The sequence below is a fragment of the Vibrio sp. 5S239 genome, assembly GCF_041439575.1.
GTDB lineage: Bacteria > Pseudomonadota > Gammaproteobacteria > Enterobacterales > Vibrionaceae > Vibrio > Vibrio kanaloae.
Genome location: NZ_JBGOOM010000006.1, coordinates 1 through 57,671 on the forward strand (window position 1 = coordinate 1; position 57,671 = coordinate 57,671).

Genomic DNA, 57,671 nt, shown 5'->3' on the forward strand with positions numbered 1-57,671 from the left:
GGGTTTTGTGGACTCAAAGAGACAGACCTTGAATGCGTTTGAAGAGACTTTTATTGCTCTATTGAATAGAGAAACAGCTTTCCGAATTATTAATTGTCGCAGAGGCGTCAATTAAACAGAATTTGCTTGGCGACCATAGCATTGTGGACCCACCTGACTCCATGCCGAACTCAGTAGTGAAACACAATAGCGCCGATGGTAGTGTGGGGCTTCCCCATGTGAGAGTAGGACATCGCCAGGCTCTTATTTATTTTCACTTTTTTGAAAGTGAAGACAAAAAGGTATCGTTACCTGTGTATACATGTAACAACATCTACAGTGTACTAATCTGTTGATGACAATTTGTTGGAGGGATGGCTGAGTGGTCGAAAGCACCGGTCTTGAAAACCGGCAACCGTTAATAGCGGTTCTAGGGTTCAAATCCCTATCCCTCCACCACCATTAAAAAGCCCGCTGAGAAATCAGCGGGCTTTTTTCATATCTGTCGTTTAGCAAAACAAAAAGAGCACTAACGTGCTCTTTACCTGTGACTCCACACCTGCTTGTTATCACTTATCGATAACTAGTCTTGCAGGTATTTTCCTTCGGCGACCTGCCAAAATGCTCTAATTAATGGGTTTTCTAATTGCGCGCGCTTACAGCACACCCCTAGTTCAAATGGTTTGATTGGCTCTATCTTTAAGCGGTCTACTTTGTCACGTACTGGGCTGTTGTTGATGACGACATCAGGAGCAATACCAACTCCACAACCTAGTGCAACCATACTTACAATCGCCTCATGGCCTGACACCTGAGCGTAAATATTGGGCTTTATCTTCATTTTTTTGAACCATGTATTGGCTCGGTCACGCGCTGTACCAGCTTCAGGGATTATAAAAGGTATTGCATTCCAGTTGGGTTTGTCAGATTGCAGTTGTTGGCTAAAGCTACTGACACCGGATGGAATAATAACTGACAGTGGAATATCGCTGATGGTCTCGAATTCTAACCTTGAAGGAAGGATATCTGGCTTTGCTGAAATCGCGATATCCGCCTCATCGTTTAAGATCTTGTCAATGGATTGAGCTGGATCGCCAGTAGAGAGCTTAAATTCAATATACGGATGAATAGCCCTAAATTCGGTTATGAGTTCAGGTAGGTGACTATAGCTAGCCGTTACTGAACAAAATATACGAATTTCCCCTTTAAGTTCCTGTTCTCCACCTTTTAGATGAAGGTTATATTGCTGCCACTCTCCCACGATGCTCAATGCTACAGGCAATAGGTGTTTTCCTGCTGGGGTAAGGTCAACACTGCGGTTGTCTCTGATAAGCAGTTCTTGCCCTGTTTCCTCTTCAAGCTTTTGTATCTGACGACTCAGCGCTGAAGGACTGACGTGCATAGCAGCAGCGGTTTTGCTGAAACTCTTGCTGTCACATAAATGTATAAATAATTGTAGAGATTTTATGTTCATGTTCTGCGATCGTTTCCATGTTGCATTTATTGCAATAACTAATTGTGAATATATCACTTTCAGCAACGGAGTGTCTGTTTTAGTATGAAGTCATTCGATAGAGAGATATCGACCTTACGGATTTATTTTTAAAGGAGTGCCCTAGAATGGCTAACTATTTCAATACATTAAACCTTCGTGAACAACTTGACCAATTGGGTCGTTGCCGCTTTATGGATCGTGAAGAATTCGCGACAGAAGCTGAATATCTTGAAGGTAAGAAAATCGTAATTGTTGGTTGTGGTGCTCAAGGCCTAAACCAAGGTCTAAACATGCGTGACTCTGGTCTAGACGTATCTTATGCTCTACGCCAAGCAGCAATTGATGAAAAGCGTCAATCATTCAAAAATGCTGATGAAAATGGCTTTGTTGTGGGTAGCTACGAAACGCTAATCCCTCAAGCAGACCTAGTAATCAACCTTACTCCTGATAAGCAACACACAAACGTTGTTGAAACAGTAATGCCTCTAATGAAGCAAGGCGCTGCTCTTGGTTACTCTCACGGCTTTAACGTTGTGGAAGAAGGCATGCAATTACGTGCTGACCTTACTGTAGTAATGGTTGCGCCTAAGTGTCCAGGTTCTGAAGTTCGCGAAGAGTACAAGCGTGGTTTCGGTGTACCAACACTTATCGCTGTTCACCCAGAAAACGACCCTAAAGGTGAAGGTTGGGATATCGCTAAAGCTTGGGCTGCAGGTACTGGTGGTCACCGTGCTGGTTGCCTAGAGTCTTCTTTCGTAGCGGAAGTTAAATCTGACCTGATGGGTGAGCAAACAATCCTTTGTGGCATGCTACAAGCTGGTTCTATCGTATCTTACGAGAAGATGATTGCTGATGGCATCGAACCTGGCTACGCAGGCAAGCTTCTACAATATGGTTGGGAAACGATCACAGAAGCACTGAAGTTTGGTGGCGTAACTCACATGATGGATCGCCTATCTAACCCAGCTAAAGTTAAAGCGTTTGAGCTTTCTGAAGAGCTTAAAGACCTAATGCGTCCGCTTTACAACAAACACATGGATGACATCATCTCTGGTCACTTCTCTAGCACAATGATGGCTGACTGGGCGAACGATGACGTGAACCTACTAGGCTGGCGTGAAGAGACAGGCGAAACGGCATTTGAAAACTATCCAGCTTCTGACGTAGAAATCTCAGAGCAAGAGTACTTCGACAACGGTATCCTAATGGTTGCTATGGTTCGTGCCGGTGTTGAGTTAGCATTCGAAGCTATGACGGCATCAGGCATCATTGATGAGTCTGCTTACTACGAATCTCTACATGAGCTTCCACTAATCGCAAACACAGTTGCTCGTAAGCGTCTTTACGAAATGAACGTAGTAATCTCTGATACAGCTGAGTACGGTAACTACCTATTCGCTAACGTAGCAACACCGCTACTGCGTGAGAAGTTCATGCCTTCAGTAGCAACGGACGTGATCGGCCGTGGTCTAGGTGAAGCATCTAACCAAGTAGACAACGCTAAGCTAATTGAAGTAAACGAAGCTATCCGTAACCACCCTGTAGAGTACATTGGTGAAGAGCTACGTAGCTACATGAGCGACATGAAGCGTATCGCTGTAGGCGGTTAATTAGTCGATTAGATACTGATAAACTTGTAGAAAAAGCAAGGCAGTATCACTAGCTCCTTATAGGTTGGAGCCATTATTCAGCAACACAACATCTAATAAAAAGGCTTGGTCGCCGTTGACCAAGCCTTTTTGCTTTTCAAGGGGCGGTATCGAGAATGCTTCGCGCACCAGAGAATGATGGTTTTCAAGCTAAGTCATTCCCGAAAGTGACGGAGGAACGTGGTCAGGAAACTATTCATTATTTGAGTTCTCGTCCGCATAAAAAAGGGCTGACGTTCTCACGTCAACCCTTCATATATCTTCTCGCTTGAATGCTTACTTGTCAGCAAGCTTAGCTTCTAGTTCAGCTAGCTTCTGTTCCATTTCCGTCAGCTTTTGACGAGTGCGCAGCAGCACCTGTGTTTGAACATCAAACTCTTCACGGCTGACAACGTCTAGCTTATTCAATTGGCCTTGGATAACTTGGCGAACCTTTTGGTCTACGTCTGAACCCAGTTCTTTCACTGGCTGAGGCATAGAGTCGTGGATCTGCTTAGCAATTTGCTCTAGTTTTTTTGGATCAAACATATCAATTAAACTCCTGACTATTTATCACTATTCTATTTAATCACACCTGAGATGTCGCCTATCGCGTATAAAAAAGGCCACCGAAGTAGCCTTTTTCATTGTTTTACGACTTAGCGATTACTTATTGTCAGCTAATCCTCTCTGCGCAGCCTTTGCTTCATCGACACGAGCTAGCTTTTCTAGATCTTTGTCTTCAACAAACACAGGTAGAGGTTTGTGCTTCTCTGCTAGGTAGCTGTAGATTACTGGCAGTACAAACAAGGTAAACAATGTACCGATTGCTAGACCAGCAACGATTACAATACCGATACTGAAACGTTGAGCCGCACCTGCACCCGTTGCATACATCAGTGGGATTAGACCCGCAATCATCGCAGCAGTAGTCATTAGGATTGGACGAAGACGAACCTTCGCCGCTTCCATAACGGCTTCAATACGCGTCTTGCCATTGTGTAGTTGCTCTTCTTTTGCTACTTCACAGATCAAGATACCGTGTTTGGTGATCAAGCCGACCAAGGTGATTAAACCAACTTGTGAGTATATGTTCATCGTGGCTGCACCCCAAGCCAGAGCTATTAGGGCACCACAAATAGCAAGTGGTACAGACACCATGATAACCAATGGATCTTTCAGAGATTCGAACTGAATCGCCAATACCAAGAAGATGATAGCCAAAGCTAAACCAAAGGTTGCGTAAAGTGCGCTACCTTCTGTTACGTATTGACGTGCTTCACCCATGTAATCGTGGTTGTAGCCACTTGGAAGCTTATTCGCCGCCGTGTCTTCAAACCATGCAATTGCATCACCCATTGCTGCTCCTGGAGCAGGTACTGCACCAATCGTAGCTGAGTTCAATTGGTTGAAGTGAGGAAGAGAACGAGGCTCTGCCACAACATCAATCGTAATCAAACTGCCTAGTGGTACAGCATTACCGTCCGCAGCACGTACGTAGTAGTTGTTCATTGATTCAGGGTTTAAACGGAACTTACGTTCAACTTGAGGGATAACCTCGTAAGAACGACCATTCAAGTCGATACGGTTTACGTAACCATCAGACATCATAGTACCTAAAGTGATACCAATGTCTTGCATGGTCACGCCGTAAGCCCCTGCTTTGTCTTTGTCGATATGGATCTTCATCGTTGCTGAGTCGTAGTTCAAATCAAGATCTGAATAAACGAACAACGGGTTAGTAGATACTTCGGCTAAGATCTCTGTCGTAATTTGGAATAGGCTCTCGAAGCTGTTCGGTGTGGTAATAACAAACTGAACAGGAAGGCCTGAACCTGCCCCTGGAAGTTCTGGCATTTGGAAGGCTGTTACGGCCATACCAGGGACATCTTTCACCAAGTTACCAACACGGTTTGTTACTTCAGACTGGCTTGCTTCTCGCTCGCTCCAAGGAACCATAGACGCAATACCAAACGCTTGGTTTGCATTTGGTACACCTGTAAACACTTGTGCGTAAGCTACTTCTGGCTGATCAGACAGAATCTTGTTTACGTCGTTCATGGTGTTTTGCATGAAGTCTAAGTTCGCATTCGACGGTGCTGTACCCATCAACATGATTACACCTTTATCTTCTGAAGGTGCTAACTCACTAGGGATGAACTTGAACAACAACGGTAAACTTGCAAATACGATGATAGCAAAGCCAATGAATACTGGACGATGCTGCATTACCGCACCAAGCATACGCTCGTAGCGGTTAGTCATACCATCCAATACACTATGTACTTTTAGTTCAAACTTGCTTGGTTCTGCATGAGCTTTTAGCATTTTTGAGCACATCATAGGCGATAGCGTCAGTGCCACGATACCCGATACAAAAACTGAACCTGCCAGGGTTAATGCGAACTCTTTAAACAACGAGCCTGTAATACCACCCATCATAGCGATAGGAGCGTATACCGCACCTAGCGTTAGTGTCATCGCGATAACGGGTACCGCAATTTCACGGGTACCGATAATGGCAGCTCGGAAAGGAGATTCCCCGAGCTTGATATGTCGGTCAACGTTTTCGAGTACCACGATCGCATCATCTACCACTAGACCTATGGCGAGTACCATTGCCAGTAGTGTCATCAGGTTCCACGAGAAGCCCATTGCTTGCATTACCATTGCCACACCAATAAGTGATAGTGGGATAGTAACGATAGGAATAAGAACTGCACGGAATGAACCAAGGAACAAGGTAATAACGATCAATACAATTAAGGCAGCCTCAAGAATGGTTTTGATAACTTCTTGAATAGACTCATTAATCGCAATGGTCGAGTCATACATCACGTTCATTGATATGTTGCTTGGGAGGTTCTTCTCTAACTGAGGAAGAAGCTCAAGTACATCGGCTGCAATATTGATTGGGTTAGCACTTGGCGCCGCGTTAATCGCTGCAACAACTGCTTCTCGACCATTGGCGCTTGCTCGGTAAATATCGTGGCTTTTTTCTAAAGAGACCTTAGCGATGTCGGATAGACGAATGATTTCACCTTCACCGCTCTTCACCACTAGGTTCTCTAATTCTTCAGTGTTTGATACCTGAGTATCTGCACTGCCGTTATAAAGCACGAACTCACCAGTCGCTTGACCCGTAGCTGATTGGTAGTTGTTAGCGTTCAGTACCGTCATCACATCAGATGCAGTTAGGCTAACCGCTGCCATTTTTGAGGGGTCTAGCCATACGCGTAGTGCGTATTTCATACCACCATAAAGGTCGACTTTAGATACACCGTTTACCGTAAATAGCTGCGGGTTGATGACACGCTCTAGATAGTCGGTAATTTGGCTCGATACCAACTCATCACTGGTAAAACCGATGTAGAGGACCGCTGTTGTTGAACCGGTAGACATAGTTACAGTTGGGTCTTCGGCTTCTTTTGGAAGCTGCGAACGAACCGAGTTTGTCTTGGCCAGTATGTCAGACAGCGCTGCATTCGGGTCGGTGTTCAGCTTCATGTTCACGGTAATCGTTGAACTACCGAGAACAGAAGAAGAAGTCATATAGTCGATATTATCCGCTTGAGCTACAGCCTGTTCGAGGGGCTGGGTTATAAAGCCTTGGATAAGATCGGCACTTGCACCGTAGTAACTCGTAGTAACGGTTACGACGGTATTCGTCATTTCAGGGTATTCACGCACCTGCATTTTGAAGATTGCTTGTAAGCCAAGCAGCGCAATCAAAAAGCTGATGGATACCGCTAGAACTGGACGTTTAATAAAAACATCAGTAAAGCGCATTGTGCCTCCAGTTACAGCTTAGGTGTTTCAGATGGTGGAGTGATGGCATCACTTTCAACAATCTTAACTTTGGCACCATTACTTAGACGTACTTGGCCTGAAGTGACAACCGTATCACCGGCTTTCACACCCTCAAGAATATGAGCGATATCAGCGGTACGTTCGCCTACTTTTACAACATGTTGAGCAACACGTTGAACCCCATCTTCTTCAGTTATGATATAAACATTGTCGCCGTATAGAGTAAAAGTAATGGCTGTTTGAGGCAGAGTTACTTGGTTCTCTAATTTAGGTAAAATGATGTTAGCGCGAGCGAACATGCCGCTACGAAGCTTGCCATCATTGTTTGGAATGTCTGCCTGAACTTGAATAAGACCACTTTGGATACTTACTGCAGGTTCAATAGCACTGATAGAGCCTTCAAAAGGTGTTTCAGGGTAAGCATCAACAAAGATGTCGATCGCTTGGCCAACGTTGATGCGAGATATATCAGTTTGAGAAACCGTGAAGCGCAGGCGCATTACACTGGTGTCTTCTAAGCGAACAATATCCGTACCCGATTGCAGGTATTGACCTAAATACACATTACGGATACCGACAGTGCCATCAAACGGTGCGCGGATTTCACGACGTTCAATCGATGCTTTTAGGCTTTCAATATCAGCAGATAGAGAGAAGTAGTTCGCTTCTGCTTCATCGTATGCTTCTTTAGAGATAGAGCCTTTTTTGAATAGCCCTTGGTAGCGCTTGTATTTTGCTTTCGCAGCAGGCAAACGAGCTTCAGAGCTCTTTAGATTTGCTTTTTCCACACCTGAGTCAAGGCGAACCAGTTGTTGACCATTCTTAACTTCAGTACCTGACTCGAAGGAAATTTGATCAATAACACCACTGGTTTCGTTTGCTAGAGTGACACCTTGGTTTGGTTCAATGAAGCCGATTGCCTCAATCACCGGAACCCAGTCGATCGGCTGAACTTCAGTTACCGTTACTGGAAACTCTGGCTCAGGACGGTTGGCCATAAACTCAGCAATTTTTTGTTGTTTGAACATGTTAAACCCAATAACGCTGCCGAAAAGAAGTACAGCGATGAGTAACATGAAGAAAGTCCACTTTTTCATTATGGTCAAAACTCCAATCTAGTGTTTAATTATTGCATCCCAACAGGCTTCTATTGCCGCTTCTAGTGCAGCCTCGTCAAGTTGGTAAAATCCTAAAGAATGCTTACGTGCTAGCGAGACACTAGCTGCTAAGCTCAAGCCACTTAATACTTCATTATCAAGTGGTTTAAATAACCCTCGCTCTTTACCCTCATTAAATAGCAGCTCAACTTGGGCAAACATTTTACGTTCTAGTTCCCTGAAGTCTTGGCTATTTGTCACGGGTAAAGAGTCATATTGAACCTGATTTTTAATCGCGGCTAAATTCGTTCCCGATAAGCTCCATATGTTTAACCACATGGTTCGATAGCGTTGCTTTATTGGATCCGAATCATTAACCCCTTTTTGAACAGCATCCGCTACTCGTTGAGTTACGAGCACTCGAACATCATCTATCAAGTGGTCTTTATCATCGAAGTAGCGGTAGATAGTGCCTGCAGCTACTCCTGCTTCTTTCGCTAATTTTTGCATTGAGAGGCCTTGAAAGCCGACCTCTGCAATTAGCTTTTCAGCGGCAGAAAGTATTTGTTGGCGTTTATCCTGAGGTGTATGAGCTGTCATTTTCCATCACCGATGAATGAACGTTCATTCATTGTAGCCTGATAACTATACACATGTGCAACAAAATTTTGCACAAATAACGTAAAAATCTTACATAAGAGAGCATAGCAATCATGCTATTGCAGGATTATTATAGACGCGCAATTTAATTCGCACCTCTAGACCAAATTGAGAACCAAATGAAACTGAACCCAAGACAAGATGAAGCCGTGAAGTATGTTTCAGGCCCCTGCTTAGTATTAGCGGGTGCTGGATCAGGCAAAACACGTGTTATCACCAATAAAATTGCTTATCTGGTTCAGGTGTGTGGTTACAAGGCGCGTAATATTGCGGCGGTGACCTTTACTAATAAAGCAGCTCGCGAGATGAAAGAACGTGTTGGGCAAACGCTGGGTAAGGGCGAATCGAAAGGGCTGATTGTTTCGACCTTTCATACCATGGGCTTAACCATCATTCGTCGTGAATACAAAGCACTGGGTCTAAAAGCGGGCTTTTCTCTGTTTGATGACCAAGACCAGCTAGCTTTGTTAAAAGAGCTAACAGAGAGGCAGATCGATGGTGATAAGGATCTGCTGCGCGCATTGATGAGTACCATTTCGAACTGGAAAAACGACATGCTAACGCCAGATCAGGCGAAAGCGCGCGCTCAAGGCGAACAGGAGCAGTTGTTTGCTTTCTGCTTTGAGATGTACCAAAAACAGATGAAGGCCTATAACGCACTCGATTTTGATGATTTGATCGCGATGCCTGTACTGTTGTTAAAAACCAATCAAGAAGTTCGTGAGCGTTGGCAGTCACGTATCCGCTATTTACTTGTTGATGAATATCAAGATACCAATACCAGCCAATATGAATTGGTACGATTGTTGGTTGGTGAAAGAGGACGTCTTACGGTAGTAGGTGATGACGACCAATCCATTTACTCGTGGCGTGGCGCAAAACCGCAAAACTTGGTGCTGCTTGGTGAGGATTACCCTAATCTGCGTTTGATCAAGCTAGAGCAAAACTACCGCTCAACCAGCCGAATCTTGCGTGCGGCGAACATCTTGATCGCCAATAACCCGCACGTGTATGAGAAATCACTGTTCTCTGAGATCCCTGACGGTGAAAAGCTCAAGGTATTGAATGCCAAGAATGAAGAGCACGAAGCCGAACGTATTACCGGTGAGATCATTGCACACAAATTTTTGAACCGCACAGAATACAAAGATTATGCGGTGCTTTACCGGGGTAACCACCAATCTCGCCTGATTGAAAAAGCCTTGATGCAAAACCGTGTGCCTTACAAGATCTCTGGAGGCACCTCTTTCTTCGCTAGAGCAGAGATAAAAGACATCATGGCTTATCTGCGTGTGTTGGTGAACCCAGATGATGACAACGCCTTCCTACGTATTGTAAACACGCCGCGTCGCGAAATTGGCCCGGTTACGCTTGAGAAATTAGGCAGCTACGCCAACATGCGTGGCAAAAGCCTATTTGAAGCCAGCTTTGAGATGGGTTTGGAGCAAACATTGACTGGCCGTGGTTTAGAAAATCTGCGTCGTTTCAGTGATTGGATCGTTCGTATCTCGGATAACGCCGAGCGTGGTAACACCGTGGAAGCGGTTCGTTCTTTGGTGCGCGATATTAATTACGAAGATTGGTTATACGAAACCTCGGCAAGCCCCAAAGCCGCGGAAATGAGAATGAAAAACGTCTCTGACCTTTATAGTTGGATTGTGGCTGACTTAGAAGGTGACAATTATGATAAAGAAGAAAAAACGCTAAGAGAAGTCGTTCAGCGCTTAACGTTGCGCGATATGATGGAACGTGGAGAAGATGACGATGATGCTGACCAAGTACAGTTAATGACACTTCACGCATCGAAAGGCTTGGAGTTTCCATATGTATTTTTAATGGGAGCGGAAGAGGGCATTTTACCTCACCAAACCAGTGTTGATGAAGGCAATGTAGAAGAAGAGCGTCGTCTTATGTATGTAGGCATTACTCGAGCACAAAAAGAGCTAACTTTTACTAAGTGTCGTGAACGCCGTCAGTATGGTGAATTGATAAAGCCAACCCAAAGCCGCTTTCTTGATGAGCTGCCGCATGATGATGTTGAGTGGGAAAGCGTCAAGAAACCTCAATCTGCTGAAGAAAGGATGGAAAAAGGGCAGGCGCACATTGCCAATATTCGTGCGATGTTCAACAAGAAATAAAGCTCTGCTTTAATCGCGCTATATAGAAGCCAATAAAAAAGGTGACCATCAGATCTGGTCACCTTTTTTGAATTTGGCATTTTTAATTATAGATCGGTAAATTACAGACCGGCAATCATGTGCTCGATAGCATCTTTGATTTCGTCGTCTGAACAATCCATACATGAACCTTTCGCTGGCATTGCATTAAAACCGTTGATTGCATGGTCTGCTAGAATGTCGCGACCCTGAGCAATTCTAGGCCCCCAGTCTCCCGCATCACCTTTCTTAGGTGCGCCACTTACGCCAGATGCGTGACAAGCGATACAAAAAGTACCATAAACGGTTGCGCCGTCGCGAGGGCCTGTTGGTTCTGCGGCTACTGGCTCACTGCCGACTAGGTATACTTGACCAACTGGCTTGATGCGTTCTGCAATTATATCTTGCTCTGCTTCGCTTAGGCCTGAAGCCATTGCGCCAGTTGAAAAGGTTAAAACTGCGATGACAACGCTTAAAATTCGACGAGACATATCCATTAAACTCACTTTACATTCCCAAGGTAAGTACATGCTTACCAATTTATAGTGTTGGAAGGGTGTTTTGATTTGAGCAGCAAAGAGCGACTGTTAAACCAATGTAAATAATGGGTGATTATATCCCGATAAGTTGTTGCAATAAACAACAACTTATAAGCTGTGACAGGTTGTAGTACTCAAATAAGGGGTTTATCACATATTAACTGTCGAAAAAGAGACCAAACAGAAAAAAAAGTTAAAAAAGTACTAGACGGCATTGGGTGATCTACGTATTATTCCACTCCGCCGACAGGGCATGCGCCTGTAGCTCAGCTGGATAGAGCGTTGGCCTCCGGAGCCAAAGGCCGAAGGTTCGAATCCTTTCAGGCGCGCCATCCGGTCACTTACTTAGGTAAGTGAAAATTGGCACAAAGAAACAATGGTGGCTATAGCTCAGTTGGTAGAGCCCTGGATTGTGATTCCGGTGGTCGCGAGTTCGAATCTCGTTAGCCACCCCATTCTTTCTTTTAAAAAATAATGGTAGCCTAGGCTTCCTGTGTTGACTTAATATTCCCTGAGTCGAGACAAAACTAGTCGGTGAATAGCGCAGCTTGGTAGCGCATCTGGTTTGGGACCAGAGGGTCGGGGGTTCGAATCCCTCTTCACCGACCACTATTTCAATAATTGCTGTTAAGCGGTTATATAAAAAGTTAGTGGTGGCTATAGCTCAGTTGGTAGAGCCCTGGATTGTGATTCCGGTGGTCGCGAGTTCGAATCTCGTTAGCCACCCCATTAATTTTGGTAGCTTTTTTGAAGCTCCCTGTTTGAGAAATCAAACGAAACGTCTCGGTGAATAGCGCAGCTTGGTAGCGCATCTGGTTTGGGACCAGAGGGTCGGGGGTTCGAATCCCTCTTCACCGACCATCTTTAAGAAAGCTCATCAGAAATGATGAGCTTTTTTTTCATCTGTAGCTCATTAGATTGGAACCCAAGTGGGGTTCGCCTGATGTTCAAAGAATGTCTCTTCACCGATCACCTTTAAGAAGCCTCAGTCGAAAAACTGGGGCTTTTTTACATCTGTCGCATGGGTATTTTCCAATTATTGTTTCTGATGGCAGGAGCGAATCGAGTTAGGCTACTCTCTTGGTACCTCTTCAGTAAGATCCCCCTCATATACAGGTATCCCACCTTCGACTTTCTCAATTATTGCGTTTTCATAGAGAGGAGCGCTTTATTAAACTCAAAGATCTATATCTAGTTTTATCTAAAATAACCGCTCAATAATTCGACAAATTAATGTGTTTGGTCTACGGATTTTGTGAAAAGAGAAACTTGGCCCCGGATTTGGTCACTAAGGGCTATATCTGACAACTTTCTTTCGGTCAAATACCTCAAAATATCATCTAATTTATCAAGCTTTTAGGTTTGTTGTTTTATATTTACTGTAGCTATGTGGGTGGTTAAATATCTGGCTTATATATTCCTATCTAGTTGTTTTGTTTGCTTAAAGTGTAAAATGTAGAGTTTGTTTCTATAGTGTTAATTGTTTTTTGGAATAATTATTTGTTTTTAGTGACTAATAGTGAGATCTGCTTTTAGCCATAAGTTTAGCTCTACAAGTAAGTAGTTGTATGGGGTTTGTGAGAATTTATCGCCGATAATATAATGTTGATTTTTATTACTATATGCTCCTTATGTGAATATTTATGTGCTACTTTTGCCTATTAAGCGTTTGATGTCGACTTTTTATCCTATTTTTGTTGCTTTTCTGTGAATTATTTGCCAAATTGTCAACCGTATAAAATATCAGAACAATATTCTGGTAAGAATGGATTCAATTTTGCAGACAGGGCAGAAAGCTGCCAAAGCAGTAGAGGTCTGGTAATGTCACTTTTAGAAGTAAAAAATCTTCGTATCGAATACCCATCTCGTCATGGAGTTCACGCCGCGGTTAAATCACTCTCGTTCAGTATTGAACGTGGTGAGATTGTTGGTGTTGTAGGCGAGTCTGGTGCAGGTAAATCAACAGTAGGTAATGCTGTGATCGATTTGCTGAGCCCTCCCGGCCGTATTGCTAGCGGCGAGGTATTTCTGGATGGCGAAAAAGTCTCAGGTCTATCTCCTGAACAGATGCGTTCTGTTCGCGGCTCAAAGATTGGTTTTATCTTCCAAGATCCAATGACGTCTCTAAACCCTCTATTCACCGTAGAGCAGCAGTTAAAAGAGACGATTCATGCCAACATGAAGGTTTCAGATCAAGAAGCCTACCAGCGCTCATTAGACTTGATGAACCAAGTGGGTATCCCGCAACCAGAAAATCGTTTAAAGCAATACCCACACCAATTCTCTGGTGGTATGCGTCAGCGTGTGGTTATCGCGATCGCCTTGGCAGGTGAACCTGACCTTATCATTGCCGATGAACCAACAACGGCACTGGATGTGTCAATCCAAGACCAAATCTTGGGCTTGATTCGCGAGCTATGTATTAAGAAAAACGTGGGTTGCATGTTAGTCACGCACGACATGGGCGTAGTATCTAACGTTACTGATCGCGTAGCCGTCATGTATCGTGGTGATTTAGTTGAGTTTGGCCCAACAGCGAAAGTTCTGGGTACTCCTGAGCACCCCTACACACACAGTCTTATTTCAGCGGTTCCGCGTTCAGATCGTAAACTCGATCGTTTCCCTACCGTGAGCTACATCGAAGAAGCGCAAGAGATGGCACCACTTGATGTGAAAAACCACTGGTTAGGTCAAAGCCAAGATCATCGTGATTACACTGGTCCACTGCTGAACGTTGAAAACGTAAACTTGCGCTTCACCACTAAAGATTCCTTCTTTGAGAGCCGTCGTGAGTACGTTCAAGCGTCAAATAACGTCAGCTTTGAAGTACATGAAGGCGAAACGTTTGGTCTAGTCGGTGAATCAGGTTCAGGTAAATCAACGATTGCTCGTGTTATTGCTGGTTTGTACGCACCAAACTCAGGCAAAGTGACTTTTGAAGGGATTGATCTGACAGGGCTTAAGTCTGAGAAAGAGCGTCGTCCAATGCGTCGCCAAATGCAGATGGTTTTCCAAAACCCATACACATCAATGAACCCTCGAATGAAAATATTCGACATCATTGCGGAACCTATCCGATTCCATAAGCTGACTCGTAACGAGAATGAAACTCGTCAGATCGTGAACGACCTGCTTGATCACGTTGGTTTAGGCAAGATGTCAGGGGTGAAGTACCCGCACGAATTCTCAGGTGGCCAACGTCAGCGTATCTCTATTGCTCGCGCTCTGGCAACTCGTCCTCGTCTATTAATTTGTGATGAACCTACCTCTGCGCTGGATGTGTCAGTACAGGCTCAGATCCTTAATCTATTGAAAGACCTGCAAGACGAGCTCAACCTAACCATGCTGTTCATCAGTCACGATTTACCAGTTATTCGCCAAATGTGTGATCGTGTTGGCGTGATGCAAATGGGGGAATTACTGGAAGTAGCGCCAACAGAGCAGCTGTTCCAATCGCCTCAACATGAATACAGCAAACACCTAATTTCTTTAATGCCTGAATTTACGGGTTTAAGAGAAGAAAAAGCAGTGGCACAAGCCGCAACATAAAATCAGCAGGCTGGAGTTTAGCTTGCTAACAAAAATAAACAGACGCACATACAACAACTAGGGATCTGGATTCCCGCATGAAGGAGTTATGCAATGAAAACCATGAAAAGCAAATTAGCAGTAGCTTTGATGGCAGCTGGCCTAAGCTTTAGTGTAGCAGCCGCAGATATTACTGTTGGCTACGCAGCTGACCCAGTATCACTTGACCCGCACGAGCAGTTGTCTGGTGGTACACTGCAAATGTCTCACATGGTGTTTGACCCTCTAGTACGTTTCACACAAGAGATGGGTTTTGAAGGCCGCCTAGCATCGAGCTGGGAGCGTATTGATGAAACGACTTTCCGCTTCAACCTACGTAAAGGTGTGAAATTCCACTCTGGTAACGAACTGACTGCTGATGATGTTGTGTGGACTTTTGATCGTCTACAAGCTTCTCCAGACTTTAAGTCTATCTTCACGCCATACGAAAAAATGGTAAAAGTGGATGACTACACAGTTGAGCTAGTATCAAAAGCGGCTTACCCACTAGTACTACAAACAGCAACTTACATCTTCCCAATGGACAGCAAGTTCTACTCTGGTCAAACTGCGGAAGGGAAAGACAAGTCTGAACTAGTTAAGCACGGTAACTCGTACGCTTCGACTAACGTTTCAGGTACAGGCCCATTCATCGTAACGCAGCGTGAGCAAGGCGTAAAAGTAACGTTTGAGCGTTTCAACGATTACTGGGACACAGAGTCTGACGGCAACGTAGACAAGCTAACACTTGTGCCAATCAAAGAAGACGCAACGCGTGTAGCCGCGCTTCTTTCTGGTGACGTTGATATGATTCACCCAGTCGCACCAAACGATCATAAGCGTGTTAAGAATGCTAAGAACATCGATTTAGTAACGCTGCCTGGTACTCGTATCATTACGCTTCAAATGAACCAAAACAGCAACGAAGCGTTGAAAGACGTACGTGTTCGTCAAGCAATCGTTCATGCGATTAACAATGAAGGTATTGTTAAGAAAATCATGAAAGGTTTCGCGACAGCGGCTGGTCAGCAAAGCCCAACAGGTTACGCGGGTCACAACGAAGAGCTAGTGCCTCGTTACGACCTGAAAAAAGCGAAAGAGCTGATGAAAGAAGCGGGCTACGAAGATGGCTTTACACTAACTATGGCAGCACCAAACAACCGTTACGTGAACGATGCGAAAGTAGCGCAAGCGTCTGCAGCAATGCTGTCTAAGATTGGTATCAAAGTTGATCTTAAAACGATGCCTAAAGCACAGTACTGGCCTGAGTTTGACCTATGTTCAGCAGACATGATGATGATCGGCTGGCACTCAGATACCGAAGATTCAGCGAACTTCAACGAATTCCTAACAATGACTCGTAACGAAGAGACTGGTCGTGGTCAATACAACTGTTCTGGCTACTCAAACCCTGAAATGGATGCAATTGTAGAAGCTTCTAACACTGAAACAGACCCGGTTAAGCGCTCTAAGATGTTGAAAGGCGTTGAAGCGACTCTTTACAACGATGCGGTATTCGTACCTCTACACTGGCAGAGTGAAGCGTGGGGCGCGAAGTCTAACGTAGGTGCAGCTGACATAGTAAACCCAATGGTTATGCCTTACTTTGGCGACCTAGTTGTAAAATAATCTAGCTTGCTAGAATCGAGAGCCTGAAGCTTTTCAGGCTCTCAAATTATTAAGAAATAGATTTAAGTTTTGATATTTGGTTTTCCTTCAGTCTGGCTAAATACTTTTTTAAGACTGAATTTTTTGTTGTCTAGTCGCGGAGTTCGATTAGATAGTCATGGATAGATAAGGGGCAAGGAATGGTTACGTTTCTGGTCAAGCGCCTGTTTCAGGCACTGATAGTGATGTTTGTGATCAGTTTGGTGGCGTTTGCCATTCAGGATAACCTGGGCGACCCGTTGCGTGAGTTAGTCGGTCAATCTGTTTCAGAATCGGAGCGTCAAGCGCTGCGTGATGAACTCGGCTTAAATGATCCCTTCGTTACAAAATACACTCGCTTTATAGGCGCTGCTCTACAAGGCGATCTTGGTACTTCATATTTCTTTAAACGTCCTGCAGTGGATGTGATTTTAGATAAACTGGTCGCGACACTGGAACTGGTGTTGGGCGCTTCTCTGATCATTGTTTGTCTGTCGATCCCACTTGGTGTTTATTCTGCAATACATCCAAAAAGTTTCTTCACCAAGCTCGTGATGGCGGGCAGTAGTATCGGCATCTCTGTGCCGGTTTTCTTAACCGCAATCATGCTGATGTATGTGTTCTCTATCGAACTCGGTTGGCTACCGTCATTCGGGCGGGGTGATACCGCAAACTGGTTTGGGTGGGAATCTGGCTTCTTAACGCTAGATGGCCTTGCGCACTTAGTGCTGCCGAGTATTGCTCTGGCATCTATCATGCTGCCGCTGTTCATTCGTCTAGTACGTTCTGAAATGCTCGAGGTTCTGAGCTCTGAATACATCAAGTTTGGTAAAGCAAAAGGCCTAGCGCTGAACAAGATTTACTACCAACACGCTTTGAAAAACACAATGCTGCCAGTACTCACGGTAGGTGGTGTTCAAATCGGTACGATGGTGGCTTACACCATTCTAACTGAAACTGTATTCCAATGGCCGGGTACCGGCTTCCTATTCCTTGAAGCGATTAACCGAGTGGATACTCCACTGATTACCGCATACGTTATCTTCGTTGGTCTGATCTTCGTAGTAACGAACACCATTGTTGACCTGCTTTACGGCATCATTAACCCAACAGTGAATATTACAGGGAAAGGAGCATAATCATGGAACACACAACAACAGCTCCATCTCGTTGGGAGCGATTCAAGCAGTCAGACATTCTGTACTACTTCTTGCGCGACAAAGTGGCAATGTTCAGCTTTGCGGTCTTTGCAGCTTTCCTAGTGATGGCTCTAGCGGCGCCGATTTTAGCGCCAATGGATCCATATGACGTGACCTCAATCGACATCATGGATTCTGAGTTACCACCATCTTGGATGGAAGACGGCGAAGAGCGTTTCTTATTGGGCACCGATGAGCAAGGTCGTGACATTCTGTCGACCATGCTTTACGGCTCGCGTCTTTCATTGACGATTGGTTTCTTAGCGGTTGGCCTTCAGCTAACACTCGGTATCATCATTGGTCTTTCTGCGGGTTACTTCGGTGGTCGTATCGATAGCTTCCTGATGCGTTTTGCTGATGTTCAGCTTTCGTTCTCAACCATGATGGTCGCGATCATTGTCTCGGCTATCTTTAAGGCAAGTTTCGGTAGTGACTTCTATGCACAATATGCGGTTGTAATGCTAGTGGTGATCATTGGTATTGCTGAATGGCCTCAGTATGCACGAACCATTCGAGCATCAGTCTTGGCAGAGAAGAAGAAAGAGTACGTAGAGGCGGCGCGTGTGATGGGCTTCAGAGCACCTCGCATCATGTTCCGTCATATTCTACCGAACTGTTTATCACCGATCTTGGTTATCTCTACGGTACAGGTGGCAAATGCCATCATGTCAGAAGCGGCACTTTCTTTCCTAGGCTTAGGCCTTCCGGTAGACCAACCGTCACTGGGTGCTCTGATCAGTACTGGTTTTAACTATATCTTCTCAGGAGCATGGTGGATCACAGCATTCCCAGGTGTGCTTTTGGTAACATTAGTTCTAGTAATTAACTTATTGGGTGACTGGTTACGTGATGTGTTTAACCCTAAAATTTATAAAGGGTGATAGCACAGATTGATTTTTGACAAAAAAAGTCACTAAACTAAGAGCCGTAAGCAATTACGGCTCTTTTTTTGCTTAATGACTCTGGAACTATAGATTATTGGTATGGTCAATAATACTTAAAATGGAATTCATGTTTTATCGATATAGAGTCGGTAACAATTAGCCCGAAAGGGTTTAAGTGGTGGTTATGAAGTTGACAATGAATGCTGTACGCTGTGTTGTGAGTGAAAATTATCGTATGGGGCTTATCGCGGTATCCCTTTTAGTATCGAGCCAGGTTAATGCGGAATCGGTCCTATGTGATGCGACTCAAGCCAGTACTAATCAATTACCACAGTTAGAACAATCATGTCCTATCGGTAAGGGTGTATGGGGAAAAAAAGCCCCTAAACGTCATTCAGAAAACGAGTTGTTTTGGGTTCAATGTGGCTTGTTAAATGAGCCTTTATCATTAGGCCGAGCGAAACCTCTTTATGAAAAAATTTCGACTAACGTTTGGATGAAGCCAGAAAGTGGCGACTATCGTTGCTTAATTGGCCCATACTCTACCTTCTCTGATGCGAGAAAAGACCTAGCTCAGGTGCGTAAGGTCCCTGGTTACGGTGAAGCTTTTATTCGCATGGTCGATAAGTCGAAAACCTCATCACAACCTATCGTTGCGAAAGCGGCACAATCAAAAGCGGTTAAGCCTGCAACTCCGGCAAAGCCAAAACCAGTACCGAAACCTGTGGTTGCAACTCAAGCGGCAACGAGTGTCGCTGCAATTCAAGCTTTTCCAAGCAGTGGCACAAGCCCTGACAATGACCTTGATATCGAAATCCGAGTGACAGCAAACGTTGCGGGTAGTAAATATGCCATTCCTTATTTAGTTGATCATAAGCAACAGTTTTACATGGAACAAGGTAAACCTTGGAGCCGTTTAGATTTTGGAAGTGCTGAGCTAGTGTGTAAGCAAATTGGCATGAAATTGATGAGTGATCAGCAATGGCAGAGCATTCTTGGTTCATCGGTTATGGAAAACCAGAATTGGCCAATGCATCTACCTTATTGGGGCGCAGATAAGAAAGGTCTGTTTACTAACGGGAACGTGAATCAGCTAAAAGGTTCTTCACTGCTTAACGTGATGTGCGTTAAGTAATTTTTTGTTCTTAATAGATAAAAGAAACACTCAGGTTCTGAGTGGACATAAAAAAGCAGGCTCAAGGCCTGCTTCTAAAAGTTATCAACGGAAGGCGTTGATTATCTCATGGTAACAAACTCTTCAGAGCCCGTTGGGTGAATCGCTACAACAGAGTCGAAGTCTGCTTTGGTTGCGCCCATCTTCATTGCAACGCCGAAGCCTTGAATCATTTCGTCAACCGTGAAACCGATGCCGTGTAGGCCAACGACTGTCTCTTCTTCACCAGCACATACTAGCTTCATCTTACAAGGTTGACGGTGCTTGGTTACTGCTGTGTACATAGCAGTGAAGCCAGACGTGTATACCTTGATGTTGTCTTTGCCGTATTGCTCTTCAGCCTCTTGAGTCGTTAGACCAATTGTGCCGATAGGTGGGTGGCTGAATACAACAGTAGGAACGAGCTTGTAGTCCATTTTCGCGTTGGTTTGACCGTTGAATAGACGCTCAGAAAGCTGACGACCTGCTTTAACAGCAACAGGAGTTAGCTCGATACCGCCTTCCATGATGTCGCCAACACAGTAGATGCCAGGAACATTCGTTGCTTGGAACTCGTCTACTTTGATGTAGCCACGGTCGTTAGTTTCAACGCCAGTTGACGCTAGGTTGATAGCGTCAGTCGCTGGGTGACGGCCGATAGCCCAGATTAGGTGGTCAACGTTTTGAGTGTTGCCGTTCTCTAGGTGTAGAGTCAGCGTGCCGTCTGCTTCTTTCACAACTTCTTTAGGTACTGAGTGTGTGTGAAGTGTTGGGCCTTCCGCTTCCATTACTTCAACCAATGTTTCGATGATCATTGGGTCGAAGCTACGTAGTGGAGACTCTTTACGGCAGAACAGGTGTGTTTCTGTGCCAAGTGCACTTAGTACGCCTGCGATTTCTACTGCGATGTAACCTGCACCGATAACAGCAACACGTTTTGGTTGCTCCATTAGATCGAAGAAACCGTTTGAGTCGATGCCGTATTCTGCGCCTGGGATGTTTGGAATCGTTGGACGACCACCTACTGCGATCAGGATGTGATCTGCAGTGTAGTGTTCGCCGTTTACTTCAACAGTCTTCTCGTCAACGAACTTAGCGAAGCCCTTGATTACGTTTATTTTGTTGTTACCCAAAACGCGATCGTAAGATTGGTGGATACGACCAATGTACGCTTGGCGGTTTTCAACCAACTTACTCCAGTTGAAGCCTTTTACCTCAACGTCGAAGCCGTAATCTTCCGAATATAGGTTGATCGCTTCAGCAACCTGAGCACCGTGCCACATTACTTTTTTAGGAACACAACCAACGTTTACACATGTACCACCAAGGTCTTGTGCCTCGATAAGTGCAACTTTTGCACCGTGCATAGCTGCGCGGTTAGCTGATGCGATGCCGCCTGAACCGCCGCCGATACAGATGTAATCAAAATGAGTTGCCATTACTTTCTCCATTTATTGAAGGCTGTAGTTACAGTGAGCGCACTGGATACCTACGTCCTATAGATTCTTAAATTGTCTAATTATTATATTGAGGGCAGATCGGTTGAACTCAATCACCCTGTTTGAAATTTATTCGTGTACGTCACAATCTGCTGAATATTCGTTAGATTATGACGTTAAGTTCGAGATTACTCGGGTACGATCCACTCTACTTTGAAGTGACCGGTCGCCGGCGCAATTGCTTCCTTCAAGAATGGAAGAATCTCGTTCATTTGGCTTTCTAGCTTCCAAGGCGGGTTGATAACAATCATGCCTGATGCTGTCATGCCACGCTCGTTGGTATCTGGTGATACGCCCAGTTCGATTTGTAGAATCTTGTTGATGCCTAATCCTTCCAGTCCTTCGATCATATCTTCTATATCACAGCGGTTTACTACCGGGTACCAAATTGCGTAGATACCGGTTGCCCAGCGCTTATGACTTTGAGCAATCGCAGTCACCACATCGCGATACTCTTTTGCCAGCTCGTAAGGTGGGTCGATAAGTACCAAACCACGACGTTCTTTAGGTGGCAGGCTGCCTTTTAGGCGTTGGAAGCCATCTTCTTTGTAGATAGATACCTGACGATCGCGGTGGAACTCTTGCTCAAGCAGAGGGTGATCGGCTGGGTGAAGCTCAGTCAGTACCATGCGGTCTTGGTCGCGCAGGTGCGCGCGGGCAACACGTGGAGAGCCCGGGTAGAAACGCAGTTTTTCGCCATTGTTGAGTGCTGAGATAGACTCAAGGTAGCTTTGAATATCTTCAGGAAGTTCTGTTTGTTCCCAGACGCGTGCAATACCTTGCTTGTATTCACCGGTTTTTTCAGACCATTCATGCGTTAAGTCGTAACGACCTACACCAGAGTGAGTGTCATGATAAACAAAAGGCTTATCTTTCTGTTTCAAAGAATTAAGAATAAGGCTCTGTACGATATGCTTTACTACGTCGGCATGGTTGCCCGCGTGGAAGCTGTGGCGATAACTTAACAAATTAAACTCTCGTAACACTCTCGATTTAGAGTGTGGTTAGTGTAGGTGGGGTGAATCTGACTATTATAACCCTCAATGGACTATAAATTCTCGAACAATTCGGGAACAGTCGTTCGCAATATGCAGTTAGTTATTGGTTCTACTATTGAAATTTGCCTTGTTGGGCACTATTTAATAACTATTCGCAGGTGATTTTTTTAGGCGAACTTTAGCCTGATGACTGTAAGACGACCTCATTACAAAAAAGACGAAAGTCTCTAAAGCCAAAGGAATGTTTATATGTCTAATCCGCTATTAACCTTCACGGACTTACCTCCGTTTTCACAAATCAAGCCTGAGCACGTTAAGCCAGCAGTTGAGCAAGTGATTGAAGCGTGTCGCAACAAGATAGAACAAGTACTTGAAGGTAATACTTCACCAAGCTGGGACAACCTCGTTGCTCCGATTGAAGAAGTGGACGATCGTTTAAGCCGCATTTGGTCACCTGTAAGCCATATGAATTCTGTCGTGAACAGTGATGAGCTACGTGACGCGTATGAGAGCTGTTTGCCTGCTCTATCTGAATACGGTACTTGGGTGGGTCAACACAAAGGTTTGTTTGAAGCGTACAAAGCGATCAAGGCGAGTGAAGCATTCTCGGCACTGAATCGAGCTCAGCAAAAAACCATTACTGACGCACTGCGCGACTTCGAACTGTCGGGCATTGGCTTACCTGCAGACGAACAGCATCGTTACGGCGAGATCAGCAAGCGCATGTCTGAGCTAGGTTCTCAATTCTCGAATAATGTACTTGATGCAACCATGGGTTGGAGCAAGCAGATCACAGACGTGGCTGAACTGGCGGGCATGCCTGAATCTGCGTTAGCTGCAGCGAAAGCAGCGGCGGAGTCTAAAGAGCAAGAAGGTTACCTACTGACTCTAGATATCCCATCATACCTACCTGTGATGACTTACTGTGATAACCAAGAACTGCGTAAAGAGCTTTATGAAGCGTACGTAACGCGTGCTTCTGATCGTGGTCCAAATGCAGGTAAGTGGGACAACACAGAGATCATCACCGAGCAACTTAAACTGCGTCACGAAGTTGCACGCATGCTTGGCTTCAACACCTACAGCGAAAAATCACTGTCGACCAAAATGGCTGAAACGCCGGATCAAGTGCTCGGTTTCCTCAATGACCTAGCCGTAAAAGCGAAACCACAAGGTGAGCGCGAAGTCGAAGAGCTACGTCAGTTTGCTGAGAAAGAGTTTGGTGTGTCTGAGCTAAACCTATGGGACATTGCTTACTACAGCGAAAAACAGAAGCAGAATCTATTTGAGATCTCTGATGAAGAGCTTCGCCCTTACTTCCCTGAATCCAATGTTGTATCAGGCCTGTTTGAGGTACTAAACCGTGTGTTTGGTATGTCGGTAACAGAGCGTGAAGGTGTCGACACATGGCATGACTCAGTGCGCTTCTTTGATATCTTTGACGCGACTGGCGCACTGCGCGGTAGCTTCTATCTAGACCTATACGCACGTGAGCACAAACGTGGTGGTGCTTGGATGGATGACTGTCGTGGTCGTCGTATTACCGAATCTGGCGAGCTACAAACGCCAGTTGCTTACCTAACGTGTAACTTCAACAAGCCAGTTGGTGATAAGCCAGCACTGTTTACTCACGATGAAGTAGTGACCTTATTCCACGAATTCGGTCACGGTATCCACCACATGCTGACGCAAGTAGAAGCGGGTGCAGTTTCGGGTATCAATGGTGTGCCTTGGGATGCCGTTGAGCTGCCAAGTCAATTCCTAGAGAACTGGTGTTGGGAAGAAGAGGCGCTGTCGTTTATCTCTGGTCATTTCGAAACGGGTGAAGCCTTACCAAAAGAGATGCTCGAGAAGATGCTAGCGGCGAAGAACTTCCAATCTGCAATGTTTATCCTGCGTCAGCTAGAGTTTGGTTTGTTCGATTTCACGCTACACACAGAATACGATCCAGAAGTGGGGGCTCGCGTATTAGAGACGCTAGCCGATGTGAAATCTAAGGTATCGGTACTACCAAGCCTTGATTGGAACCGTTTCTCGCATAGCTTTGGCCACATCTTTGCTGGTGGCTACAGTGCAGGTTACTACAGCTATCTATGGGCAGAAGTGCTTTCAGCCGATGCGTTCTCTGCATTTGAAGAAGAAGGCATCTTCAATACAGAAACCGGTAATCGCTTTCTGAGTAACATCCTTGAAATGGGTGGCAGTGAAGAGCCAATGGAGCTATTCAAACGCTTCCGAGGTCGTGAGCCAAACATTGATGCAATGTTGCGTCATGCGGGAATCAACGCGTAATTGCTATCATTTCCGTAACGGTGGTAGTTGCTTAGTTCTATTGCGAGTTAATTAGCTTTCATTACGAGTTAATAGCGAAAAGAGCCTCTACGTTAGAGGCTCTTTTTTTGTCTACATTAAGCTGAATCAATGCTATGGATTCACATTGCGATTGATAGGGTTCTGCAATGAAATTAGGGTCTCGGTCGACTGAACTTCATCGATCGCTTGCAGCTTATCGATCAATACAAACTGCAGTTCTTCGATCGATTTACACATCAATTTGACAAAAATATTATAGGCGCCTGTGGTGTAGTACGCCTCTACCACTTCCTCTAAAGCATTGAGCTTGTCGATGGCTGAATGGTAATCGCGAGCGGCATTGAGATTGATGCCAATAAAGCAGCATACGTCGTAACCTAATTTTTTGGTGTTTACCACAACCTCGGTACGCTCAATAATGTCAGCCGCTCTCATCTTTTCGATACGAACATGAATCGTGGCTGGGCTGACATCAAACTGCTTTGCCATTTCAGCATAAGGCGTTCGCGCATCTTCCATTAAAGTTTTGAGAATGGCACGGTCTAGGTCATCTAGACGAGCGGTTGTTGTGGACATGCGTAATCCTTAGATTGAATGAAAACATACCGGCTAGAGTACACATCATAGCCAAGGGTGATAATATTAGCAGTAACTATAGTGTTAGGGTGAATACAGTGCGATTTTCGTTGTTATTAGTTTTGATGTGTTGGAGTGTTTTTACTTCAGCACAGACAAAAGATGTATTGGTCATTCACTCTTATCATCAAGGTTTTGTCTGGACAGATGATTTCCATGAAGGGTTGGCTGAAGAACTCGACCGTGACGGCCTGTCTTATCGTGTCGTTTATCTCGATAGCAAGCGTACTCAAAACACGGAATACTTAGAGCGAATTTATCAGCTATACCGTACCAAGCTGTCGCATGAAGAGTTTACCGCTGTGGTGGTCAGTGATAACAACGCCCTTAACCTGATGAAGCGCTTAGCGCCTGAGCTCAATGGCACGCCTGTTATTTTTGGTGGCATCAACAATTTCTCTCCACAAATGATAGAAGGTTTGAATGCGACGGGTATCACCGAAGATATTGATATAGCAAGCAATGTAGAGCTGATCAAGCGACTTCAATCGACAGTGGAAAAAATATATGTGGTCACTGATCATTCGGTAACGGGTGAAGCTATTCGCGCTCAAGTGGATCTATTCCTAGAAAAGCGTCCTGAGTTTTCTAGGTTGGTAGAGCAATATAAGCCCGACTCTTATCAAGAACTGATGACGTTCGCTCAACGCGCTGATATTACAAAAAGCCTGCTGTTTTGGGCTTACTACCGAGATATCAACGGCCGAGTCAGCAGTAATGAGGACTGGCGCCAGCTTAACAAAAAAGCTCAGATACCATTGTATATCGTGCATGATTTGGGGCTTGGGTATGGTGCTATTGGCGGTGTCATTCACCGTGGTAAGACACAAGGGCGAGGTACAGGGCAAGTGTTGCTGAATGTGCTCGATAACCCGGATGAACCTTTGCCGAAAGTGGTTGCTGGCGCCCCAGAAATCAAACTTGATTACCAACAAATCTCACGCTGGGACTTGGGTGCTGAGAATGAAGCCTCGGTGGCTTTCTTCAATAAGCCCAAATCATTCCTGACTCGCTACCGCGATGAAATTCAGACCATAGGTTTGCTGTTTCTAACGATGTCGAGCGTCATCGCGATCTTGGTTTATTACCTTAATCGTCTCAAGAAAAGTGAGAGAACGAGCCGTCAGAGCCAACGGCTACTTGAGTCGATATTCGACCAGAGTTTACAGTTTATGGGGATTATCGATGAGGCTGGTGTGCTGTTGTCTAGTAATAGTAAATTGCATGAACTTCTTTACAACCAAGGCTATAAATTGGGGACGCCTCTTCAAAACCATCAACACTGGGAAGATTCTGCAAAGCAGCGGCTAAAGGAATATTTTATCTCTAAAGACGAACATCAGGCTTTGCGATTTGAAGCCGAAGTGTGGTGTCGTGATCGCGGCGCAATGGTATTGGACATCTCATTAAAGCCAATGCCGATAAGCGAAGGGGATGATATTCAGTTCTTATTTGAAGCTCGTGACGTTACGTCGGGTAAGCTTGTTGAGAATAAACTGTTCCAGCGTGAAGCAAACCTAAAGCTGTATTATGACAAACAACCGGTAATGATGATTACGCTAGATGGTCACAACCGCATCCAACAAGTGAATCAGTTTGCTGAAAAGTTGTTGGGTTATTCATTGAAACAGTTATTGGGCCATCGCCCTCGAGAGTTCTACGTTGATGAGAATGCGATGACTCCACGTAATATTTTATTGCAACCGCAGCATAAAATCCGCGGTGTGTGGCGCCGTGATATTGAATATCGTCATGCTGATGGCAGTAGAATCTGGATTAGAGAAAATATTCGCCCGTTGGTTGAGTCTGATCAGCTGTTGATTGTGGGTGAAGACATTACTGAAACACACGAGCTGTCAGAAAAGTTAGAGTATCAAGCACAGTACGACTTGTTGACTGACACTTTTAACCGCAACCACTTTGAGCAAGAGCTGAAAAAGGCGCTTAAAGAGGTCGAAAGCCACATGCGAACTCATGCGATGTTGTTCCTAGATTTAGACCAACTGAAGGTGTTGAATGATACCGCAGGGCATGAAGCGGGCGATGCTGCGATCTTGTTTAGTGCAAAACTGTTAGAAGATGTGCTGCCCTATAATGCGTTATTGGCGCGCATGGGTGGTGACGAATTTGCCGTGTTAATCAAAGACTGCACCGAGCGAGATGCGCTCAATGTGTGTCGTAGCATTATCTCTATGATGAGTGAGAATTCATTTGTATGGAGGGATATTCGTCTCAACCTCACTTGCTCTATCGGCCTTCGATTGATTGACCATACTGCCTCCTCACCGCAGATGGTGCATGCTCAGGCTGATGCTGCTTGTCATGTGGCCAAAGAGGAGGGACGTAACCGCTACCACCTTTATCATCAAGATGATGAAGACCTTCGTCGCCGTCATTTGGAGATGGAGAGCGTGAACTTGGTGCATGAAGCATTGGCCAATGATCGCTTAGAGCTATTTGCACAGCGTATTCTAGGCTTAGATATAGATTGCGAGAAAATGCATTTCGAGATCTTGGTTCGGATTAAGAATGTTGATGGGGAGTACATCTCTCCGGGTATCTTCATGCCCGCTTCAGAGCGATACAACATTGCACACCTGATTGACCGAAAAGTGGTAAGCCTGACATTGAGTTGGTTGGAGCAACGGCCCCAGGTTATTGATGAGCTTGGAATGTGCTCAATCAATTTGTCTGGTCATTCGATGGGTAATCGAGAGTTTGTCGAGTTCTTGATTGATAACCTCAAAAACTCGTCAATACCGAGCCATAAAATTTGTTTAGAGATCACTGAAACGGCCGCAATGAGTAACATGAAACAGGCGATCAAGTTCTTTACGAGAATTAAAGAGCTGGGCTGTATGATTGCACTGGATGATTTCGGTTCAGGGTTATCGTCGTTTGGGTATCTGAAGAAGCTACCGGTCGATATTGTGAAAATCGATGGTTTGTTTGTACGTGATATTGATGTCAACGAGATGGACCACGTGATGGTTCGTTCTATCAACGACCTAGCTAAGCAGATGGGCAAATATACGGTGGCTGAATTCGTTGAAAACACTCAGGTGATCGACAAACTGCTCGAGCTTGGTGTTAACTATGCGCAGGGCTACATCATAGGTAAGCCTAAGCCACTTGAAGAATTAGTCGAAGAGTTACAGCAAGAGCGCTTTCTATAACATTTGGACTTAGTGAGTGAGTATAGCTTTGTGATGAACGCTAAGCATCATGAGTGTTTTTCCTTACTCATCGTTTTTACGTATTCATCCTTTTTACACCGTTAATATGTATTGTTGAGTCAATCAGGTAAACTGGTTGCCTCTTTTATTTGAATACTACAGTCTGTTGGAGACGACCTTGCAACTACAACTGATTTGCGAAGATGCTACCCAAATCGATCATTTAAATGACCTAGCGACCCGTTGGCATTTATCTCATGATGAAAACAGCGATTTTGCGTTGGTATTAACGAGCGAGCGACTTGAGTTACGCAAAGTAAACGAACCGAAGTTGGGCGCTATCTTTGTGGATTTAGTAGGAGGCGCAGTTGGTCACAGACGTAAGTTTGGTGGCGGTAAAGGCCAGGCGATTGCCAAGGCGGCAGGTTTAAACAAAGGAGCAACACCGACTATCCTCGATGGCACGGCCGGTTTAGGACGTGACGCGTTTGTGTTGGCCTCGTTGGGCTGTAAAGTACAAATGGTAGAGCGTCATCCTGTCGTGGCCGCGTTGCTTGATGATGGCTTACAACGTGCGCAGCAAGATCCGGATATTGGTGGTTGGGTAAGCGAACGTATGACGTTGATTCACGCTTCAAGTCATGACGCTTTAAATAAGCTCTGTGATGATCCTAATTTCAAGCAACCAGATGTGGTTTACCTCGACCCTATGTACCCACACCCTGAAAACAAAAAGAAATCGGCTTTGGTTAAAAAAGAGATGCGCGTATTCCAATCTTTGGTCGGCGCTGATATGGATGCTGATGCTTTATTACAACCTGCTCTTAAGCTCGCATCAAAACGCGTTGTGGTTAAAAGACCTGATTACGCCGCGTGGTTAGACGAGCAAAAGCCAAGCATGGCGATCGAAACCAAAAAGAACCGTTTTGATGTGTATGTGAAAGCATCAATGACCTAGGTAAAGTATCAATTACTCAGTTAAAGCATCAATAACTTAGCGACACGCTAAGAAAATTCCCCGTCATAAATACGATAAATTACCATTTAACACTTGCGATAGTCGCGTTACGGATGTATATCTAACTAAGAATCATTATTATTCTTAGCTGGAGTTGTAGCATGGCTAAACGCTTTTGTAAGTTAAACCGTCGAGATATTACCGAACACCTAGGTGAGATCCACAGCTTGGTCACTGAACCCAAGTTTGTGTGTCGTTCTTGTGCGCGTTCATCGGCAGATCAAGCGAACCTATGCAAACCGACTGCAATTCCACCGCTTGGTTGTCAAAGCAAACCCATCGAAGAGAAAGTGGTGTGTGGCCTGTTAGCTGAAACGCTGCCTAAGCCTGAAATAACGCTTGTTGAGGTTGTAGATGCGCCTGATTCTGCCGTACAAATGTTCGATCCTAGCGTGGTAAGCATTGCTAAAAAACCATCATTGAAAAAAGCCAAGCTGAAAAAGCTCATGGCGAGCAACGGTCAGAAAAAAGAGCTTAAGCGAGCGAAAAAAGCCGCGAAGAAGCAAGAGAAGTACAATAAGAAATTGGCGAAGATGATTAAGAAGCAGCAAAAGCTGTTTAAGAAAAGTCAGAAGATGGAAAGCAAACTGGAACGCATCAACCTACAACTTGATGACGTTGTTTTCACAGAAAGCCAATCGTTGGTAGCAAACCATATTCACTAATACTGAAGATGATAAGTTTATTTAAAAAGAGCGACCTTAGGTCACTCTTTTGCATTCTGGGGTAGCCACAATCTGTTCAACCCAATCGAACGGTTAAACGTTGCTTGCGGATCTCGCTACGCGCTTCTTCACCCAGGTCTCATTGAGGAATAGAGAAAACAAGATAACGCAGCCACCAATGGCAAGTCGAACCAGGTCAACATCCCTATTCCAAATCAGGATGTTCACTACAAGGCCGGTTGGAACTAAGGCATTATTCATTACGGCCAGTGCGCCTGCATTCACCATACATGCGCCTTTATTCCACATAAAGTAACCCAGCCCCGAGGCTATCAAGCCAAGGTAAATCAGGATTCCCCATTGAAGTGTGGTCGTTGGCAACTTCTCAGCGTTGCCCAGTAGCATGAAAGCAACCGAAGCGACGCATAACGCACCTAAGTAAAAGTAACCAAAGACCGTTCTTTGCGGTAGTTCAGTCGATTCCTTCTCCATTACCACTTTATAGCCTACTTGCCCGATAGCAAAGCACAGGTTAGCGCCTTGCACGACTAAGAAACCGACTAAAAAATTGTCGTTGATTCCCGCAAACTTAATGAAAATGGCTCCAAGTACTGCCGTCGCTGCTGTTACCAAATACCACGGTGAAAACTGCCCTTTTAGAAAGTCATAAATCAGCGTGACGTAAATTGGCGTGAAAACGGTAAACAAAAGGACTTCAGGCACAGATAGTAGCAAGAAAGATTGATAGTAGAAGCAGTACATCAGACCAAGCTGGATACCACCAATTGCCATCAATTTAGCGATCAACTTACGCGAGACGCCACGGAACTTAAGGAAAGGAAGAAATACGATGCCAGCAAGGGCGACGCGCATTAAAACAGAAAACCAAGAATCAACCTGACCAGCAAGGTAGACGCCAATCAGGCTAAATGAGAAGGCCCACAGGAGGGTAACACCAGCTAAATAGCTCATACAAAAACTTCGTTAATAAGATATGAGCTGTATGTTACCTAACCTTAAATCATTAGTCTTCTGAATCTCTTAGAGGCACGACCAGCATATCAACCGGTGATGCGTTGATCAGTTGTCGTGTTGAAGAAAGCAGCTTGCTCCAAAAATCTTGGTGATGTCCGCAGACCACTAGATCAACATTAAACTCGTTGATGGTGTCACACAGTTCATGACTCAAGTCACCGCTGCCTACTAAAGTATGAGCGATTGGGTACTGAGCGTGTTCAGCAAAACTTTGTAATTGAACTCGTGATGCTTCCATCGCATTGTGCTGAGTTTCTGCCATGTTGATATCAATCAGCCCAGTATAAAGCTCGGCATAATTAATATCGATGTGGATAAAAGAGACTTTTGCACCCAATGGTTTAGCCAATACAACCGCTTTATCGACGAGTCGTTTACTGTCTTCAGATAAATCGACCGCAACCAAAATATGTTTGTAACTCATATCGCTACCTCCCTATTCATTGTCTAGTTAAAGATTAGCACTATGTGATACCTTTTTTTGCCAGAGTGATCTCATATCCATCGTCTTGCGTAGTAAGAGGGAAATATTGGTTAACTAATGGCCTGCGAGATATTCATTAAATAGTGATATGATAGAGAAAATAACGGATGTAATTAGGAGACCGAAATGCTGTCTAAAACAATGGTTGAGCAACTGAACGATCAAATTAACCTCGAATTTTTCTCATCCAATCTATACTTACAAATGAGTGCTTGGTGTGAAGACAAAGGATTTGAAGGTGCAGCAGAGTTTCTGCGTGTTCATGCAGTAGAAGAAATGGGACACATGCAACGTCTTTTCACTTACGTAAGTGAAACGGGTGCGATGCCAATTCTAGGTGCGATTGAAGCGCCAAAACATGAATTTGATAGCCTTGGTGCAGTGTTCCGTGAAACTTATGAACATGAGCAAATGATTACTCAAAAAATCAACAAACTCGCTCACGTCGCTTTTAGCACACAAGATTACTCAACCTTTAACTTCTTGCAATGGTACGTTGCAGAGCAACACGAAGAAGAAAAATTATTTAAAGGTGTATTAGATAAGCTAGAACTTGTTGGTGAAGACGGTAAAGCACTGTTCTTTATTGATAAAGACTTAGCGCAATTGGCAAAAGATGGTTCATCTTCAATTATGGAAACTCCTGCTGTTTAGGTAGTAAGAGAAAGACACTGATTATCTTTTTCTTCCGAGTTTTCTGATGAAGATGTAGGGAGGAAAGGATGATCAGCGGCGACACTATTCTATTTGCACTAATGGTTGTGACATGTGTGAACTGGTTGCGTTATTTTACTGCGCTACGAACACTTATTTATATTATGCGAGAAGCGCACCCTCTGCTTTATCAACAAGTAGACGGAGGCGGTTTTTTCACAACCCATGGCAATATGACCAAACAGGTTCGCTTGTTTAGTTACATAAAAAGCAAAGAATATCACCATCACCATGATGAAGTTTTCACATCGAAATGTGATCGAGTGAGGCAGCTATTTATACTTTCTGTCTCTTTGCTGGGTGTAACGTTACTATCTTCGTTCATCGTTTAAGCGTGATCTGGATTTTGGTTGTAGGTCTCGTATCCAATCAGTGAACATATTGATGCTTGCGATTTGTACAATTGAACATCAATTGCAAAGTTGAAAATTGCCGCTAAAATAGCGAGCAACAAGTAAGGATGTGCTGTTTATGCACATCCTTTTTTATTGACCGCATTTCGAGAACAGGGCGTACTCGGGCTGCAAAAGTGAAGAAAAGCAGAACCACAATGAGTGAAAAATTTGATGTAATCGTAATTGGTGCGGGCGCCGCGGGCTTAATGTGTGCTGCGGAAGCGGGTAAACGCGGCCGACGAGTGCTGGTGGTTGATCATGCAAAGAAACCAGGCAGAAAAATTTTAATCTCAGGTGGCGGCCGTTGTAACTTCACTAACTATGATGTTTCAGCAAACAACTTCCTGTGTAACAATCCTCACTTCGTGAAGTCAGCGCTGTCTCAATACACCAACTGGGATTTTATCTCGATGGTGAGCAAGTACGGCATTGAGTTCGAAGAGCGTGATCACGGCCAATTGTTCTGTGTGAATAACCACACCGCAAAAGACATCGTGAGCATGCTGCTTGAAGAGTGTAAGCAAGCGAAAGTCGAACAACGCTACCGTTGTGATGTTCACTCCATCGAAAAAACAGATACAGGCTTCAAGATGCACCTCAACACCGACGAAGTTGAGTGTGACTCATTGGTTGTCGCGACAGGTGGTTTGTCGATGCCTAAGCTCGGCGCAACGCCTTTTGGCTATAAGATTGCCGAGCAGTTTGGTTTGTCTGTGATGCCGACTACTGCGGGTTTGGTGCCATTTACTCTGCATAAAGAAGACAAAGAAGCCTTTGCTGAGCTTTCAGGAATCGCGATTCCTGCCGAGATCACCGCGCAAGATGGTACCTTATTCAAAGAAGCGTTGCTGTTTACTCACCGCGGCTTATCTGGCCCGTCAGTACTGCAAATCTCTTCATTCTGGAAAGCGGGCCAATCGGTCTCTATCAACCTAGTACCCGAAGTGGATGTTGCGGAGCTACTTGAAAACTCTCGCGAGAAACACCCAAACCAGAGCCTGAAAAACACCTTGGCGAAAGTATTGCCAAAGCGTTTTATTGAAGTACTGATTGATCGTAAAGAGCTGGAAGACAAGCCACTTAAACAGTTTAATGAAAAGCAATTGAATGGCGTTGTAGAACATCTAGAAAACTGGAAAATTGCGCCAAACGGCACCGAAGGATACCGCACGGCCGAAGTGACTCTAGGCGGTGTAGACACCAATCACCTATCTTCAAAAACCATGGAGTGTAAGAGTGTCTCTGGCCTCTACTTTATCGGTGAAGTGATGGATGTAACTGGCTGGCTGGGTGGCTACAACTTCCAATGGTGTTGGAGTTCTGGCTTTGCCGCAGGGCAGTGGGTTTAGTTATTTAGTCAGATGAATAAAAAATGGCGAGTCACATGACTCGCCATTTTTGTATCTATTTCAGAGTGAAAAGTAACTAAGTTGATGGCTTTCGCAGTCAATCGACACTTTTAGTTCTCATTAGCAACTGTCTTGTTTTTTGAAAACTTGATCTGCTGAATCACCAAGCCGGAAATTATTAATACTAGGCCAAACAGTGTCGCCGGGTGAATCTCTTCGCCAATGATGGTTGAAAGTAGCATCAGTGAGATAAATGGCGAGGCAAAAATTAGGTTACTGATGCGTGCTGTGTTGTTGGTCAGTTTTAGTGCTGAGAGCCACAAGACAAAGGTAATACCCATCTCGAACAGACCAACGTAAGTCACCGCCATCCAACCTTTCGCTGTGATTTGGCTAAAGCTTTCGCCTTCATAAAGGGTTAAACCAATCGCGAATGGCAATGCCACTAAGAACCCAAGCAGTACGCCAACCACAGGGTCAGCCTTGTTTTTGGTGTTGAGAATCCAGTAGCCCGCCCAAAGCAAGGTTGAAAGCAGCGCCAGTGCCACACCGAGTGGGCTATCGAACTGCATGCCTAGCACGTCGCCTTTGGTAGCAATCACCACCACGCCGGCATAGCTGAAGGTACACGCTATCCAATCTTGTTTGCGAATCTTTTGTCCTAGAAACACCGCTGCCATTAAGGTTAGGGTGATCGCCCAGCTGTAGTTGATGGCTTGAGCTTGAGAAGCGGGCAGTAGGTCATACGCTTTAAAGAGAATCAGGTAGTAGGCTAGAGGGTTCACCAAACCGAGCAGGAGGTAATACCAAGGGTTGGAAAGAAACGTAGTACTCAACTGAGTAAGTTTGCCTTGAAAGGCGCAAACCGCGATCAGTGCAATCGACGACACAATGCTGGCGATGGTCAGCATTTGAATCGGTGAAAACTCAGCAAGGGTCAGCTTAAAAGCAGTAGCGACTGTTGACCACAGCAATACCGCAGCAAGGCCAAAGCCCAAGGCACGACGTTCGTTCATAGCAACTCATTCTAATTTGATGGAAATTAATACAGAGCGCTTAGTCTATCTGGCGAATTTTAATACGGCAAACTGGACATTTATCCAGTATCAAAATACCATTTAATGAGTTATTTCCAATTAGGCTAAATCATTATCATGCAATGGATTATCGAACATCAAGCAACGCTTATTGCTGCAATTTCTGGCGCGCTCGTCAGTAGCAGTGTGGTGGGTTGGTGGATAAAGCAAAAGTTCTCTTTTCAACAGCGACTTCTTGAACAGCAACTTGAGTCCGATCGTTTGTTGCATCAATCTCAACAGGCGCAACTCAAGTTATCGCTTGCAGAGGCACAACAAGAGTTGGATGAGCTGGATGATGAGCGAGATAAAGCGGTATTTGAACTCAAGCAAGCGCACGGCAAGGTGATGGCCGCGATGGAAAAGCTTCGTTATTTTGAAGCCGTTAAGCAGGAGCGCCAGCAATATGCTGATGAGATCAATGTGCTTAAAGCTCATAAATCAGAGCTAGAAGCTGAGCTGCGAGAGCAAGAGGCGAGGCACGATCAAGAAAATCTCGCCAATAATGAAAAACTGCAGCTGTTGGAGCATGCAGAATCTCGATTAAAGCAACAGTTTGAGCATTTAGCTAATCAGTTATTTGAAACTAAAACCGCCAAGGTTGATCAGCAGAACAAGCAGAGCCTAGAAGGTTTGTTGTCACCTTTGAGAGAACAGCTAGAAGGTTTTAAAAAGCAGGTTAACGATAACTTTAGCCAAGAAGCCAAAGAGCGTCATACTTTGGTGCATGAACTTAAAAACCTGCAACGTCTGAATGAAAGCATGACGCGTGAAGCGGTGAACCTGACTCAAGCGCTCAAGGGCGATAATAAACAGCAAGGTAACTGGGGCGAAGTGGTACTGGCTCGTGTGCTTGCTGAATCAGGCCTGCGCGAAGGCCATGAATACCAAACGCAAGTGAACCTGCAAAACGATGCGGGCAAGCGTTATCAACCGGATGTGATTGTTTATCTGCCACAAGATAAGCAAGTGGTGGTGGATTCGAAAATGGCGTTGGTGGCCTTTGAACGCTACTTCAATGCTGAAACTGATCAACAACGCGATGCTGCACTACGGGATCACTTAGTTTCTCTAAGAGCGCACATCAAAGGCTTGAGCCAGAAAGATTATCATCAACTCAAAGGCATTCAGAGCCTCGATTATGTGTTGATGTTTATTCCGGTAGAGCCGGCATTTCAAGTGGCGATTCAAGCCGACCCTAGCTTAGTCAAAGACGCGATGGAACAAAACATCATCTTGGTTAGCCCAACGACCTTGCTGGTGGCACTGCGTACCATTGATAACCTGTGGCGCAACGACAGGCAGAACCAGAACGCTCAAGTTATTGCGGAACGTGCGAGTAAGCTTTACGACAAATTGCGCTTGTTTGTTGATGACATGGAAGGCCTTGGTAGCTCATTAGATAGAGCCAATCAAAGCTATCAAGGTGCCATGAATAAGCTAGTAACAGGCCGTGGTAACGTGATTCGCCAGGCAGAGAGCTTCAAGCAATTGGGTGTTGAAGTGAAAAAACCGATTTCGATAGGTTTGGCTGAAATGGCGCAAAATGAGGCTTTTTCAGAAAATGCCTCCTTAGTAGAAAGACAACCCGCTGAGGATAAAGTAAACTAATCGGCCGCAGCGCCTCTTAAAGAGAGAGTGTGCTGTCGATGAGAACTTACCATGGTAGATAACAGCATTATGGACACAAGCGTGCAGACAAATTCAGAAGTAGAGTCAGAAACCACACACTTTGGTTTCGAAACCGTCGCGAAAGACGAAAAAGTCGCGAAAGTCGCAGAGGTATTTCACTCTGTAGCCGCTAAATACGACATCATGAATGATTTAATGTCGGGTGGTGTTCACCGCTTGTGGAAGCGATTCACGATTGATTGCAGTGGCGTTCGCCCGGGTCAACGTGTTCTAGACCTCGGTGGTGGTACTGGCGATCTTACGGCGAAATTCTCGCGTATTGTTGGTGACAAAGGCCACGTGGTTCTTGCTGATATCAACAATTCAATGCTGAATGTTGGCCGTGATAAGCTGCGAGATAACGGTATTGTGGGCAATGTGCACTACGTACAAGCCAATGCTGAAGAGCTACCATTCCCTGACAACTACTTCGATTGCATTACCATTAGCTTCTGTCTGCGTAACGTAACCGATAAAGACCAAGCATTGCGTTCAATGTTCCGCGTACTTAAGCCGGGCGGCCGCCTGTTGGTTCTGGAGTTTTCGAAGCCAGTACTTGAGCCACTATCGAAAGTGTATGACGCATACTCCTTTCACCTGTTACCTAAAATTGGTGAGCTGATTGTCAATGATGCAGACAGTTACCGCTACCTTGCCGAATCTATCCGCATGCACCCAAATCAAGAAACTTTAGAAGGCATGATGCAAGACGCGGGTTTTGAAAACACTAAATACTACAACCTAACGGGCGGCATTGTTGCGCTGCACCGGGGTTACAAGTTCTAGTCGAACTTGACAGTAGGCTCGTTGAGCTGGCTAGACAATAAAAGAATAAAGACAGAACGGATAGGTTAAGGCTTATCCGTTTTCAAAGGTAAGGACAGTCATGCCATTTGATCCATTGGTCACCGCGGTTATTGAAACCTCTTTAAATACTTTCGTGAACGATGATCCAGCCTTGGTTCGTCGTTTGTCTCGTTTAAAGGGGCAGATCATTCAAGTCAATTTGAAAGAGTTGAATAAAACACTCACTTTCGTTTTCAGCCAACAAATTGATGTATTGGCTGACTATGAAGGACAACCTGATTGTTATTTATCCTTGAATCTATCGGTATTACCGGAACTGCGTGAGCAGTCGAATATCACCAAACTGATCAAGCAAGATAAGCTGATCTTAGAAGGTGATATTCAGTTGGCACAAAAATTTGCTCAATTGATGACAGACTGCAAGCCTGACTTGGAAGAGTGGTTGTCACGAGTGACTGGCGATGTGGTTGCACATACCTTGGTCCAAAGCGCTAAAAATGTGGGTGACCTGATGGCTAAGCAGGCAACTAAGCATCAAAACCACCTTGCTCAGGTTTTGACTGAGGAGTGGAAGATGGCACCCGCTCCGTTAGAAGTCGCACATTTTTGCGATCAGGTTGATGACGTAAAAAGTGCCACCGCACGCCTTGAATCAAAATTGAATACTCTGTTGGAGAAAGCATGACCCCTGCAGAAGTGAAACGTCTTTATCATATTATCAAGGTACAGTTAGAGTATGGCCTTGATGAGTTGATGCCAGAACACCAATTGACTAAAGCCCCTTTGCTGGCGAGAAAGTCACTGTTTTGGCTCAAGAATAAGCATCAAGATAAAGAGTTAGGCCACCGCTTGCGTTTAGCATTACAAGAATTAGGGCCGGTCTGGATCAAATTCGGACAGATGATGTCGACACGTCGTGACCTATTTCCTCCTCATATCGCCGATCAATTGGCGTTGTTGCAAGACCAAGTGGCGCCATTTGATGGCGCGTTGGCCAAGCAAGATATGGAAACGGCACTGGGTGGCAGTTTAGATAACTGGTTTACTGATTTTGATATTGAGCCACTGGCTTCGGCTTCTATTGCTCAGGTGCATACGGCAAAGCTGAAAGAGAGTGGTCGCGAGATTGTTCTCAAGGTAATTCGACCTGATATTCGCCCGGTGATTGATGCAGATCTAAAACTGATGCACCGAATGGCGCGTATAGTCGCTAAGTCGCTTCCTGAAGCACGTCGTTTGAAACCCGTTGAGGTGGTCCACGAGTACGAAAAAACGCTACTTGATGAATTAGATCTGCGTCGTGAGGCAGCCAATGCGATTCAACTGCGACGTAATTTTGAAGGCAGTGAAGAGCTTTATGTTCCAGAGGTTATCCCTGATTTAAGCAGTGAAACCCTGATGGTGTCAGAACGAATCTATGGTATTCAGGTTTCAGACATTGAAACGCTAAACGCCAACGGCACTAACATGAAATTGCTGGCTGAACGCGGTGTGACAGTATTCTTCACCCAAGTGTTCCGCGACAGCTTTTTCCATGCAGACATGCATCCGGGGAACGTGTTCGTTAACCCTGAAAATCCAGATAATCCTCAGTGGATTGGCTTGGATTGTGGCATTGTCGGCACGCTTAACAGTGAAGATAAGCGCTATTTAGCCGAAAACCTGCTGGCTTTCTTTAATCGAGATTACCGTAAAGTCGCAGAGCTGCACGTGGATTCTGGATGGGTGCCACACGATACCAACGTCAATGATTTCGAATTTGCGATTCGTATGGTGTGTGAGCCTATTTTTGCCAAACCACTTGGCGAGATCTCATTTGGCCATGTATTGCTAAACTTATTTAATACAGCAAGACGTTTCAACATGGAGGTTCAACCTCAGTTAGTACTTCTGCAGAAGACCTTGTTGTATGTGGAAGGCCTAGGCCGCCAGTTGTATCCGCAACTTGATTTGTGGGCAACGGCGAAGCCTTTCCTAGAAACTTGGATGATGAATCAAGTGGGGCCGCAAGCTGTGATTAACGCAGTCAAAGAGCGCGCGCCATTCTGGGCAGAAAAACTGCCGGAGCTGCCAGAGCTACTTTATGACAGCTTGCGCCAAGGTAAAGCGATGAACCATAGAATGGATGAACTTTATCAAGGCTACCGAGATAGTAAGCGTCAGCAAGCAACAGGAAAGTTTTTGTTTGGCGTTGGAGCTACTTTAGTCGTATGCTCCGCAATATTAGTTTCAAGCCCTTATGAGCAGCTATCCATGGGCTGTGGCATCGCAGGTGTCACATTTTGGTTGCTTAGTTGGCGAGCTTACCGTCGTTAGACAGTAGACTCTCTTAATATTTTTATGTGTAGACAGACCCGAGGACAATGACAATGGGTGGTATCAGTATTTGGCAACTTTTAATCATTGCTGTAATTGTAATTTTGCTATTCGGAACAAAGAAACTGCGCGGCATGGGTGGTGACTTAGGTTCAGCGGTTAAAGGCTTCAAAAAAGCGATGAGCGATGAAGACAAGCCTGCAGATAAGAAAGATGCAGACTTCGAACCAAAGAATATTGAACAGCAGAAGAAAGAAGCGAGCGCTGAAACAACTGCTGAAACAAAGAAAGACAAAGAGCAGGCGTAAATCGTGTTTGATATCGGTTTTTGGGAACTGGTATTAATATCTGTCGTTGGGTTAGTGGTTTTAGGACCTGAGCGTTTGCCCGTAGCGATTCGCAGTGTCTCCAAGTTTGTTGGACAAGCGAAAAGCATGGCAAATAGTGTGAAAGATGAACTTTCTCATGAGCTTAAGGTACAAGAGCTGCAAGAAAACCTACGTAAGGCGGAAAAAATGGGTATGGAAGATTTATCTCCAGACCTACAAGCATCAGTCGATGAACTTAAGCAGGCCGCTGCTGATGTTCAACGTCCATATGCTAAGCCTGAGTCTGATAAGCCAAGTGAGACTAAATCCAGTGTCACGGAAACTGTGGAATCTGAAACTATTCAGGTTAACAGTGAGGCTTCAGCACCGTCAGATAAGAAAGCCGAATAGTCTCGCAAGGAGGAGTCGCCAGATACTTATGTAGCTAGATGTTTAAGTAGCTACATATTTAAGTAGATAGCTATTCAAGTGGATACTAATTCAACTGGATAGATACGCGCGCGGCTCCTTTTCGATCTTCCTTTTAAGAGGTTTGACATGTCTTCGACTGAGCAGACACAGCCTTTAATTAGCCATCTTCTAGAGCTACGTAATCGCCTACTGCGTGCGATTGTTGCCGTTCTGGTTGTGTTTGTTGGGCTAATTTATTTTGCTAATGATATTTATGAATTCGTATCGGCACCCTTGGTAGATCGCCTACCTGAAGGGGCGACGATGATTGCAACGGATGTTGCATCACCATTTTTCACGCCGTTAAAGCTAACTTTAGTTGCCTCTATTTTTGTCGCGGTACCGTTTATTTTGTATCAGGTATGGGCTTTTGTTGCACCGGGTTTATACAAACATGAGAAGCGTTTGATAATGCCTTTGTTGGCTTCAAGTTCGCTGTTGTTTTACTGTGGTGTAGCGTTTGCTTACTTCGTGGTATTCCCGTTGGTATTTAGCTTCTTTACCACTATCTCTTTGGGACAGGTGGAGTTTGCGACAGACATATCGAGTTATCTTGATTTTGTACTGGCACTGTTCTTGGCCTTTGGTATTGCTTTTGAAGTGCCTGTTGCGATTATCTTGTTATGTTGGACTGGTGCGACAACGCCTAAATCGTTGTCTGAAAAGCGCCCTTATATTGTTGTGGGTGCGTTCATTATCGGCATGATGCTCACACCACCTGATATGATTTCGCAAACGCTGTTGGCCATTCCAATGTGTATTTTGTTTGAGATTGGTCTGTTCTTTGCGCGCTTCTATGTGCGTAAGCCGAATGGCGATGAAGAGGAAGAAGCTGAATCTTAATTGAACCGTGCTTCTTAACGAGTCATTTAACAATAAAAAAGCGGCCTATGGCCGCTTTTTATTGTGTCTTGTTTATCGAATCTTTAACTGATATCCACAGTTTTGGCATATATAGAGCTCTTTAATCCCTAATATTTTATGCCACAAGGTCCGATGCTGGCGTTGCAAGTGCTGTGAGTGGTCACACATAATCATCATCTCCATATGAATGCAGTTGATAATAGACCTGTTGCTTTCTCTTCTCAAATATTTTGGTGGTTTAAATCAATTTGATTTATGACAAATTAAATAAGTCTCTCGCATTTTGAGTGGTTATTGCGTCAACTTCTTTCATTGTCATGCCCCTTAGGTCGGCAATACGTTTCGCAACCAACTCCGTATAAGCGGGTTCATTGCGTTTACCACGGTGTGGCGCGGGTGCTAAATAAGGGCAATCTGTTTCCAAGATGACGTAATTCATATCCAGATGTGGGATTACCTTATCCATCCCCGAATTCTTAAAAGTAGAGACTCCCCCTAACCCTAAATGAAAACCTAGTTCATTGATCGCTTGAGCTTCTTCTAAGCTGCTCCCAAAGCAGTGGAACACGCCACGTAAGCTGCCATCTTGCTCTTGACGGAGTAGAGTTAGTGTCTCCTCGATAGAGTCTCGAGTATGGATCACTACTGGTAGATCGAGTTCTTTTGCCCACTGCAGTTGAGTCACAAACGCCATCTCTTGTTCGGCTTTAAAGGTTTTATCCCAGTACAGGTCGATACCAATTTCACCTACGGCGATAAAGTCACGCTTATCGAACCAAGCTCGAATGGTTTTCAGGGTTTGTTCAATATTGGCATCCACGTAGCAGGGGTGTAAGCCCATCATCGAATGACACACCTCAGGGAACTGTGCTTCCGTTGCTAGCATTGGCTCGATAGATTCTAAATCGATATTAGGTAGCAGAATCGTATCAATTCCTTGATCTCGTGCGCGTTGTACTACTTGTTCGCGGTCTTCGTCGAATTCGCTCGCGTAAATATGAGCATGGGTGTCGATCATTATTTTGTCCTGAAAGCGGTCTGTACTGAGTTGTTGTGAGTATACGGCAGTGTGAGGAGAAGGTCATTTTTTGCCATTCATCCCTATTTTTGAATGGGTTTTATACTTTACTGCTAGCGTCCTGAGCCATCAATGATATGCTTTTGCTTGTATTTAGCACTTTTCATATCTAAGTATTTCGTGCTTAGACTAGGCAAGGAGAATCTAGTGTCTGTTTCAATTCAAGGTCAATTTCCAGGTCGTCGTATGCGCCGTATGCGTAAGCATGACTTTAGCCGTCGCCTAATGGCAGAAAATCAATTGTCTGTGGATGATCTAATCTACCCAATGTTCATCCTGATGGGCAAAGAACGCCGCGAGCCTGTAGAATCCATGCCGGGTGTTGAACGCCTGTCGATCGATCTTATGCTTGAGGAAGCGGATTACCTGTCAAAATTAGGTGTTCCTGCGATTGCTCTGTTTCCGGTAGTGAACCAAGACGCTAAAAGTTTATGTGCGGTTGAAGCTCATAACTCGGAAGGTTTAGTTCAACGTGCAGTACGCTTACTAAAAGAGCACGTGCCAAACATTGGCGTTATTACTGATGTAGCACTAGACCCGTTCACTACTCACGGCCAAGACGGCATCATCGATGAAGATGGTTACGTGATAAATGACGAGACGACCGAAGTCTTGATCAAGCAGGCGCTGTCGCACGCTGAAGCGGGGGCTGATGTGGTTGCCCCATCAGATATGATGGACGGTCGTATTGGTAAAATCCGTGAAGCGTTGGAAGAAGCCGGTCATATTCATACTCAAATTATGGCGTATTCTGCGAAATACGCGTCTTGCTACTATGGTCCATTCCGTGATGCTGTTGGTAGTGCTTCAAACCTAAAAGGTGGTAACAAGAAGAACTACCAGATGGATCCGGCGAACAGTGATGAAGCAATTCATGAAGTGGCAATCGATCTGAATGAAGGTGCTGACATGGTGATGGTGAAACCAGGCATGCCTTACCTAGACATCGTGCGCCGTGTGAAGCATGAACTACAAGCCCCCACGTTTGCTTACCAAGTGTCTGGTGAATATGCGATGCACAAAGTCGCTATTCAAAATGGTTGGTTGAAAGAGCGCGAAACCGTCATGGAATCACTGCTGTGCTTTAAGCGTGCGGGCGCCGATGGCATTCTTACTTACTTTGCTAAAGATGTCGCAGAGTGGCTTGCTGAAGACAATGCACAAGTATCAAAGCATTTAAAAGAAAAGTAACTGCGCAGAATGAACTTAAGTGATCAGTAAAAGGGTTGGCCATTGTGCCAGCCCTTTCGTTTATAAGGGTGGATAAGATGTCAGTCATTGTACGTGAAGGCTCACTGGAAGAGGTGGTGTCTGTTGTTGAACAGATTACTGAGTTTGCTAAAAAAGAGAGTGTCGCGTCTTTATCGGAGCGGTTAGCGGGTAAAACAAGCCTGATCCTCGTTGCTGAAGAAGCGGGCGTGTTACTGGGTTTTAAGATCGGCTATGAATTGGATCGGCAGACCTTTTATAGTTGGTTTGGGGGCGTTTCTCCACTTGCAAGAAATAAAGGGGTCGCACAGGCGCAGCTCGATGCTCAGGAGCAATGGGTGAAGCAACAGGGCTATCAACAACTGAAAGTTAAATCTCGCAATCAGTTTCCAGCTATGCTGCGTTTGTTATTGAGAAACGGCTATCAAATCGAAAAACTGGAAGAAAAAGAATATATTACTGAAAATAGAATCCATTTTTTGAAGGCACTTTCAGTGTGATGAGTGATTGAAATTAGTGTGATGATTCACTAATTATAAATTAAATGAGATTTATTATCATCTAACTGTTGACTATTAAATGAGAATCATTATTATTAACCCTGTCTTAGGGAATGAGGAAATGTTCACAAGGATGTTGAGTACTCAAGTATCTACTTGGTTACGTAACAGAATTCTCGCGAACTTATACTAAGTTCTTTTTGACACGACATTGCTCACATTGCTTCCAGTGTAATTTATAGCTTTTAGGTAAAGCTGTGGTATTCAATTTGAATAGCTTTACCGGTTTTTGCTAGGCGACATCTTCGGGTGTCGCTTTTTTTATACCTCTATTTCAACAAGATGCATATTTAGTGGCACGTATTTTTATGAATAAAACGCCATCAGTATTCTTTTCCACAATGCAGGATCGAAAAAAGATCGTTGATCATCTGTTCGATCTGTTATTTTTTTCTTTATTTTCAGTTATTTATGCTTGTTTTTTTATTGCTTCACCTTAGTTCTCAACAGGGTGGGTAAATAATATAAACAGAGTTATCCACAGGTGGCTAGTGTCTCAGAACAAAAAATAACAATAAATTGATTATAACGAATACAATCGAATGAACGGATACGGATCGACAACGTAGAATCCAACCAACAGACGTGGCATTCTTAACAGATTATTTCTGTACTTACTGGATACACAAACATTATGGCTCGTATTCCTGATAATCCATTGATTCTAATCGATGGCTCTTCTTACCTATATCGCGCGTTCCATGCTTACCCTGGCACAATGAGCAATGGTGATATCCCAACCAACGCTGTTTATGGTGTGGTTAACATGCTACGTAGCATGATGCGTCAATTCGCTTCTGATCGTATGGCGGTAATTTTTGATGCGAAAGGGAAAACGTTCCGTGATGATATGTACCCAGAGTACAAAGCAAACCGTCCACCAATGCCTGACGACCTTCGTTGCCAGATCGAGCCACTGCATAATGTCATTCGTGCGATGGGTCTACCGCTTATCTCTATCCCTGGGGTAGAAGCCGATGACGTGATTGGTACGCTGGCTTCTCAAGCTTCCGCGATGGGCATGCCTGTTCTTATCAGTACTGGCGATAAAGATATGGCCCAACTGGTTGATGACAACGTTACTCTTATCAACACCATGACTAATGTGGTGATGGATCGTGAAGGCGTTATCGAGAAGTTTGGTATCCCACCTGAGTTGATCATCGATTACCTTGCTCTAATGGGTGATAAAGTCGATAACATTCCGGGCGTGCCGGGTGTGGGTGATAAGACAGCGACGGCTCTGTTGCAAGGCATCGGCAGCATCGAAAAACTGTATCAAAACCTTGATGACATTGCGGCGCTTGGCTTTCGTGGTTCAAAAACCATGGCGAAGAAGCTTATCGATAATAAAGACAACGCTGAGATGTCTTACGAACTTGCGACCATTAAGTTGGATGTTGAGTTAGAAGAAACACCGGAATCGCTCGTGAAAGCTCAACCAAACATTGATGAGCTGATTAAGCTATATGGTCAGCTGGTGTTTAAGTCTTGGCTCAATGAGTTACTTGACGGCGGTAATGGGGTGGTGGAAGCGGCTGAAAGATCAGGTGCGGTACGCAGCAACGGCTCGTCTGCCACTTCAGCTGTTGAGATGAATACCTCTGCAGTGACGATTGATCGCAGCCACTACGAAACGATTCTAGATAAAGATGCTTTCAATACTTGGTTAGAAAAACTTAAAGCGGCTGAAGTGTTTGCTTTTGATACAGAGACAGACAGCCTAGACTACATGGTCGCTAACCTTGTCGGTCTATCATTTGCCACTGAAGAAGGCGTTGCCGCTTACGTGCCGGTTGCTCATGACTACCTCGATGCTCCTCAACAACTCGATCGTGATTGGGTACTAGAACAGCTTAAACCGATACTAGAAGATGACTCGCAAGCAAAAGTAGGTCAAAACCTAAAGTATGATATGAGCGTTTTAGCGCGCTACGATATCGAGATGAAAGGCATCAAACACGACACCATGCTGGCGTCATACGTTTTCAACAGCGTAGGTGGTAAGCATGATATGGATAGCTTAGCGCTGCGTTTCCTTCAGCATAGCTGTATCTCATTTGAGCAAATTGCAGGTAAAGGAAAAAAACAGCTTACTTTCAACCAGATTGAATTGGGCGAAGCATCTCCATATGCTGCGGAAGATGCTGATGTGACATTGCGTCTTCATCATCGTTTAATGGAAAACATTGAGCAAGATGAAAAGCTAAAAACCATCTATGAAGACATTGAAGTACCACTGATTCCTGTGATGTCTCGTATTGAACGCACAGGTGTCTTCATCGATGACATGTTACTAGGGGCTCAATCGCAAGAGATTGCGGTTCGTCTTGTTGAGCTAGAACAGAAAGCTTATGAGATTGCAGAGCAAGAGTTCAACATGAACTCGCCAAAACAGCTGCAAGCGATCTTGTTTGAAAAGATGGGTCTGCCCGTTATCAAGAAAACGCCATCAGGTAGCCCGTCAACCAACGAAGAAGTGTTGCAAGAGTTAGCGTTGGACTACCCGCTGCCTAAGCTGATCATTGAGTATCGTGGCCTAGCAAAACTGAAATCGACGTATACTGATAAACTACCTAAGATGATCAACGCTGAAACGGGTCGTGTTCATACGTCCTATCACCAAGCGGTGACAGCGACAGGTCGTTTGTCTTCGACCGATCCAAACCTGCAGAACATCCCAATTCGTAATGAAGAGGGTCGTCGTATCCGCCAAGCATTTGTTGCTCAACATGGGTGGAAGATTTTAGCGGTCGATTACTCACAAATTGAATTACGTATTATGGCGCACCTGTCGGGCGACAAAGCCTTATTGGAAGCTTTCCAACAAGGCAAAGACATCCACGCAGCCACTGCGGCTGAAATTATTGGCGTTGATATTGAGAGCGTTACCTCTGAGCAGCGTCGTCGTGCAAAGGCGGTTAACTTTGGTCTTATCTATGGTATGAGTGCCTTTGGTTTGGCTAAGCAGCTGGGTATTCCTCGCGGTGAAGCGCAACATTACATGGACACCTACTTCGAACGCTATCCTGGCGTAATGCAGTACATGGAAGACACACGTAGCGCAGCGTCAGAGCAGGGCTTTGTTGAAACGATTTATGGTCGTCGTTTACATTTGCCGGAGATTAAATCTCGAAATGGCATGCGTCGTAAAGCGGCTGAGCGTGCGGCGATCAACGCACCAATGCAAGGTACGGCAGCTGACATTATCAAAAAAGCAATGCTATTGGTTGATGAGTGGATTCAAGCGGAAGGCGATGGTCGTGTGAAACTGCTAATGCAAGTGCACGATGAATTGGTATTTGAAGTGGAAGAGTCATCTTTGGCCGAAATTGAAAGTAAAGTACAAGAATTGATGGAATCCGCTGCTGAGCTAGCCGTTCCGCTTGTTGCGGAAGCTGGCCACGGTGATAACTGGGACCAAGCCCACTAATCAGTTTTTGACCTTATCGAGTGAATTAGTATGAGCCAGTGCACAAACACTGGCTTTTTTTTATCTAAAATAAAGTTGAATTGTGGAAAGAACTAGGATGTTTTAATAAAACATTCATGAAAAAAAATTACAAAAAATGTTTTCATTTCTGAGCAATTGTTGTACATTAAATCTCGTAGGGTACAGAGGTAAGATGTTCTATCTTTCAGACCTTTTGTTTCACGTTATTGGATTAGGCTGATTCAGCCGCCCCAGTCAGCATTTGACTGGGGCGTTTTTTCTTGTGCGAAAGAAAAATATTTCCAACCATAATTACCCTACTGATCCGCTTACTTTTCATGCCTTTTCCTAGGCTTTTCAAAAATCCTCTTTATTACGTTAGTTTTCTTAAATTTGGAACTCAATCAGAAATTGGTAATTTTAATCCGTCTTAAATTCGATTGTTTTTTCATTTGAAATAACTTTTATTTTACAAATTTCCGGTAAAGGATTGATGGCTCATGCCTTATTTATCAGAGCATTGAGTTGGTGAATGCTCGATGTAGTCCATGATTTTCTGTTGTTTCTCGGTGCTGTATTTCAGTGCTTCGGCGGTGATCTGGATGGAGCGTGCCATCGAAGAGATATTGTTGGTCGCTTTCACCAAGGTTTGCTGCATTGGTTTCAGGATAAGCAGATAGATAGCGGTTAAAGCGATAATAATGACAGCGATAACCGCCGCCAGCGCAATGATGAGTTTGGTCTGTATATCATCGAGCAGTATTTGACTGGTTTGTTTAAAGGCGAGGCGAGATTGATCCAAGGCTTGAGGGAGTTGATTGAGTGATGTCTGAGTTGAAGCCGCAAATTTATTCATGCTGTCGACGGTCTGATTCAAGGCTTGTTGCTGGTCTTCGCTGAGATTGGGGTTATTGACGATGGCTTGCAAAGATTGCGATATCCTCTCAAGAGATTCACTGGCCTCCTGAGCATACTTCTCCATGCCATCGAGATCTAAGGTCATATCGACGTTGATCAGTGGTGCTTCTGTTGGTTCTGCTTCAGAGGTGTGGCCTGTAACAGGTATCAGCATCATTGCTATTATCGCCAAGAGTGTTTTCCACATGAGTACTCCTTTCTCGTTGTTCTGTTTAGCAAACGTTGTTTTTAGTATGGTTTACTTCTATACGTTCAAGCGGATAAATATCATTTTTAACGTTTAAAATTGGGCTTAACTCACTCATTTATGAGCAAAAAAATACCCCACCTAATAAGGTAGGGTATTGATAAGGTTAAATCACTGGTAGTCAGTGCTTTAACTTCTCGCTATAGATGAAGCGATTATAGATAGAGGCGCTATTCGGAGTCGTTGTGCTCTTCATCTGCTAGCTCATCAATAAGTTGGTCTGCAAACGCAGGTGCGAACCACTCATCCATTTTGCTACGCAGTTGGTCAACACCGATACCCTTCATTGAAGAGAAGACATCAACCGCGACATCACCACCGAAAGATTTTGCATCGTTACGGATTTTCAGTAGCTGTGCTTTACGCGCGCCACTTTTCAGCTTGTCGGCTTTTGTTAACAAAACCTGTACTGGGATGCGGCTATCGATAGCCCAGTAGATCATTTGTTGGTCAAGGTCTTTCATTGGGTGACGGATATCCATCAATACCACCAAGCCCTTCAGGCTTTCTCGGCGTTGTAGGTATTCACCTAGCGACTTCTGCCATTTTTTCTTCATTTCAAGTGGAACTTGAGCGAAGCCATATCCAGGTAAGTCGACGATATGACAACCATCTGTTACCTTGAATAGGTTAATTAACTGAGTTCGACCTGGTGTTTTACTGGTTTTCGCCAAGCTTTTTTGGTTTGTAACGCGGTTTAGCGCGCTAGATTTACCAGCATTGGAGCGTCCTGCAAACGCAATTTCGATTCCTTCGTCTTCTGGTAAATGACGAATATCAGGTGCACTGGTAATGAAATGCGTGTTTTGATAATGAATTTTTACGCTCACTGTTAACTCCATCTCGACTTTGTGTAGTCGATTGATTACTTTTTTGTGAATTTGTGTAAAATAACCGTGCTCGGCATAAGGTCGCCTATTGTACCATGAGTGGCAACATAGAGTGGTACTGGAAGCTTGATAATTATAATGGAATGTCATGAAGAAATTAGCGCTAATTTTGAGTCTTTTAGCCAGCTGCTCAGTATGGGCTCAAGGTAGTATTGAAGCTGGTAAAGCCAAATCACAAACATGTGTCGCCTGCCATGGTGCTGACGGCAACAGTCTGATCACCCAGTACCCTAAACTGGCTGGTCAACATGAGAAGTACCTAATAAAGCAGTTAAAAGAGCTTAAGTTAGGTATGACGAGTGGTGGTAAACAAGGTCGTTATGAACCTGTAATGGGTGCAATGGCGATGCCTTTATCTGAAGAAGATATGGCTGACCTAGCGGCATACTACGCATCTCTCCCTATCTCTAATAACTCTACTCCTGAAAATGTTGTAGATGAAGGTAAGGTTCTTTACACGGCGGGTGACTCAGAACGCGGCCTAACAGCGTGTACTGCTTGTCATGGCCCTCGTGGTAACGGCACCGAACTTTCTGGTTTCCCTAAAATTTCAGGCCAACACGCAGATTACATCAAGGCTCAACTTGAGAAATTCCGCGATGATAGCCGTAATAACGACATGAATGCGATGATGCGTGATGTAGCTAAAAAGTTAACAGACGCAGACATTGATACCTTATCGAAGTACGTTGGTGGTCTACACTAATTTGTCGGTTTCTTGCTCTTAGCCAGAGTTAAGAAATGTACGTTCGAGCGAGGTTAAAGAGACACCCTGATCAGTAATGGTTGGGGTGTTTTCTTTTGTGTGGATTTTATTTATGCGTTTTTATTTAATGTCTGATTTATCAATTTGTGGTCGATTCGTGTACGAAAGTGTGAAGTAGCACTCTTGTAGTCTTTTTGTAACCGGGTAAAGTAATCGCCATCAGCTAGGAGCTGACTTAGATACGGATGATCATCTAGTCTAACGGTATAGACAGAAATGGATCAGGCTAGGACAGCCCAGCAACAAGGTGTTAGAAAAGGATAGCCAAAACTCATCAGGACGATGAACAACAAACAAATTTGGCATGGAAAGCACCAATAACAAAGGGAGATTTGTGTACCAAGTTGAGTATGCAAATTTTGGCCGATAAAGGCAGATTTAGAGAGCGATAGGTTTTCCTATCGCTTTTTTTATTGATTTGATGAAAAAACACCCAATACCTCTCCACTATAAACTCAGTTTCTGGTATGTTTCGCATCCCTGTTTAAGGATGTGCTATGTATACTTGTCCCTTATGCCATCACCAAGGCGTGAATCACTATTTTGAAGACAAACGCAGAGCCTATCTGCAGTGTCAGCAATGTGAACTGGTATTTGTTAAACCTGAACAAAGGTTAGAAGCAAAAGAAGAGAAAGCACACTATGATCTCCATGAGAATGATCCTAGTGATGAAGGTTATCGCCGCTTTCTATCTCGCATCGCGGATCCACTAACAGACAAAATTTCATCTAACTCACAAGGGTTGGATTTTGGTTGTGGACCGGGCCCTACGCTATCTATTATGTTAGAAGAAGCCGGACACAGCGTGGAGTTGTACGATATCTATTACCATCCAGAGCTCTCTGTGTTGGAAGAAACGTATGACTTTGTGACTGCCACGGAGGTGATTGAACATCTTTATCATCCAGACAAGGTGTGGCAGCAATGGTTGAATTTAGTTAAACCCAAAGGCTGGATTGGTCTTATGACTAAGCTAGTAATAGACGTAGACGCGTTCGCTGGTTGGCACTACAAGAATGACCCGACACATGTCGTCTTCTTTAGTCATCAAACATTCCAGTTTTTGGCAGAGCGGGATAAGCTCGAACTAGAATTTTTTGGAAATGATGTAATTTTACTGAGGAAAGTGCAGTAATGGGTCGTAGTAAGAAATCAAGAAAGCCGGGAGCACTTGGCGCTCCGGAGCCTATGGTTACTCGTAACCGTAGTGAATCTGATGTTGAAGGTCGTGAACGTAAGCGTGTTAAAAAGCGCAAAGGCCTTAAGTCTGGCAGCCGTCACTCAGATGGTAGCGAAGCAAAACAGCGTAAAGCTGCACAAGCTCGCGATCCACGTTTAGGCAGCAAGAAAAAAATCCCGCTGATCGTTGAACCAGCGAAGAAGCCGACTAAACAAGAGCGCAAGCTATCTAACGAACAAGAGTTAGAGATGCTTGAGAACGATGCTCAACTGAACACACTATTAGATCGTATCGAAAATGGTGAAAACCTAGGTGCAGGTCTACAGAAGTTTGTTGATGAGAAGCTTGATCGTATCGAACACCTGATGGGCCGTTTAGGTCTGTTAGAGCCAGAAGACGATGAGGAAGAGATCTTCGAAGAAACAGCAGTTGAATCGAAGAAGAAAACAAACTCTGATGAAGACTTGTTATCTCAATTTGAAGACATCGACTTAGACAGCTTTAAAGGTTAATAGCCAATGAACGTAACCTTATTAGCAATTGCTGGTGGAATGATCATTCTCGGCTTGGGCTCTTACGCAGGTTACCTTCTACTTCAAGTGAAGAAGCAGACGGAGTTGCAAAAGCAGCATCAAGCACTCGCCATTGAAAAACGTAACGCAACGATTTACGACAACGTAAATACCTTGTGTTTAGCGGGTATCCAAGGCCAGTGTGATTTACCTGAGATCAGTATCCGAGTGTGTATCATAATGGATAATGTTCAGGGTGATGAACGTGTCGATTTTGATTCGGAATATCCTGCTCTTTCTGAGCTGTACCATATCGTTAAAGATATGGCGCGAGGAGAGGCAAGACAGGAACTGACGAAAAAAGAACGCATGCAGCAGAATCTCACACGCCACAAGGCAGAGACTCGCTTGAATGATGCGGTTATCGAAGATTTGAAAAGGTTGCAGGAGAAGGTTAAGCCTCTCAACAACCAAATCAGCATTCAGATGATCTAGTCACGACAGACTTTTAAATATAGAGGTTTGTTTAATATACACGTTATTCTTAAGACATATTGCTTTTAGGACACATTGTCTTTAATAGTATTGTCTTGAATACCGAATGTTAAACGAGCCTTCTTACCTCTTGCGTCTCGTTAATCCCGACGCTTTGTTAGTGATCAAGCTAGCAGTTCTGAGTTTTTCTTTGAAAAATTGATTTTGTCTTGAACGACCTTACAGGTCGTGTGGCAAAATAGCCCGTCTATATTTTAATGTATGTAAAATGATTTGAGAGACCTTAGGTTCTCGCGGATCTAAATTGGAAGTACCGCTATGTCGAGCAAGCCAGTAACAACGAATCAGCAAATCGTTTGGGATCAAGAAATCTTAAACAAGTACAACTATTCGGGACCTCGTTACACCTCATACCCAACAGCGTTGGAGTTTCATGAAGCGTTTACCGTCGCTGATTACGACATGGCGTGTACTCAATATCCTGAGCGTCCACTCTCTCTTTACGTGCATATCCCGTTCTGCCACAAGCTTTGTTACTACTGTGGTTGTAATAAAGTCATTACTCGTCACTCGCATAAAGCGGATGAGTACCTTGATGTGATTGAACATGAAATCCGCCAACGCGCCTCTTTATTGAATGGCCGTGAAGTGACGCAATTGCACTTCGGTGGTGGTACGCCAACGTTCTTGACCAAGACACAAATCACTCGCTTGATGATGATTCTACGTGATGAGTTTAACTTCACCGCGGATGCTGAAATCAGTATCGAAGTTGACCCACGTGAAATCGAATTAGATGTCCTTGATCATCTACGTAGCGAAGGCTTTAACCGCCTGAGTATTGGCGTGCAAGACTTTAATAAAGAAGTACAGAAGCTGGTTAACCGTGAGCAAGATGAAGCGTTCATCATTGCAATGGTTCAGCGTGCGAAAGAATTAGGCTTCCGCTCAACTAACCTTGATTTGATTTACGGCCTACCAAAGCAGACTCAAGCTTTGTTCGCTGAAACACTGAAGCAAGTGCTTGAAATGAAACCGGGTCGTTTATCGGTATTTAACTACGCACACATGCCTCAGCTGTTTGCTGCGCAGCGTAAGATTAAAGACGAAGACCTGCCAGAAGCAAAAGAGAAAATGGCGATTCTTCAAGATACCATCGAGACCTTAACGGGGGCGGGTTACCAGTTCATCGGCATGGATCACTTTGCATTACCTGAAGATGAGCTAGCAGTCGCGCAGCGTGAAGGTATTCTGCACCGGAATTTCCAAGGCTACACCACTCAGGGTGAATGTGATCTGATTGGTTTTGGTGTCTCGGCTATCTCTATGGTAGGCGATGCTTATGCGCAGAACCAAAAAGAGCTGAAGAAGTATTACGCTCAGGTCAATGACCTGCGCCATGCCCTTTGGAAAGGGGTGGTACTAGATGATGATGATCTGCTGCGTCGTGAGGTGATTAAGCAGCTTATTTGTAACTTTAAGCTTGATAAAACCACGATTGAATCTGAGTTTTCAGTTAACTTTAATCGCTACTTCAAGGAAGACTTAGAGCTTCTACAAACCTTCATTAATGATGGGTTAATTGAAGTCGATAACAAGGAAATCCGCGTGACTTTGCGTGGCCGTTTGTTGATTCGTAATATCTGTATGTGTTTTGATAAATACCTGCGCGCTAAGGCTCGCCAACAACAATTCTCTCGCGTTATCTAATCGCTCGATTGAGAATAGAAATGTAAAAAATGCCAGCATCATGCTGGCATTTTTGTATTTGGTTTATTCGATTCTCTGCTGATTGTTACGCCATGCTTTATTTACTGTTGTGATTCGTGATGTTGGTAGGCCACTGATCAAAAGGAACAGGGCGACTGTATAAGAAACCTTGAGCTAGTGGACACTGTAGCTGCTTGAGTAGTTCAGCCTGTTGCTGAGTTTCAACGCCTTCGGCTACCAAGCTTACTTTGAAACCTTTAGTGATGTTAACGATGGCTGCGACGATGGAGCTGTCGAGGTTCTCTTGATCGAGTTTGCTAACAAAGCTGCGGTCGATTTTAAGGCAATCAAATGGCAGCTTGTGCAAGTAAGCAAGCGATGAGTAGCCGGTACCAAAATCATCAATCGCAATTGAGATACCCAATGCTTTCAGCGTTAGCATGTTTTCGATGATCGTTGGATCATTGTCGATGATGCGTGACTCGGTGATCTCTAATGTGAGGTTTTTGGCCGGTAACTTGGTGTCAGACAAAGTGTTTTTAACCAAGTCAATGAAACCGTTTTCGGTGAGTTGATCGACAGAAAGGTTAACGTGCAGAGAGAAGTCTTCGTCCCATTTACCTAACTCAATGGCGATGGCGGTATCTCGACAGGACTTGTGTAGTATTTGTTTGCCGATATCGTAGATAAGCCCTGTATCTTCGGCAAGCGGAATGAATTCAAGTGGTGAAATGACGCCCTCTTTCGTTACCCATCGTGCCAGAGCCTCTGCACCTATGGCGGAGCCAGATTCAAGGTCTATGATTGGTTGATAGAACGGCTCGAACTGTTGTTGCTCAATTGCTCGATTGATGCGTGTTAGCATCTGGGTTCGATGCCTAGAAGCGTTGCCCATCTCTGGGCTGTATATACTGACGCGAGTCTTGTCTTGCTTGGCATTACTCAAGGCAATACTGCTGTTACGCAGCCACAATGTAATATCTTTAGTGCCTGAAACATGAACCACACCGATAGAGACATTGATCACGACATTCTCGGATTCCATGGCAAATGGAGCCGCAAAGGTTTGGAGTAAGCGGTTAGTGATCTGATGAACACCTCCCTCTTGGAGAGCGTCAGGCGCGTAAATCGCAAATTCATCACCACCAGTACGTGCCAATAGATACTCAGATGGTAGCGTACCTCTCAAACGAGCGGCTGCGATGATGAGCAGTTGGTCGCCATTGTAATGGCCTAGGCTGTCATTAATGTCGCGAAAGCGATCAATACCGACTAAATACAGTGTGCCTTTCTCGGTTTTTGTATTTTTCTGTACAGCATCGATAAAACCTTCTCGGCTGTACAATTTGGTTAATGAGTCATAGGTAAGTTGAGACTGTAATTGTTCAAAAGAAGCCTTTAAGTTGTTAGTCATTTCATTAAAGGCTTCTACCAACATGCTAGTTTCATAGATATTACCTGGTTTCGGCATGCTGCTGTCCCAATCGCCAGTCGCTAGACCTTTTGCTGCATCTGCGGTGGAGGTGATGGGTTGGGTCACTCGATTAAAAGCAATTAATCCGGCGATGACACCAATGCAACTCAGCGTTAGTCCAAGTAACCAGCTGTTTCTTTGGTTTTCTGGTAATGCACCGAGTAGGTTGGTTTCAGGGATCGACATACCAATAAACCATGTGATGCCATGCTCATCCTCGTAAGGCGTTATCTGGTTGAAGTATCGCTCGCCATTCAGAGTAAAGTCGAAACGTTGTATTTGCCTGTTTTCAATCAAATGGAATTGGTTAACGTAACTGGCGCTCTCTCGTATTATTGGGTTGTCACTCTCTGTAGCCAATAAGCGCTGACTTGTGTGGCTTTTATCCGTCCTTTTGGAGACAACCTTGCCTCCTCCGGAGTGCGCAACCAAGCGCTGCTGTTGGTCAATGACGTAGACAGAGGCATCGGTTTTGTATTTCAAGTTATTCAAAAATACGTTAAAGGTATTGAGCTTGATGTCACTGACGATAACCGCTTTAAATTCGTTGCCGTCATAGATAGGGGCGAGGGCAGATAAGGTGATCTCTTGGCGTTCATCAGCATTAGTGTAAATCGGAGACCATGAGGCTTTTTTCTGGTTAGCAACAGGCGTATACCAAGGACGAACTCTTGGGTCATATCCCGAAATGACTGAACGTATATCGTCACTGATCTGGCTACCACGATAGATCACGAGTTGATTTTGAGTGCGATCATCTTGCACCATCAAGGTGTAACCATTATTAGCTTCTTTACGGAAACCGACGTAGTTACCGTTTTCAGAGCCAAAGCCGATCACATCGAGTTGAGGTACAGTCGTAAAATGATTCGAAAACTTATAAAGAATGTAGTCTTGGACCTTACTGAGGTGACCAGCTTGGTAAAGGTGGTGATAACCAATGTTGTGACTGAGTGAAAGGTTAGCGAGAAACGGCTTTTCTAAAAATTCTGTGAGGCTTTGATGAACGTTATCAGTGAGTGATGTTAGTTGGCGTGTACTAAGATCACTCACCGTTTCTTCATAGTTCTGCTTTTGAGTGAAAACCATTACGCCCATAGTGAACAGAAAAATCATCACGAATGGCAGAACCACTGCGGTTCTCAATGTAATTTGTGTTTTCAAAGACATTTTTAGCTACAATTTTGGTGAATGTCGTTTTGTAATTGTACTGATACTATTAACACCAAGCGACACTTTTTTGATTAAAAAAGTAGCTGCACCGATAGTCATATAAGCTTAGTACAGTTCTTTGAGCTTACGAGTAAGGGTGTTTCTCCCCCATCCCAATACTTTGGCTGCGTCCTGTTTGTGACCATTGGTATGTTTGAGTGCAGCCTCCAGCAGTATCCGTTCAAATTCAGGCAGAGCATAAGTGAGCAGCTCTTTTTCTCCTGAATCAAGGGCACATTTTGCCCAATTAGCGAGCAGTTGTTGCCAGTTATCTCCAGAGCCTGAAGTGGCCACTGTTTTCTCTTCCAACAGCTCCGGTGGCAGATCTGAAGGGAGTATTTCACTACCGCTGGCCATGACGGTGAGCCAACGGCAAA

At 44.5% G+C, this 57,671-nt stretch carries 46 protein-coding genes, 6 tRNA genes and 1 rRNA gene (1 of these 53 running past the window's edge); 36 read left to right on the forward strand and 17 right to left on the reverse strand.

The features are described 5' to 3' along the window. Positions 1 to 125: 125 nt before the first annotated feature. Together rrf and ACED48_RS06585 are read left to right on the forward strand one after the other, a co-directional pair. A 5S ribosomal RNA gene (gene rrf, locus ACED48_RS06580) occupies positions 126 to 241 on the forward strand. Between the two features lie 106 nt (positions 242 to 347). Continuing rightward, positions 348 to 438 (forward strand) — tRNA-Ser (locus ACED48_RS06585). 124 nt (positions 439 to 562) lie between these two features. Here ACED48_RS06585 and ilvY read toward each other — a convergent pair. Beyond that, positions 563 to 1,453 (reverse strand): HTH-type transcriptional activator IlvY, encoded by an 891-nt coding sequence (gene ilvY, locus ACED48_RS06590; RefSeq protein WP_017055698.1) that lies wholly within the window; start codon positions 1,451 to 1,453, stop codon positions 563 to 565. Between the two features lie 146 nt (positions 1,454 to 1,599). On the opposite strand from ilvY, the gene ilvC reads away from it, so the two are divergent. After that, positions 1,600 to 3,084 carry a ketol-acid reductoisomerase gene (gene ilvC / locus ACED48_RS06595; protein ID WP_017055697.1) on the forward strand — a complete coding sequence of 495 codons (1,485 nt, stop codon included), beginning with the start codon at positions 1,600 to 1,602 and terminating at the stop codon, positions 3,082 to 3,084. Between the two features lie 315 nt (positions 3,085 to 3,399). Here the strand turns inward: ilvC and ACED48_RS06600 are convergent, their stop codons facing one another. From ACED48_RS06600 to ACED48_RS06615, 4 genes are all read right to left on the reverse strand, one after another. Then, positions 3,400 to 3,651, reverse strand: coding sequence for an accessory factor UbiK family protein (locus tag ACED48_RS06600; RefSeq protein ID WP_004740921.1), 252 nt, complete (start codon positions 3,649 to 3,651; stop codon positions 3,400 to 3,402). Positions 3,652 to 3,768: 117 nt separating this feature from the next. Beyond that, complete coding sequence (locus tag ACED48_RS06605) at positions 3,769 to 6,891, reverse strand: multidrug efflux RND transporter permease subunit (protein WP_017055696.1); 3,123 nt, start codon at positions 6,889 to 6,891, stop codon at positions 3,769 to 3,771. Between the two features lie 11 nt (positions 6,892 to 6,902). Beyond that, positions 6,903 to 8,009: an efflux RND transporter periplasmic adaptor subunit gene (locus ACED48_RS06610; RefSeq protein WP_017055695.1), complete on the reverse strand. Its 1,107-nt coding sequence runs from the start codon at positions 8,007 to 8,009 to the stop codon at positions 6,903 to 6,905. An 18-nt stretch (positions 8,010 to 8,027) separates the two neighbouring features. Next, complete coding sequence (locus tag ACED48_RS06615) at positions 8,028 to 8,609, reverse strand: TetR/AcrR family transcriptional regulator (RefSeq protein ID WP_017055694.1); 582 nt, start codon at positions 8,607 to 8,609, stop codon at positions 8,028 to 8,030. Between the two features lie 179 nt (positions 8,610 to 8,788). Here ACED48_RS06615 and rep point away from each other — a divergent pair, with 179 nt between their 5' ends. Further along, a complete protein-coding gene (gene rep, locus ACED48_RS06620) occupies positions 8,789 to 10,807 on the forward strand; it encodes a DNA helicase Rep (protein ID WP_017055693.1) in 2,019 nt (672 codons plus the stop codon). 101 nt (positions 10,808 to 10,908) lie between these two features. On the opposite strand, the gene ACED48_RS06625 is transcribed toward rep, so the two are convergent. Next, a complete protein-coding gene (locus ACED48_RS06625) occupies positions 10,909 to 11,322 on the reverse strand; it encodes a cytochrome c5 family protein (RefSeq protein ID WP_017055692.1) in 414 nt (137 codons plus the stop codon). Between the two features lie 297 nt (positions 11,323 to 11,619). Here ACED48_RS06625 and ACED48_RS06630 point away from each other — a divergent pair. From ACED48_RS06630 to ACED48_RS06675, 10 genes are all read left to right on the forward strand, one after another. Beyond that, positions 11,620 to 11,696: transfer RNA gene (locus ACED48_RS06630), tRNA-Arg, on the forward strand. A 47-nt stretch (positions 11,697 to 11,743) separates the two neighbouring features. Continuing rightward, positions 11,744 to 11,819, forward strand: a tRNA-His gene (locus ACED48_RS06635). Between the two features lie 77 nt (positions 11,820 to 11,896). Continuing rightward, positions 11,897 to 11,973 (forward strand) — tRNA-Pro (locus ACED48_RS06640). A 44-nt stretch (positions 11,974 to 12,017) separates the two neighbouring features. Further along, positions 12,018 to 12,093 (forward strand) — tRNA-His (locus ACED48_RS06645). A 55-nt stretch (positions 12,094 to 12,148) separates the two neighbouring features. Further along, positions 12,149 to 12,225 (forward strand) — tRNA-Pro (locus ACED48_RS06650). Positions 12,226 to 13,185: 960 nt separating this feature from the next. Next, positions 13,186 to 14,913, forward strand: coding sequence for an ABC transporter ATP-binding protein (locus ACED48_RS06655; protein WP_017055553.1), 1,728 nt, complete (start codon positions 13,186 to 13,188; stop codon positions 14,911 to 14,913). Between the two features lie 93 nt (positions 14,914 to 15,006). Beyond that, entirely contained in the window at positions 15,007 to 16,560 is a 1,554-nt protein-coding gene (locus ACED48_RS06660) for an ABC transporter substrate-binding protein (protein WP_017055554.1), read from the forward strand. A 179-nt stretch (positions 16,561 to 16,739) separates the two neighbouring features. Beyond that, positions 16,740 to 17,717 carry an ABC transporter permease gene (locus ACED48_RS06665; RefSeq protein ID WP_017055555.1) on the forward strand — a complete coding sequence of 326 codons (978 nt, stop codon included), beginning with the start codon at positions 16,740 to 16,742 and terminating at the stop codon, positions 17,715 to 17,717. Positions 17,718 to 17,719: 2 nt separating this feature from the next. Next, positions 17,720 to 18,658 (forward strand): ABC transporter permease, encoded by a 939-nt coding sequence (locus tag ACED48_RS06670; RefSeq protein ID WP_017055556.1) that lies wholly within the window; start codon positions 17,720 to 17,722, stop codon positions 18,656 to 18,658. Positions 18,659 to 18,845: 187 nt separating this feature from the next. After that, positions 18,846 to 19,796, forward strand: coding sequence for an SPOR domain-containing protein (locus tag ACED48_RS06675; RefSeq protein ID WP_017055557.1), 951 nt, complete (start codon positions 18,846 to 18,848; stop codon positions 19,794 to 19,796). Positions 19,797 to 19,897: 101 nt separating this feature from the next. On the opposite strand, the gene gorA is transcribed toward ACED48_RS06675, so the two are convergent. Next, complete coding sequence (gene gorA / locus ACED48_RS06680; protein ID WP_017055558.1) at positions 19,898 to 21,253, reverse strand: glutathione-disulfide reductase; 1,356 nt, start codon at positions 21,251 to 21,253, stop codon at positions 19,898 to 19,900. Between the two features lie 188 nt (positions 21,254 to 21,441). After that, positions 21,442 to 22,281 (reverse strand): 23S rRNA (adenine(2030)-N(6))-methyltransferase RlmJ, encoded by an 840-nt coding sequence (locus ACED48_RS06685; protein WP_010433428.1) that lies wholly within the window; start codon positions 22,279 to 22,281, stop codon positions 21,442 to 21,444. Between the two features lie 279 nt (positions 22,282 to 22,560). Between ACED48_RS06685 and prlC the strand changes: the two genes are divergently transcribed. Then, positions 22,561 to 24,603 carry an oligopeptidase A gene (gene prlC / locus ACED48_RS06690; protein WP_017055559.1) on the forward strand — a complete coding sequence of 681 codons (2,043 nt, stop codon included), beginning with the start codon at positions 22,561 to 22,563 and terminating at the stop codon, positions 24,601 to 24,603. Positions 24,604 to 24,735: 132 nt separating this feature from the next. On the opposite strand, the gene asnC is transcribed toward prlC, so the two are convergent. Then, the gene (gene asnC, locus ACED48_RS06695; RefSeq protein ID WP_017055560.1) at positions 24,736 to 25,200 is read right to left on the reverse strand and encodes a transcriptional regulator AsnC; all 465 of its coding nucleotides are present in this window, start codon (positions 25,198 to 25,200) and stop codon (positions 24,736 to 24,738) included. A 125-nt stretch (positions 25,201 to 25,325) separates the two neighbouring features. Between asnC and ACED48_RS06700 the strand changes: the two genes are divergently transcribed. The 3 genes from ACED48_RS06700 (at position 25,326) to ACED48_RS06710 (ending at position 30,119) form a co-directional block, all read left to right on the forward strand. Next, a complete protein-coding gene (locus ACED48_RS06700; protein ID WP_017055561.1) occupies positions 25,326 to 28,436 on the forward strand; it encodes an EAL domain-containing protein in 3,111 nt (1,036 codons plus the stop codon). A gap of 178 nt (positions 28,437 to 28,614) precedes the next feature. Next, positions 28,615 to 29,394 (forward strand): class I SAM-dependent methyltransferase, encoded by a 780-nt coding sequence (locus ACED48_RS06705; RefSeq protein WP_017055562.1) that lies wholly within the window; start codon positions 28,615 to 28,617, stop codon positions 29,392 to 29,394. Positions 29,395 to 29,555: 161 nt separating this feature from the next. After that, positions 29,556 to 30,119: a hypothetical protein gene (locus ACED48_RS06710; protein ID WP_017055563.1), complete on the forward strand. Its 564-nt coding sequence runs from the start codon at positions 29,556 to 29,558 to the stop codon at positions 30,117 to 30,119. Positions 30,120 to 30,212: 93 nt separating this feature from the next. Here ACED48_RS06710 and ACED48_RS06715 read toward each other — a convergent pair whose 3' ends face one another. Further along, positions 30,213 to 31,091 (reverse strand): carboxylate/amino acid/amine transporter, encoded by an 879-nt coding sequence (locus ACED48_RS06715; RefSeq protein ID WP_017055564.1) that lies wholly within the window; start codon positions 31,089 to 31,091, stop codon positions 30,213 to 30,215. A 52-nt stretch (positions 31,092 to 31,143) separates the two neighbouring features. Further along, on the reverse strand, positions 31,144 to 31,578 hold the full coding sequence (uspA, locus tag ACED48_RS06720; protein WP_017055565.1) for a universal stress protein UspA: 435 nt from the start codon (positions 31,576 to 31,578) through the stop codon (positions 31,144 to 31,146). Positions 31,579 to 31,764: 186 nt separating this feature from the next. On the opposite strand from uspA, the gene ftnA reads away from it, so the two are divergent. From ftnA to ACED48_RS06735, 3 genes are all read left to right on the forward strand, one after another. Then, entirely contained in the window at positions 31,765 to 32,292 is a 528-nt protein-coding gene (ftnA, locus tag ACED48_RS06725) for a non-heme ferritin (RefSeq protein ID WP_017055566.1), read from the forward strand. Between the two features lie 68 nt (positions 32,293 to 32,360). Then, positions 32,361 to 32,684, forward strand: coding sequence for a universal stress protein UspB (uspB, locus tag ACED48_RS06730; RefSeq protein ID WP_017055567.1), 324 nt, complete (start codon positions 32,361 to 32,363; stop codon positions 32,682 to 32,684). Positions 32,685 to 32,902: 218 nt separating this feature from the next. Beyond that, the gene (locus ACED48_RS06735; RefSeq protein WP_017055568.1) at positions 32,903 to 34,096 is read left to right on the forward strand and encodes an NAD(P)/FAD-dependent oxidoreductase; all 1,194 of its coding nucleotides are present in this window, start codon (positions 32,903 to 32,905) and stop codon (positions 34,094 to 34,096) included. A gap of 110 nt (positions 34,097 to 34,206) precedes the next feature. On the opposite strand, the gene ACED48_RS06740 is transcribed toward ACED48_RS06735, so the two are convergent. Then, complete coding sequence (locus tag ACED48_RS06740) at positions 34,207 to 35,112, reverse strand: DMT family transporter (protein WP_017055569.1); 906 nt, start codon at positions 35,110 to 35,112, stop codon at positions 34,207 to 34,209. A 138-nt stretch (positions 35,113 to 35,250) separates the two neighbouring features. On the opposite strand from ACED48_RS06740, the gene rmuC reads away from it, so the two are divergent. The 7 genes from rmuC to tatC all read left to right on the forward strand — a co-directional run bounded on the left by rmuC (position 35,251) and on the right by tatC (position 41,588). Then, complete coding sequence (rmuC, locus tag ACED48_RS06745) at positions 35,251 to 36,783, forward strand: DNA recombination protein RmuC (RefSeq protein ID WP_017055570.1); 1,533 nt, start codon at positions 35,251 to 35,253, stop codon at positions 36,781 to 36,783. 66 nt (positions 36,784 to 36,849) lie between these two features. Continuing rightward, positions 36,850 to 37,629: a bifunctional demethylmenaquinone methyltransferase/2-methoxy-6-polyprenyl-1,4-benzoquinol methylase UbiE gene (gene ubiE / locus ACED48_RS06750; protein ID WP_029626870.1), complete on the forward strand. Its 780-nt coding sequence runs from the start codon at positions 36,850 to 36,852 to the stop codon at positions 37,627 to 37,629. Positions 37,630 to 37,729: 100 nt separating this feature from the next. Beyond that, positions 37,730 to 38,335 carry an SCP2 domain-containing protein gene (locus tag ACED48_RS06755; protein ID WP_017055572.1) on the forward strand — a complete coding sequence of 202 codons (606 nt, stop codon included), beginning with the start codon at positions 37,730 to 37,732 and terminating at the stop codon, positions 38,333 to 38,335. After that, positions 38,332 to 39,966, forward strand: a complete 1,635-nt coding sequence (ubiB, locus tag ACED48_RS06760; protein ID WP_017055573.1) for a ubiquinone biosynthesis regulatory protein kinase UbiB — start codon at positions 38,332 to 38,334, stop codon at positions 39,964 to 39,966. The genes ACED48_RS06755 and ubiB overlap by 4 nt, the downstream gene beginning before the upstream one ends. 53 nt (positions 39,967 to 40,019) lie before the next feature. Next, complete coding sequence (tatA, locus tag ACED48_RS06765) at positions 40,020 to 40,274, forward strand: Sec-independent protein translocase subunit TatA (RefSeq protein ID WP_004735565.1); 255 nt, start codon at positions 40,020 to 40,022, stop codon at positions 40,272 to 40,274. A 3-nt stretch (positions 40,275 to 40,277) separates the two neighbouring features. Continuing rightward, the gene (tatB, locus tag ACED48_RS06770) at positions 40,278 to 40,685 is read left to right on the forward strand and encodes a Sec-independent protein translocase protein TatB (RefSeq protein ID WP_017055574.1); all 408 of its coding nucleotides are present in this window, start codon (positions 40,278 to 40,280) and stop codon (positions 40,683 to 40,685) included. A 147-nt stretch (positions 40,686 to 40,832) separates the two neighbouring features. After that, on the forward strand, positions 40,833 to 41,588 hold the full coding sequence (tatC, locus tag ACED48_RS06775; protein ID WP_017055575.1) for a twin-arginine translocase subunit TatC: 756 nt from the start codon (positions 40,833 to 40,835) through the stop codon (positions 41,586 to 41,588). A 274-nt stretch (positions 41,589 to 41,862) separates the two neighbouring features. On the opposite strand, the gene ACED48_RS06780 is transcribed toward tatC, so the two are convergent. After that, positions 41,863 to 42,627 (reverse strand): TatD family hydrolase, encoded by a 765-nt coding sequence (locus ACED48_RS06780; protein WP_017055576.1) that lies wholly within the window; start codon positions 42,625 to 42,627, stop codon positions 41,863 to 41,865. A gap of 207 nt (positions 42,628 to 42,834) precedes the next feature. Here ACED48_RS06780 and hemB point away from each other — a divergent pair, with 207 nt between their 5' ends. The 3 genes from hemB (at position 42,835) to polA (ending at position 47,889) form a co-directional block, all read left to right on the forward strand. Then, on the forward strand, positions 42,835 to 43,878 hold the full coding sequence (gene hemB, locus ACED48_RS06785; protein ID WP_017055577.1) for a porphobilinogen synthase: 1,044 nt from the start codon (positions 42,835 to 42,837) through the stop codon (positions 43,876 to 43,878). A 77-nt stretch (positions 43,879 to 43,955) separates the two neighbouring features. Beyond that, positions 43,956 to 44,396 carry a GNAT family N-acetyltransferase gene (locus tag ACED48_RS06790; protein ID WP_017055578.1) on the forward strand — a complete coding sequence of 147 codons (441 nt, stop codon included), beginning with the start codon at positions 43,956 to 43,958 and terminating at the stop codon, positions 44,394 to 44,396. Between the two features lie 694 nt (positions 44,397 to 45,090). Beyond that, entirely contained in the window at positions 45,091 to 47,889 is a 2,799-nt protein-coding gene (gene polA, locus ACED48_RS06795; RefSeq protein WP_017055579.1) for a DNA polymerase I, read from the forward strand. 505 nt (positions 47,890 to 48,394) lie between these two features. On the opposite strand, the gene ACED48_RS06800 is transcribed toward polA, so the two are convergent. Both ACED48_RS06800 and yihA read right to left on the reverse strand, forming a co-directional pair. Then, positions 48,395 to 48,994, reverse strand: a complete 600-nt coding sequence (locus ACED48_RS06800) for a hypothetical protein (RefSeq protein WP_017055581.1) — start codon at positions 48,992 to 48,994, stop codon at positions 48,395 to 48,397. A 230-nt stretch (positions 48,995 to 49,224) separates the two neighbouring features. Next, the gene (yihA, locus tag ACED48_RS06805) at positions 49,225 to 49,884 is read right to left on the reverse strand and encodes a ribosome biogenesis GTP-binding protein YihA/YsxC (RefSeq protein WP_017055582.1); all 660 of its coding nucleotides are present in this window, start codon (positions 49,882 to 49,884) and stop codon (positions 49,225 to 49,227) included. A gap of 148 nt (positions 49,885 to 50,032) precedes the next feature. Between yihA and ACED48_RS06810 the strand changes: the two genes are divergently transcribed. The 5 genes from ACED48_RS06810 to hemN all read left to right on the forward strand — a co-directional run bounded on the left by ACED48_RS06810 (position 50,033) and on the right by hemN (position 54,608). Next, positions 50,033 to 50,650, forward strand: a complete 618-nt coding sequence (locus ACED48_RS06810) for a cytochrome c (RefSeq protein WP_017055583.1) — start codon at positions 50,033 to 50,035, stop codon at positions 50,648 to 50,650. Between the two features lie 557 nt (positions 50,651 to 51,207). Then, the gene (locus ACED48_RS06815) at positions 51,208 to 51,846 is read left to right on the forward strand and encodes a bifunctional 2-polyprenyl-6-hydroxyphenol methylase/3-demethylubiquinol 3-O-methyltransferase UbiG (RefSeq protein ID WP_017055584.1); all 639 of its coding nucleotides are present in this window, start codon (positions 51,208 to 51,210) and stop codon (positions 51,844 to 51,846) included. After that, the gene (yihI, locus tag ACED48_RS06820; protein WP_017055585.1) at positions 51,846 to 52,403 is read left to right on the forward strand and encodes a Der GTPase-activating protein YihI; all 558 of its coding nucleotides are present in this window, start codon (positions 51,846 to 51,848) and stop codon (positions 52,401 to 52,403) included. The genes ACED48_RS06815 and yihI overlap by 1 nt, the downstream gene beginning before the upstream one ends. 6 nt (positions 52,404 to 52,409) lie before the next feature. Further along, positions 52,410 to 52,898, forward strand: coding sequence for a DUF2489 domain-containing protein (locus ACED48_RS06825; RefSeq protein WP_017055586.1), 489 nt, complete (start codon positions 52,410 to 52,412; stop codon positions 52,896 to 52,898). 318 nt (positions 52,899 to 53,216) lie between these two features. Continuing rightward, positions 53,217 to 54,608, forward strand: a complete 1,392-nt coding sequence (gene hemN / locus ACED48_RS06830; protein WP_017055587.1) for an oxygen-independent coproporphyrinogen III oxidase — start codon at positions 53,217 to 53,219, stop codon at positions 54,606 to 54,608. A gap of 97 nt (positions 54,609 to 54,705) precedes the next feature. Here the strand turns inward: hemN and ACED48_RS06835 are convergent, their stop codons facing one another. Together ACED48_RS06835 and glnG are read right to left on the reverse strand one after the other, a co-directional pair. Then, positions 54,706 to 57,252: an EAL domain-containing protein gene (locus ACED48_RS06835; protein WP_017055588.1), complete on the reverse strand. Its 2,547-nt coding sequence runs from the start codon at positions 57,250 to 57,252 to the stop codon at positions 54,706 to 54,708. A gap of 108 nt (positions 57,253 to 57,360) precedes the next feature. Further along, positions 57,361 to 57,671, reverse strand: partial view of a nitrogen regulation protein NR(I) gene (gene glnG, locus ACED48_RS06840; protein WP_017055589.1) — the final stretch only. It continues 1,093 nt past the right edge of the window; the window shows 311 of its 1,404 coding nt (coding positions 1,094-1,404); its start codon lies beyond the right edge, outside the window; its stop codon occupies positions 57,361 to 57,363.

Coding starts and splice junctions, on each gene's coding strand:
- yihI (WP_017055585.1), top strand. CDS start 51,846: ATGGGTCGTAGTAAGAAATCAAGAAAGCCGGGAGCACTTGGCGCTCCG.
- ACED48_RS06600 (WP_004740921.1), bottom strand. CDS start 3,651: ATGTTTGATCCAAAAAAACTAGAGCAAATTGCTAAGCAGATCCACGAC.
- polA (WP_017055579.1), top strand. CDS start 45,091: ATGGCTCGTATTCCTGATAATCCATTGATTCTAATCGATGGCTCTTCT.
- ACED48_RS06660 (WP_017055554.1), top strand. CDS start 15,007: ATGAAAACCATGAAAAGCAAATTAGCAGTAGCTTTGATGGCAGCTGGC.
- ACED48_RS06755 (WP_017055572.1), top strand. CDS start 37,730: ATGCCATTTGATCCATTGGTCACCGCGGTTATTGAAACCTCTTTAAAT.
- ACED48_RS06740 (WP_017055569.1), bottom strand. CDS start 35,112: ATGAACGAACGTCGTGCCTTGGGCTTTGGCCTTGCTGCGGTATTGCTG.
- rmuC (WP_017055570.1), top strand. CDS start 35,251: ATGCAATGGATTATCGAACATCAAGCAACGCTTATTGCTGCAATTTCT.
- ACED48_RS06655 (WP_017055553.1), top strand. CDS start 13,186: ATGTCACTTTTAGAAGTAAAAAATCTTCGTATCGAATACCCATCTCGT.
- ACED48_RS06665 (WP_017055555.1), top strand. CDS start 16,740: ATGGTTACGTTTCTGGTCAAGCGCCTGTTTCAGGCACTGATAGTGATG.
- ACED48_RS06815 (WP_017055584.1), top strand. CDS start 51,208: ATGTATACTTGTCCCTTATGCCATCACCAAGGCGTGAATCACTATTTT.
- ACED48_RS06825 (WP_017055586.1), top strand. CDS start 52,410: ATGAACGTAACCTTATTAGCAATTGCTGGTGGAATGATCATTCTCGGC.
- ACED48_RS06605 (WP_017055696.1), bottom strand. CDS start 6,891: ATGCGCTTTACTGATGTTTTTATTAAACGTCCAGTTCTAGCGGTATCC.
- ACED48_RS06615 (WP_017055694.1), bottom strand. CDS start 8,609: ATGACAGCTCATACACCTCAGGATAAACGCCAACAAATACTTTCTGCC.
- ACED48_RS06625 (WP_017055692.1), bottom strand. CDS start 11,322: ATGGATATGTCTCGTCGAATTTTAAGCGTTGTCATCGCAGTTTTAACC.
- ACED48_RS06710 (WP_017055563.1), top strand. CDS start 29,556: ATGGCTAAACGCTTTTGTAAGTTAAACCGTCGAGATATTACCGAACAC.
- prlC (WP_017055559.1), top strand. CDS start 22,561: ATGTCTAATCCGCTATTAACCTTCACGGACTTACCTCCGTTTTCACAA.
- uspA (WP_017055565.1), bottom strand. CDS start 31,578: ATGAGTTACAAACATATTTTGGTTGCGGTCGATTTATCTGAAGACAGT.
- tatC (WP_017055575.1), top strand. CDS start 40,833: ATGTCTTCGACTGAGCAGACACAGCCTTTAATTAGCCATCTTCTAGAG.
- ACED48_RS06700 (WP_017055561.1), top strand. CDS start 25,326: ATGTGTTGGAGTGTTTTTACTTCAGCACAGACAAAAGATGTATTGGTC.
- asnC (WP_017055560.1), bottom strand. CDS start 25,200: ATGTCCACAACAACCGCTCGTCTAGATGACCTAGACCGTGCCATTCTC.
- ubiB (WP_017055573.1), top strand. CDS start 38,332: ATGACCCCTGCAGAAGTGAAACGTCTTTATCATATTATCAAGGTACAG.
- ACED48_RS06610 (WP_017055695.1), bottom strand. CDS start 8,009: ATGAAAAAGTGGACTTTCTTCATGTTACTCATCGCTGTACTTCTTTTC.
- hemN (WP_017055587.1), top strand. CDS start 53,217: ATGTCGAGCAAGCCAGTAACAACGAATCAGCAAATCGTTTGGGATCAA.
- ACED48_RS06835 (WP_017055588.1), bottom strand. CDS start 57,252: ATGTCTTTGAAAACACAAATTACATTGAGAACCGCAGTGGTTCTGCCA.
- ACED48_RS06790 (WP_017055578.1), top strand. CDS start 43,956: ATGTCAGTCATTGTACGTGAAGGCTCACTGGAAGAGGTGGTGTCTGTT.
- gorA (WP_017055558.1), bottom strand. CDS start 21,253: ATGGCAACTCATTTTGATTACATCTGTATCGGCGGCGGTTCAGGCGGC.
- ACED48_RS06670 (WP_017055556.1), top strand. CDS start 17,720: ATGGAACACACAACAACAGCTCCATCTCGTTGGGAGCGATTCAAGCAG.
- ACED48_RS06675 (WP_017055557.1), top strand. CDS start 18,846: ATGAAGTTGACAATGAATGCTGTACGCTGTGTTGTGAGTGAAAATTAT.
- rep (WP_017055693.1), top strand. CDS start 8,789: ATGAAACTGAACCCAAGACAAGATGAAGCCGTGAAGTATGTTTCAGGC.
- ACED48_RS06780 (WP_017055576.1), bottom strand. CDS start 42,627: ATGATCGACACCCATGCTCATATTTACGCGAGCGAATTCGACGAAGAC.
- ACED48_RS06715 (WP_017055564.1), bottom strand. CDS start 31,091: ATGAGCTATTTAGCTGGTGTTACCCTCCTGTGGGCCTTCTCATTTAGC.
- ilvY (WP_017055698.1), bottom strand. CDS start 1,453: ATGAACATAAAATCTCTACAATTATTTATACATTTATGTGACAGCAAG.
- tatA (WP_004735565.1), top strand. CDS start 40,020: ATGGGTGGTATCAGTATTTGGCAACTTTTAATCATTGCTGTAATTGTA.
- ftnA (WP_017055566.1), top strand. CDS start 31,765: ATGCTGTCTAAAACAATGGTTGAGCAACTGAACGATCAAATTAACCTC.
- ACED48_RS06735 (WP_017055568.1), top strand. CDS start 32,903: ATGAGTGAAAAATTTGATGTAATCGTAATTGGTGCGGGCGCCGCGGGC.
- ACED48_RS06800 (WP_017055581.1), bottom strand. CDS start 48,994: ATGTGGAAAACACTCTTGGCGATAATAGCAATGATGCTGATACCTGTT.
- ACED48_RS06810 (WP_017055583.1), top strand. CDS start 50,033: ATGAAGAAATTAGCGCTAATTTTGAGTCTTTTAGCCAGCTGCTCAGTA.
- ilvC (WP_017055697.1), top strand. CDS start 1,600: ATGGCTAACTATTTCAATACATTAAACCTTCGTGAACAACTTGACCAA.
- uspB (WP_017055567.1), top strand. CDS start 32,361: ATGATCAGCGGCGACACTATTCTATTTGCACTAATGGTTGTGACATGT.